The sequence below is a fragment of the Paenibacillus sp. JT31N11 genome (assembly GCF_056269285.1).
Window position 1 is genome coordinate 57,672 of sequence record NZ_JBWDNQ010000010.1, and the last position, 57,671, is coordinate 115,342.

Genomic DNA, 57,671 nt, shown 5'->3' on the forward strand with positions numbered 1-57,671 from the left:
AGCCGGTTCTTCTTGGCCTTTTTCACGAAGGAGACAATGGTTTATGAAAATATTTGAGCGCTTTCGCTCCGATGACTATTATCCCTGGCTGGTGCTGACGGTAACCAGTCTTGGCGTATTTCTTGTCATTATCAACATCGGCACGCTTAACGTCGCGTTACCGGAAGTAAGCAGGCATTTTCATGCGGACGCCTTCACCTCCAGCTGGATTCTGCTGTCCTATATGCTGGTCAATACGATTTTGATCTTGATCTTCGGGCAAATATCGGATATTTTCGGGCGAACGAAGCTGTATCTGATCGGTATGACCATATTTACCATATCCAGCTTTGCGATAGGGTTCTCTCCCAACGCAGGCATATTAATTATGTTCAGAGTGATTCAAGCTGTAGGCGGAGCCATCGTGATTACCAACACGACAGCGCTGATTACGGATGTATTTCCCAAAGCCAAGCTTGGAACGGGTCTAAGTATCAATATTTTGATAGCCTCTTCGGCGCAGTTGTTAGGACCGGTGCTGGGTGGAGTGGTTGCCGCAACGTGGGGGTGGCAGTGGGTATTCTGGTTCAATGTGCCGATCGGGCTGGTGGCGCTGGTTTGGGGAGCTTTTGTTTTACGCCGCACCCCGGTGGCGCGGTCGCAGGAAAAGATTGATTTGTGGGGCGGAGCCCTGGTTTTTGTGGCGCTGGGCGGTTTGGTCATCGCTTTGTCGGAAAGCTCCGAATTAGGCTGGGGAAGCGGAATCGTGCTCGTGGGCATCATTCTGTTTGTTATATTCACGCCCTTGTTCGTCTGGCATGAGAGGCGCACTGCCTGGCCTGTCCTTGATCTGGGATTGTTTAAGAATCGCGGTTTCGCAATGGCGAATGTGGCGACATTCCTCAATTCCTTTTCCCGTTCGGCTGTTGTACTGTTATTTGCGCTGTTCTTTCAATTCGCCTATAGACTCAATGCTTTCGAAGCGGGCTTGAGAGTGCTGCCGGTAACGGTGGGGATGTTTCTCATTTCCCCGGTTGCCGGAATGCTGACCCGCAGAGTCAGCGTCCGTGTGCTGGCTTCGTCGGGCATCATTTTATCGCTGATCGGGTTGATACTGCTGTTTGGCGTTCTGGAGGCTGAGCAGTCTTACCCGGTGCTGGCATGCGGTATGCTGCTTATTGGAATGGGGACCGGTTTGTTCATGACGCCCAATACGACGGTGATCATGTCCTCTGTTCCCGACAACAGGCGAGGCGTCGCCAACGGGCTCCGCTCGATGCTCAATAATATGGGGCAGGTGCTGAGCACTGCCGTATCCTTGATGATTGTTGGTCTGGCATTGCCGCCAAGACTGAAGGATGTGCTGTATGCCGGCTCCGATGCCGTTCTGAACCGGACGGATCTGCAGCTCATTATCCGCGGCTATCAATGGGCGCTCATAGCTTTGGCGGCCGCTACAATACTTGCGCTGGCCGCTTCGCTGTTAAGGGAAGGCAGAGCGCAGCCGATTAAAGCGAATTGAAGAAATTAGACTCCCGAAAAGAACCTCCGCCCCCACTAAGCAGTGGAGTCGGAGGTTCTTTTTTATGAAATTTTTGGGACTGACTCATCCATACGAACATTATTGGGACAGCCCTATTAAATTTTCATCCTCATCATTTTATACGTATGCGATGGGAAGCAATCCGCCGCTGCATTGTCAGTCCCGCCGGCTCATGGCCTGAAACGGATGGCGGGTGACGCATTGCTCCAGCCACTTCGCATCCAGGCCGTTTGCTGCCGCAAAGGGGATAAATTCCGTGAACAAGCGGTGATAAGGATTTAACGTCCCGCCGCCCTCCTCTCCCACCGTGTACCAGCCCGTATCCTGAGACAACAAAATACGATCTCCGGCGCCATGTTCGATCAGCTGCTGCAGAAGCCCGGCATGCTTCTCATATGTGCCCGGCAGGATCGAGTCGATGGAGATCCACATGCCTGCTTCCGCAAGTTTCCGATGGATGGTCAGATCGGTGCAGGTTTGGGCATGCACCCAGATGAACCGTTCCCGCTCAAAATCGGCCTGCTTCATGATTTCGTCCGCATGGAGGGCGGTGTCTCCGCCAATGGTATGGCATTGAATGGGCAGGCCGGTCTCCTGCGAAGTGCGAATGGCTGCGCGCAGGATCTTCTCCTGCGTGTCATTGATGGCTGTTCCGTCATTGAGCGCAATCTTGATAAAGCCGGGATATACGCCGCTGTCTCCGATGCCGTCCTTGGCCTCCCGTATCCAGAGAGCGGCCAATTCCTCTTCGTCCGCTTCATAAGCGTAAGCCGGCAAATAGGGGCTTTTGTATAAACCGGTGTTCGTTATGATGTGCATTCCCGATTGTTCTGCGAGTGCCTTCAGTATGTAAGGATCCCGCCCCAGATATTGAGGCGCGCAGTCCACAAAAGTGGAGCAGCCGCTTTCTTTGAGCTTCAGGAGGAGGGGGAGGATGCTTGCAATGACCTCCTCATTATCATAATCGGATGGCTTGAGCTTCCCGTCCCCGACAAATCCGACCATCACATGCTCATGCACGAGAATGCGACCTGCAGCTTGTTCATCGATGGAACCGGTTACCGTTTGAAGCATCGACAACACTCCTCCGCATCATTTGATACCTATGATTATACCCGATTATATTAACCGGAATATAGTATAATTGTAGCATGCTTGATAATGATTTGAGCGGAAGTTATGCGAAGGAGGATTAGGAATTGAACAGATTTCCTGGGAAAAGAATGCGGATGAGAGGGATCATGATTTTATGTCTCATGATGCTGCTGTTATCCGCATGTGCTGTCAATACGCCCGGGAGCAGGCAGCAGGCGGCGAAGCCGGATCCCGGGATGCAGATAGAGCAGAAGGCGGAAGTGCCGCCGCCCGATCAGAAGAATCCTGCAAAATCTGCCCTTCCGGTTCACGAGGCAGAACCGGAGAAGAGTCCCGCAAGCGAAGCAGCCATCCAACCTGTTGCCCAAGAGAAGCAAGCGGCGGACAAGAAGGATGCGGACAAGCAGCAGCCACCGGCGATTGCGAAGAAACGGAATTTGCCCAAAGGTTTTGTCTATCTGGATGAGGCGATCCCCTCCGCACAATTCGATATCCGCTATTATGGAGATTATAATTTTATCGGGAAACGAATCGACGGCTATAATGCACCGTTTGCGATCATGTCGGCCGAGGCGGCCAATGCGCTGAAGGCGGTCGGCAAGGATTTGGCTGCCCAGGGCTATTTGCTCAAAATCTTCGATGCCTACAGGCCGCAGAAGGCCGTGAATTATTTTGCGAGCTGGTCCAAAGACACCAAGGACGTCAAGATGAAGAAGATTTTCTACCCGGATGTGGAGAAAAAGGATCTGTTCAATGGCTATCTGGCAAAAAAATCGGGCCATTCCCGGGGCAGCACCGTTGATTTGACAATCGTCAACGCGAAGAGGGGAAAGGAAATCGACATGGGAAGCGGGTTTGATTTCCTGGGACCTGTCTCCACGCATGGGACGAAGAAGATCACGGCTGCACAGACCCACAACCGCAATGTGCTGAAGAATGCGATGATCAAGGGGGGCTTCGAGCCCTACAGCAAGGAGTGGTGGCATTACACGCTGAAGAAAGAGCCCTATCCGAAGAAGTATTTTGATTTTGATGTGGAATAATGCCATCATACCTTAACCGAAAGAAGGGAATGCCAATGCAGCTGAAGTGGCTGGAATGGGCCAAGCAGATCCAGGCCATAAGCCAGGCTGGACTTGCTTATTCCAAGGATATTTATGATCTGGACCGGTTTGAGCAGTTGCGGACATTAAGCATCGAAATTCTCAATTCGTATACCGGCGTGGAGACAGGGAAGATAAGGGAGCTGTTCGCAAGCGAGACGGGATACGCCACTCCGAAGGTGGATATACGCGGCGTGATTTTTCGGGATGACAAGCTGTTATTCGTAAAAGAGCGCATAGACGGGGCATGGTCATTGCCTGGCGGATGGGCGGATATCGGCTTGTCGCCGAAGGAAGTGGCTGTCAAAGAAGCGAAGGAAGAATCCGGCTATGACGTGCTGCCCGTGCGGCTGCTGGGAATCGTGGACAAGAAATTTCACGATCATCCGCCATCACCTTCGCATGTATATAAGATTTTTATACAGTGCGAGATTATTGGCGGCGAAGCGCAGGCAAGCATGGAGACTCTGGATGTTGGATTTTTTGGGGAGCATGAGCTGCCGGAGTTATCCACGGACCGCAATACGGAGAAGCAAATCTGCAGGCTGTTCGAATTGTGCCGTACGGACAGCGGGGAAATCATGTTCGATTAGGGAGCCTGTTCCAGTTAATAAAGCTTTAAGAAAAGCCTGTCTGCCCTGGCAGGCTTTTTTTGCGTCATCTCAGATGGTCATTAGCGTCATATTCATGTGATATATATGAAAGCGTTGTACCTCAATAGACCAATGAGATTTTAGATTTAAATATGAGTTGAATAATCTGTTCTCTAACTAAAACAGGGATAAACTCAAACAATTTTATGTCATATATGTTGACACCATTAAAATATTCTTTTATATTATTAATATCACTGGAGAATATAAAAGTTTGATAGAGCCAATTTTCTCGATTACATCATAAAATTTTCTTGTTATACCCAAATTTCAGTAATTTTTCTTTCTATTTAATCCAATGGAGAAAATAAAGAGGGGATCCAGCCTTGAAGAAACATGATCAGGACTTCATGAAGCGGCAGAATCGGCTGACGGTTTTTGAAATTATCAAAAACCAGGCCCCTATCTCACGGGCTGCCATTGCCAAACAAACCGGAATGAGCGCAACAACGGTAAGCCGCATTGTCGGAGAACTGGCGGATCAGGGCTATATACTGGAATCCGATCAGGTGTCGGTTGGCCTGGGCCGCAAATCAACGCTTCTCGGCATCGCAGACACCTCCGTCCTGTCGGTCGGCGTTGAGCTGGACAGCCATCAGATGAATATCGGCATTGTCGATATTCAAGGAAATATCGTATGCAGAAGCAAATACGTCCGCACCAGCGACGAGAAGCCGGATGTTACGCTCATGCGGATCAGTGAGGCCATTCATGATCTTATGGAACAACACGGGATTGATAAAACCCGCGCAGTCGGAATCGGAATGGGACTTCCCGGCATTGTCAACAACCAGACAGGCATCGTTGTTTTCTCGGTTCAGCTCGGCTGGAAGAACGTGCAGCTGGCAGAGCGCTTGAAGGAGCTCACCGGCTACGAAGTTGCGGTGGATAACGAACTGAAGGTCAAGGCGCTGGCCGAGCATCTGAAAGGAGCCGCCATCGGCTCCAGGCGCACGGCGCTGCTTGGTTTTGGCAATGGCGTTGGCTCTGCGCTTATTCTTGAGGGCGAGATATACCGCGGGGAAACAAACAGCGCGGGTGAAATCGGCCATACGACCATTGACCCGAGCGGCATGATGTGCGAGTGCGGCAAAGCGGGCTGCCTGCAAACCTACATTAATATCAGCTCGCTTCTATCCGAGGCCAACAAAATCAGATCGATTGCGACGATTGAGGAGCTGTTCGCAGCAAGGCAGGCGGGCGAGGGATGGGCGAAATATTTGATTGAGCGTGCTTTGCAGTATATTGCCATTACAGTTAACAACGTCGTCTGCATGTATAACCCGGACAGCGTCATCCTAAGCGGCGAGCTGGTGGACAAGTTTCCCGCCATCTACGAAGAGGTGGAGGAGCTGTGCACGAAGGAAATCGTATGGGAACCGCTTCGGGGATCATTTCGCATCTTCCGCTCCGAGCTGAATGAACGGGGTGTCATGATTGGCTCCGGATTGCTCTCGCAGATGAGGTTCTTCAAGCTTGATTAGCAGAAATCCGTCATTTTTCCTGCTTTAATTAAGAATATTCTTCAGACCTGCCATTCCTTGGCGCTGCACGGTGTGAAGCGATTCTATAGATCAAATATTTCTTTGGGGAGTTGGATAAACATGAGGTTTAAAGGTAAAAGTTGGTCTTTGATCATGCTGCTTATGATCGTTGCAGTTGTCGTGTCGGCTTGTGGAAGCAATAACAGCAATAACGGCGGTACAGAGAATACAGGGAATGCCGCGAATACGGGAAACACGGCTACGGATACAGCAGAACAGCCGGCAGCCACGAAAGACGGCAATGATATTGTCATAGCGGTTAACGCCAACTTTATTACACTCGATCCCCATAATACGAGCGATACGCTGTCTATCAGCGGCTCGAGATCGATTTATGAAGGCTTGATGGGCTTTGACGAGAATATGGCCTTGGTCCCGGCCTTGGCCGACAGCTACAAAATAAGCGATGACGGCCTTACTTACACCTTCACGCTGCATGAGAATGTGAAGTTCCAGGATGGAACGGACTTCAACGCGGATGCGGTCAAGATTAATATTGAACGCATCCTGGATGAGAAGAACAATCTGAGAATGCGCAAAAGCTTCACGAAGGTTGCCAAAATTGAAACGCCTGATGCAAAAACAGTGGTCATTACATTGAGCGAGCCGTACAATGCCTTCTTGAACAAAATGGCGATGGCGCTGATGATCAGCCCTGCCGCGCTGGAGAAGTTCGGCGATAAAATCGGTCAAAATCCGGTCGGCACAGGTCCCTTCAAGATGAAAGAATGGGTGCAGGGCGACCGCCTGGTTGTAGAAAAGAATGCCGACTACTGGCAAGAAGGACTTCCTAAGGTAGACAGCATTACATTCAAGCCCGTACCGGAGAATGGTTCGCGTATCGCGATGCTCAAAACGGGTGAGGCCGATTTCATCTACCCGATGCCGACGGAGCAGGTCGCCGAGGTTGAAGGCAAAGATGGCATCGTAGTGGATAAAGCCGATTCCACGATTGTCCGCTATATTACATTAAACACGTTGAAAGCTCCCTATGATGACGTGAAGATACGTCAAGCCATTAACTATGCGATCGATAAGGATGCTTATATTAAAGTCGTCAAATCGGGTCTTGCCACAAAGCTGGATTCCACCATGTCATCCAAAACGCAATATTATGCTCAGCAAACGGGCTATGACTACGATATCGAAAAAGCGAAGTCACTGCTTGCGGATGCGGGTTATCCGGACGGCTTCGAAGCGGAAATCTGGGGCGAGAATGATTCCGAATCCGTAAAAGGCATGCAGTTCATTCAACAGCAGCTGGCGCTGGCAGGAATCAAGCTGGAAGTGAAGTCGATGGAAGGCGCGACACTGTCCGACCAAATCAACTCGGCTGCAACACCTGAGGACGCCAAAATTCAAATGTGGTACGTAAGCTGGTCGCCATCCTCCGGCGATGCGGACGGTGCGACAAGAGGTTTGTTCAGCAGTGATATGTTCCCTCCTGCAGGCTCGAACACGGCTTACTACAAAAACGACAACGTAGATAAATGGATTGAGGAAGCCAATAAGGCGACAGATCCGGAGAAGGCGAAAGCCATCTACGGCGACATCCAAAAAACGATCTGGGAAGATGCGCCTTGGGCGTTCCTGGGCGTCGATCAAACGATTACCGGCAAGAAATCCTATGTGGACGGCGTTAAGGTATATCCGGACGGCTCCATCAACGTGAAAAATGCCGAAATCAAAAAGTAATCTAATATGTCTTTAAATGATCGAAGAATGGCTTGGGGCTGCTTCTGAATCCATATTCAGATAGCGCCCCTTCCTATTTTGAAGGAGGCTCGCGATTTGGGAAGATATACATTGCAGAGAATTATCGGAGTCATTCCGCTGCTGTTTGTCGTATCCGTGCTGGTGTTTATGTTTATTCATCTCATCCCCGGCGACCCGGCACGGCTCGTGGCGGGAAAAGACGCTACGCTTGAAGAGATCAATGCCATCCGCGCCACGCTTGGTCTGGATCTTCCCTTATGGCAGCAGTATATCCACTATATGGGCGATTTATTGCAAGGGAATCTCGGAACCTCGCTCAAGACAGGTCTGCCGGTGACGGAAACGCTGCAAAGCCGCTTCATGCCGACGATTTGGCTGACGCTTGTCAGTATGGGCTGGGCGCTGATCGCCGGCGTGCTGATCGGAATTATTTCTGCCATTAACCGCAACAAATGGCCGGATTATAGCGGGATGCTCGCAGCGATCTCCGGTATCTCGGTTCCGGGCTTCTGGCTCGGTCTCGTTCTGATTCAATTATTTTCGGTCGAGCTGGGCTGGTTCCCTACAGGCGGTATTGATTCCTGGAAAAGCTATGTCCTGCCATCCATTACACTCGGAGCGGGCATTATGTCCATGCTCGCGCGTTTTTCCCGTTCTTCCATGCTGGAGACGATGCGGGAGGATTATATCCGGACAGGCCGGGCTAAAGGCTTGCACGAATTCATTGTCGTCGGGCGGCACGCGCTGCGCAACTCGCTGATTCAGGTCGTTACCGTTGCGGGCCTCCAGTTCGGCTTCCTGCTTGGCGGATCGGTTATGGTAGAGACGGTATTCAGCATTCCCGGTCTTGGGAGGCTGCTCGTCGACTCCATTTCATTCCGCGATTATACGGTTATTCAGGCGGAGCTGCTGCTGTTCGCCACCGAATTTATTTTGATCAATCTGATTGTTGATTTGCTGTACGGCGTATTGAATCCGAAAATCCGTTATTCGTCGAACTAAGCTGCGCATGCGGAAACGTCTTCCGATCGCTGTTGTACCCCTGAATTTTTTTATTTTGGATACCTTTGGTGCAAAGCAATTCACAATAAACACCGTGGATAGCTTTGTCACCCTGGTTCAAAACCAATCACGGTATAAATGTGATTGGTTTTGAACCCTATCTGTTAAATTCGGAGTACAAAGGTCGTAAGCAGATCCTTCCGAGGCAGCTTTCTTACGAAAGCTTTCAGCTTACGCTTCTCCAGACTATTTCAGCCTGCTCCGCCGGTTAATCTCCGGATTAATACTAAGTAAAACTAAGAAGTTATTTGTTTTGAAGTGATTCGTTGAAGCAAATGCTCGACAAAACTAAGCTTGTAGGTTTTGTTTTGAAGTGACTCAGGGCAGCATCGCTAAAACAAAACTTTTAGGAGGTACAATTATGAACCATACTCCGACGGTTAATGGAGCCGGGTCTTCCGCGCCGGTACAAGTGCTTGCGCCGGAACCCTCCGCAAGCCGCATCGCGGCGTTTTTCCGCAAATTCAGCAAACAGCGTTTGTCGCTGGCGGCCGGGATTTTTATTATCCTGCTTGTGATGGTTGGCATCTTTGGCCCTTATTTGACGCCTTATAATCCCGATCTGCCGAACTACGATGAACTGCTGTCGGGGCCTTCAGCGAAGCATTGGGCAGGGACGGATGAATATGGCCGGGATATTATGAGCCGCCTTATCGATGGAACAAGGCTGTCGCTCGCGGTCAGCCTCAGCGCGGTGCTGATTGCGGCTGTTGCCGGGACGTTCCTCGGTCTGCTTAGCGGTTATTACGGCGGGTGGACGGATAAGCTCATCATGCGCGGCAGCGACGTTATGTTCTCATTCCCTGATTTATTGCTCGCCATCGGGATCGTTGCAATCCTCGGTCCGGGCTTGTCCAATGTCGTGATTGCGGTAGCCGTGTTCGGCATTCCATCCTTTGCCCGTATTATCCGCAGCGTTACGCTGTCGGCCAAGGAAACGCTGTTTGTGGAAGCGGCCCGCTCGATGGGGGCGAAGAACGGCCGTATCATTTGGCGGCATATTTTTCCCGAAACGCTGCCAAGCGTTATTGTGAATTTGACAATGAAGATCGGAACGGCCATTCTTGCGGCGTCTTCCCTGAGCTTTCTCGGTATGGGAGCGAAGGCGACCGAGCCGGATTGGGGCGCCATGCTCAGCATGGGGCGCGATTATTTGAGCATTGCTCCGCATGTCGTTTATTTTCCCGGCATTGCGATCTTTTTGACTGTGCTGGCTTTTAACCTGGTAGGGGACGGCCTGCGCGACGCTCTTGATCCCAAGACGAAAAACTAAGGGGGGATAAGCTGTGACGCAAAAATTGCTGGAAGTGCAAGGCTTGAAAACGGAATTTAAACGCGGCAGCGGAAGTGTAATGGCGGTGGCCGGCGTTGATTTTCATATCAATAAAGGGGAAGTGCTCGGGCTCGTAGGCGAATCCGGCTGCGGCAAGAGCGTGACCTCGCTGTCGATCATGAGACTGCTCAAGGATACGTCCGGACGTATCGCCGGCGGGTCTGTCCGTTTCGAGGGGAATGACCTGACCCAAATCAAGGAGGCGGAGATGCGCCGCATTCGCGGTCAGGATCTGGCTATGATTTTTCAGGAGCCGATGACGTCATTGAATCCGGTCCTCAAAATCGGGAAGCAGCTGATGGAGCCGATTATGCTGCATATGGGCTATGGCCGGAAACAGGCCCGCGAGCATGCGGTTCATACTCTGAAGCTTGTAGGCATTCCCCGTGCGGAGGAAGTGATGAACGATTATCAGCATCAGCTCTCCGGCGGGATGCGGCAGCGGGTCATGATTGCGATGGCGATGTCCTGCAATCCGAAACTGCTCATTGCAGACGAACCGACGACCGCGCTGGATGTGACCATTCAGGCGCAAATTCTTGATCTGATGAAGCGGCTGAAGGAAGAACAAAACATGGGCATGCTGCTCATCACGCATGATCTGGGCGTTGTTGCCGAGATGTGCGACAGGGTTGTAGTTATGTATGCCGGGCGTGTAGTTGAAGAGGCATCTGTGAAAGATTTGTTCGATAATCCGCAGCATCCCTATACGAAGGGGCTTATTCATTCAGTGCCGAAGCTTCGCCAGAAGGTGCGCCGGCTCGACTCGATCCCGGGCAATGTTCCGGATCTGTCGCATATGCCGGCAGGCTGCAAATTTGCGCCGCGCTGCCCGTATGTGATGGAGCGCTGCCTGACGCAGGAGCCGGATCTGCTGCCGGACGAGGGACTACAAGGTCGTAAAAGCCGCTGCTGGCTGTCGCAGCAGACGGATCAGGAAGGAGGCGAGAGCGCATGAAGGAGACTCCGCTTATCGAAGTCAAAGGACTCCGGAAGTCGTTTGCGGTCCAGAAGGGGTGGCTGGGCGCCAAAAAATATTTGAATGCGGTCGACGGCATTTCCTTTGCGATCCGCAAAGGGGAGACGTTCAGCCTTGTCGGTGAGAGCGGCTGCGGCAAGTCGACGACGGGCCGGCTCGTGACGCGGCTGCTTAAGCCGGGAGGCGGCGAAGTATACTTCAACGGCCAGGATATTACAGGTCTGAACGATAATCAGATGCGGCCGATCCGCAAGGAAATGCAGATGGTGTTCCAGGATCCGTATGCCTCGCTCAACCCGCGGATGAAAGTGAAGGATATTGTAGCCGAGCCGCTGCTCATTCATACGAAGCTCAGCCCGAAGGAACGGGACAAGCTGGCTCGCGAGCTGCTGGAAACGGTGGGTCTGAACGGCCTGCATGCCGAGCGCTTCGCCCATGAATTCAGCGGCGGGCAGCGGCAGCGTATCGGGATTGCGCGCGCGCTGTCCGTCCGTCCAAGCCTGATTGTGGCGGATGAGCCGGTCTCCGCGCTGGATGTATCGATCCAATCCCAGGTGCTTAATCTGCTGCAGGACCTCCAGGAGCAGTACGGGCTCACGTATTTATTTATTTCCCATGACCTGAGCGTAGTGGAGCATATCAGCGACCGGATCGGGGTCATGTATCTGGGTTCTCTGGTAGAAACGGCGGATAAGGACAGTCTGTATGATCGTCCTCTGCACCCGTATACGCAGGCGCTCCTGTCATCTGTGCCTGTTCCCGATCCAAGCGCGAAGAGGGAGAGGATCATTCTGAAGGGAGATATCCCCAGCCCCGTAGATCCTCCGTCAGGCTGCCGTTTCCACACACGCTGTCCTGCCTGTATGGAGGTATGCAAGCAGATAGCGCCTGTTTTCCAGGAAATCGAGCCGGGACATCAGGTAGCCTGCCATTTGTATGACGAAGAAGTAATGAAGCCGGCGCATTGAGCAGGGCGGCAATAGCTATTATGGACGGTTTTTGACTATTATAGTAGATAAGAGACCCCGAATATGAATGGAATAGAGGGAGCAGCCATGAAATTGACGATCGAACCCGCCCTGACGGCGGATGTCCGTATTCAGCCGGCATATGTGGAGGAGCCTTATCCCCTCAAGCTGCGCGAAGACCGCAAGCAGGCGGGGGTTGTAACCTGGCTGTACGGCAGGTCCGAAGACGAAACAGATATGCTCTCCATAGGCATGGGTGCACGCAAGAAGGTAACGCTGGAGCATATACGCCGCGCCGGTGGAACCAGCGCCCGCGCTGTGCTGCGCGAGGGCCGCGGTTCGGCGGCGCTTGTCCGGGGCCTTGCGGCTGCGGTCAGCAGCGAAGCTGGCCCGGCAGCAGACGAATGGCTGCAGGCCTGGCTGGAAGGCTGGCTGCTGGGCTTGTACCGGTTCGATAAATATCGGGGCTCGACCCGTAAAGAAGGGACGGCTGCTTTAAACATAGACCCGAGCGATTGGACGGAGCTGTCGGCATCCGATCTGGATGCGGTAGTGGCGAAGGCGCGCATCCGGGCAGAAGGTGCGATGGCGGCGCGGGATCTTGTCAATGAAACGCCGGAAACGTTGAACCCGGGCGGTTTTGTTGAAGCGGTACTGGCGCGTTTTGCCGGTGCGCCCGTTCACATTCATGTTTATCGCGGGCAGGAGCTCATCGACCGTCAAATGAACGGACTGCTTGCGGTTGGAGCAGGCAGCAAGCATCCTCCCGCTTTGATTGAGCTGAAGTACGAAGGCAATGCCGGGCTTCCTATGCTTGCGCTGATCGGCAAAGGCATAACGTTTGATATGGGCGGCATGAATGTGAAGACGGGCCGCGATATCAGCGACGCCCGGATGGATATGGGCGGAGCTGCCGCCGTCATCGGAGCCTTGGATATACTGGTCCGGCAGCAAGCGGATGTCAATGTCACCGCCCTTATTGCGGTGGCGGACAACCTGCCGGACGCGAGGGCTATGCTGCCTTCGTCTGTCATCCGTTATCCGAACGGGCTGACCGTTCAGGTTGCCAATACGGACGGGGAAGGCCGGCTTGTGCTGGCGGATGCGCTGCTGCACGCGGCGAAGCTTGGGGCCGCGGAAGCGATCGACATTGCGACGCTGACAGGCAATGTAGGGGCTGCTCTTGGTCTTGAACTCGCAGGCATATGGGGCGACTCCGCAATGACAAGCCGCCTTGTCGGGATCGGCGAGCGCAATGGGGAGCGGCTGTGGCCGATGCCCTTGGTGGATGAGTATGAGGCCGAGCTTCGCAGCGATTACGCGGATTTGCGCAATGTCGGTACTTCAACGCTCGCCGGGGCCATTACGGCGGCGCTGTTTATTAGGCGTTTTGTTGACGAGTCTATGAGCTGGGTGCATATCGATATGGCTGGTACGGTTCAGTACAAGCAGGATGCCGGCTATTCCGAAGCGGGGGCGACCGGTTACGGCGCCAGGCTGCTCGCGGATTATGCCGTGATGCGTTCAAGTGAAAGAGAATAGAGAAAACAAGGAGGCATTGTTATGATTCTGGAGGTTATCGCTACATGTGTGCAGGACGCCATATTGGCCGAGCAAAGCGGGGCGGACCGGATTGAATTGATTACAGCCATTACCGAGGGCGGCTTAACGCCGGGGATCGGCATGATTGAGCAGGTGGCGGATACTGTGAGCATTCCGGTCAATGTCATGGTCCGGCCGCACAGCCGTTCCTTTAACTACGATACTTACGACATGGATGCCATCGTCGCAGAGATTAAAGCCATTGCCTCGACACGCGCTGCAGGCATTGTATTCGGAAGCCTTACCGGGGAAGGAAAGATTGACGAGCACGGACTGGAACGCGTTCTGGCCGCGGCAGGCAGACTGGACGTGACGTACCACCGCGCCTTCGACGAGCTGTCTGATCAATCAGCCGGATTGCGGACGCTGATGCGTTATCCGCAAATCTCGCGGGTATTAACTTCCGGCGGTTTTCCCACCGGAATGGATGCGGCGCACGTCATCCGCAGGCTGGTTGAGGAAGCAAGCGGCGGCAGCCTACGGATTCTTGCCGGCGGCGGAATGGCGGCGGAAGGAATTGCGGATTTTGTCCGCCAAACCGAAGTGACGGAGGTGCATTTTGGCACGGCAGTCCGTCTTGGGCGGTCAACCCTTGCGCCGATCGATCCTGCCGCGCTCCGGGCGCTGGCGGATACTCTGCATGAGGGAGCAGCCAACTAATTTACTAAAAGATGCTGAAAATAGGTGAATTTGATTTGCATAATATAGATAAATATGTAGTTGGAGTGGATCTGGGAGGGACGAAAATAGCAGCTGCGCTTTTCGACTCGAGCGGTAAAATGCTGAAGCGTGAACGTACGGAAACGGCGGGTGCAGCAACGGCGAGAGAGGTTGTCAAGCGCATTACCGGCATGGTTCAATCCGTCGCTGAAGGGCGCACGCTCTCCGGTGTGGGGCTGGCATCGCCCGGTGCGGTCAACAGCCGGGACGGCATCGTGCTCCATGGCACGAATCTTCCGGAATGGACGAATATCCCCTTGAAGAAATGGATGGAGGCGGAGCTTGGAGCCCCTGTGCAGGTCGTCAACGATGCGAACGCCGCCGCTTGGGGCGAATATGCAAGAGGAGCCGGCCGGGGGGCTGAAAATATGGTGTATGTGACCTTCAGCACCGGAATTGGCGCAGGCATTGTGCTGGACGGCGAGCTGCTTCTGGGCACGAACTCCTTCGCCGGAGAACTGGGACATAACATTATCGATCCAGGCGGTCCTGTCTGCAGCTGCGGCCGCAATGGCTGCTGGGAGACATTCGCTTCGGGGACGGCCATCCGGAATGCGGCTCTGGTCCTGATGCAGGAGAGAGCGTCGCTGATTGCGGAGCTTGCGGCTGCAAGGGGGGAAGAGGTTTCGTCCAGAACGGTATTCGAAGCCCGTGAGCAGGGGGATGCTGTCGCTATTGAAGTAATCGAGCGGGCTATTCATTATATGGCGTTCGGACTCGCCAATGCGGTTCATACCTTCAATCCGGACCGCATTGTTATTGGCGGAGGCGTGAGCAAAGCGGCCGGGCAGCTGTTCCCGATGCTTCGCGAGGAGACGGAGAAGCTCGTAATGAAGCCTTACCAAGGTTCATACGAAATCGTTCCTGCCGGCCTGCACGACGATGTCGGACTTATCGGGGCTGCCGCCATGTTCCGGTTCCAGCCTGCTTCAACCGCTGCTAAATCCCATTGACCCGCTATGCCTCGGAGAATTATGATGAGGTTAACAATTCGCTTTGAAGGAGATGGGTCCATGGCAGCTTTCGCAAGACCTCCCTGCTAAGCCTTAGACACCAGTCCTCCACGGGCGCCTCCTGATTCCGATTGAGCTTTTTAATAGCCCAATCCGATATCATGAAGGGAGCTCCTGATGGACTATACAACCAATCTGCGGATGCTGTACGCATTTCGCTTCTTTTCCAGCCTCATCCCGGCCTATGTCATCGAACGGCTGTACTGGGAGGAGCGGGGCATGACCATTCAAATGGTCGTGTATACGGAAATTATTTATGCCTTGACGATTGTTCTCCTGGAGATTCCTACAGGCGTGATGGCCGACAAATGGGGACGCAAAAGGATGCTGGTACTAAGTGCCGTGCTCGGCTGCAGCGAGTTTGTGATTCTGCTGCTTGCGGATGAATTCTGGCATTTTGCCCTGGTCGTCTTCCTGGCGGGCATCAGCCGCTCGGCCGGCAGCGGCACAGAGAATGCCCTGCTCTACGATTCGCTGGTGCTGCAGGGAAAGGCGGCTTCGTTCGAAAAACAACTGGGCTTCCTCAATGCCTGCGACTTCATTGGCGCCATCCTGGCCGCATTATGCGGCAGCTTCCTCGCCAGCCGGTTTGGCCTGGAGCTGAACTACTGGATTTCGCTCGGGAGCGCGCTGATTGCTCTGGTCATCTCGTTTCTCCTGGTGGAACCGGCAGTGGCAGCGGACGATACTCCGGCAGAAGAAACGATACCTTTCAAACAGTATGTCGCAGTGTCTCTTCGCTTCTTCCGGTCAAACCCCGGCGTCAGCCTTGTCGTGGTTTCGGGAATGGTGACAGGAACAGCGGTAGGCTTCATCGATGAATTCTGGCAGCTGTATGCAGAACGACTGGAGATGCCGGTTGTGTACTTCGGCATGCTGTCAGCTGCGCTTATGGTTTTGCGGCTGCCCGGCAATCTTCTGGCCCATCTGCTGATTGGCCGCTTCAGCTACAGGACGCTGCTTTTCGCCGTGACGGCTATATTCGCTGTTGGCTTTGCCTTTGCGGCTGCGAGCAAGGACTACGGCGGTCTTGCGGCACTGCTGGTTGTCTGCCTGTTCTCCGGCGTGATGGAGCCTCTTGTCAGCGGCTGTCTGCATCATCGGATCGATTCCTCCACGAGGGCGACGATCGATTCATTCCAGTCACTGGGACTGAATTTGATTCACATTCTGGCGGGTCTTGGCTTTGGCTATTTCTCGTCCCGGTACGACGTGTTCGGCGGTTATGGCTTCATCGGGCTTCTATGCTTTGCTTTCCTCGTGTGGTTCATCGCCGCATCGAGATTGATCAAACAAGAGGAGAAAAGCAGTGCCCGTGCGAAGGCTTAATCATCTCTGTACCTTTGTGCTTGTAAAGCTGATGGATAAAAAAAGGGGCTGCCCGAGGGTTTGAAAACCCGAGGAGCAGTCCCTTTTCTAAATATAAAAGTATGGATCCATGCGTTGTGAAGAAACATGCTGCGCTTCTAAGGACGGCAAGAGCCGAGCTATCTCTTCTGGCATACAAGAAGTCATGAAGGATGCTGCGTCAATCCGGCCGAGACCGGCTCAGCTCGTAATGAGGGCAAGCACAATCACATCGAGAAAAATCTTCGTGACCTCGTGCTTGAGATATTTTTTCAGCAATCCTTCGACCTTGAACCCGCATTTTTTCAATAAACGGATGGAGGCTTCATTCTCTGGCCGCACATCGGCCTGAATCCGGTGCGCGCCGATATGATGGGCGCCGTAAGTCGTTACTTCCTCCAGCGCCTCGGTCATCAGCCCCTGATTCCAGTAAGGCCGTGCCAGCTCGAAACCGATCGTAATCGGGAACAGCGGTTCCGTCTCGAACGTTCCTCTAAGGGGCATGTACATAATCGTGCCGATCAGAGCATCATCCGTCTTTCTGGCAATCCCCCACGGCAGGAGCGACTTCATCTCATAATGCTTGTTCCAGGATTGAATCAGCTCCCGTGCTTCCTCTACCGAGCCGGGACCGTACCAATCCAGAAACCTCGTAACCTGCGCATCGGCGTATACGCTGTACAAATCATGATCGTCCGAGATTCTCAACTGTCTTAAATACAAACGCTTGGTCTGCAGCAGCGGGAATGGCTGCGAGCCATTAATCATCAGACATACCGGCTTTCGCTAGGGAGTGGATAGAGTCATTATAGGCCAGGAAGATGAAGAGTAGATGAAGGCGAAGGAATAATGTGGAAATTGAACGGAAAGCAGGCGGATTGCTTCTATGCCAACATCGAATCCGGAAACAAAAGTTGCCGGCCGGAAGGAATCATGCTATTCTTTTTCTTGGTACTACCAGAATACCAATAAAAACTGAAAGCAAAGGAGCAGCCGCCAAAATGTCCGAACAAACCAGACCCCATCAGCATCTTCCCGTTTATAATACCGAGGATTGGATGTACGAGGAATTCGAGCCCGGAAAGCAGGTAAGATCGATACGCAGAACGATTTCCGAAGGCGAGAGCATGCTGTTCAATTCGCTCGTTCTTGATATGCATCCTTATGTGGGGGACGAGATATTTGCCAGAGAAGAAGGGCTTTTCCAGAAAAGGCTGGTTGCGGGCGCGATGGTCTTCAGCTATGGCTTGGGGTTAATGGCACACAATAATATCCATACTTTCAGCTACGGCTACGACAAGCTTAGATTTATCAAGCCCGTCTTCATAGGAGATACCATCTATACAATCAGAACTCATATGGACAAAAGACCGAAGTATAAGGAAATGGGACTTATCCGCGTGAGCTATGAAATCTATAAAAACGAGGGCGAGCTTGTGCTGTATTGCGAGCATCTGCAAACGGTCAAGTATCGCCAACCGGAGCAGTGGCAGGATCAGGTCGAGAAGAAGTAAGGCATATCTGAAAAAGTATGCACAGACTTGGGGTTCTCCCAACAGCGGTCCTATGAATCAGTCATCCGAATTTTACATAAAAGAACCTCCGATCCACTGCTTAAGTGGGGTCGGAGGTTCTTTTGACTACCAAAATAACGCCAGGCAATTATGATCGTCCTCACATCATGACACCGGATAAAGTATCTGCGGCTTATTCGTTGAGGAACAGATCCGCTTTGCTCTGAATGAGCTTTGCAACGTCCGCCGCCGATTTCTGGCCCTTAAAGAATGCCTCGCTTTCTTCCGTAATGATATCGGTTATCTTCGAATTTCTGCCGACGGAATGAACCGCTCCCGTCACGCTGCCTTCCAGCCCGTCAAGCAGAGCGGGGTCGAACTTGAACGCGTCGGTTTCCGCGGGGCCGTTCTTGTAGGCAGGCACCTCTCCTTTGGCGCGCAGCTCCTTGATCTGTTTGTCGAAAGCGATTCGGTTGATCGCAAAGCCGGTGTTGCCAAGTGAAAGATCCGGCTCGGCCTCGCCTTGCTCCGACAGGATAAATTTGACGAAATCCCAGGCCTGCTGCTTGACGGGCGAGGCGGCATTTATTCCGATCGTTCCATTGGGGGTAAAATAGCCGCCCGCTCCCAGTTCCTGCGCATGCGGTTTCGTATACAGCTCCCCCTCGCCGTCATAACCGCTCAGTGTCATCAGATACTCCATAGGCGACTGGAATTGCGTTTCCTGGAAATAAGTATGTACTTTTGTCCGTTTGCCGCCGGCGAGAGCGTCGAAAACAACTCCGTCGTCGAACATCTTTTTGACTTGCTCCATCAGGCTGGCGAAGGATGCCGAATCGAAGTTTGCCTTGCGGCTGGCCTCGTCGATGAACAGGGCATAATTATCGCTGACCATCTCGGTCAGCAAATAGGCAGGGCTGCTGCCCAGCGCGTTCGGGTACTCGCCCTTCTCTGCCAGCTGCTTCGCCGTTTCGACGAAATCATTCCACGTCCAATTCGAATCGTCTACTTGTACGCCGGCCTTTGCTATGGCGTCTTTGTCGCCGACCATGCCGTCGAGGAAAAATGACAGCGGTAAACCGTAGAGTCCCCCGCCAATTTGCGTATTGTCCAAAATATTGGCGAAATAATCCTCCTTCCTGAAGGCCGCATCCTGCTTCATCAAATCGTTAAAATCGGCGAGCAGATGCCGGCTTGCATATTGGCCGGCCGGCAGCATATCCAATTCCATCAGGTCGGGTCCCTTGCCGGCCAGCATTGCCGTATTCGTGGTCGTGACAAATTTATCGATATTGGCCAACTGCGTATCCAGATCCGTAAATTCGGCTTGCGCGGTCTGCAGCTCGATCTCAACATTGGGATGGGCCGCCTCATACTTCTTCTTGGCCGACTGCAGCTGCTCGCTTGGGGTGAACGTCGCAAACACAAGCTTGACAGGGCCGTCCGGCGCTTCGTTCCCGCCCTGCGCCTGACCGTTCGTTCCCGCCGCATTATTCCCGCCTGCATCGGCCTTTCCCGGGTTTTGAACGGACGCGGTATCGTCGCTCCCCGCATTATCACCGCCGCTGCCGCTGTTTCCGGTACAGGCGGAAAGACAGAGCAGTATCAGACAAACTACGATCGTAAATCCGGTTTTCTTCATGATAAGCCACCTTTTCTCATTTGTTTTCATACATTGAATTGCCATCGCATAAGCGTGACCCATTAAATGTAAAGCAAAGATATGTCCATTTTTTCATCAATTTGTTAACAAATTGTCTCTGAATCTGCCCATCGCCGCACATGGCATAAGAAAAAAGACCGTCTGGGAAAATACGTCCCAACGGTCTTTAACGGAGTTTTTATCAATGGATTATTTCTGGAACTCTTTTGGCGTGCAGCCGGTGACCTGCTTGAAAATACGGCTGAAATAAAACTGATCGGGATAGCCGACCCGTTCTCCGACTTCCTTGATCGTCAGATTCCGATGATGGGTCAGCAGATATTTAGCCTCGTTAATGCGCAGAGACGTCAAATATTTGGAAGGCGGCTCCTCCGCGTATTTGATGAATATTTTGCTTAAATAAGAGGCGTTGAAGTTGAAGCTCCGCGCGATCTGCTCCATGCTGAGGTCCTGCTGGAAATTTGCCCGCATGAAGCTCTGCACCAGCTGAACAATTTCCTCCGGATTGCCGCCCGGATTGGGAGAGCCCTTCATATTTTCCTTGAACGCGGAACGTTCATGGTCGATCAGTGTTTTTATTCGTGTCAATACGCGCTTTAATTCCTCGGATGCAATCGGTTTCAGCAAATATTCGTCAACGTCGTAATGCATGGCCGAGCGGGCATATTCGAAGTCCGCATAACCGCTCGTAATGATTTTTCGTACGCGGGGATAGTACAGATGCATGGACTTGATCAGGCTCATGCCATCCATCACAGGCATGCGGATATCCGTGACGAGCAGATCAGGCTGCTTCACGCGGGCCAGCTCCAGCGCTTCGCGGCCATCCTGGGCAGCGCCGACAACCTTCAGCGTATCGTCCATGTTCTCGATTTTGCGGACAAGACTGTTCCTGATCAGATCCTCATCCTCAGCGACAATAATCCGGATTTGCACACGTTCTTCGATGCTGCTCGCCTCCTATGCTGCAACTTCCAAAAGTTTGATTTTAAGCACCGGAAACAACCTCTATAATGTTCCGCCTATGATGATGGTTGCCCCTGCCCGCGGCCGGTTATCTATCCGGAAAAGCATATCCCCGCCATAAGTCAGCTTCATGCGGATATAAATATTCAGCAGACCCATTCCATCGAGCTGGAGCACGGGAATGACATGGGTCTCGTTGATCTCCCGGATTCTGCCGTTCAGGCTGCTCAGGCTGTCCTCCGTGAAGCCCGGGCCGTTGTCCGACACCTCGATTTGCCACCGGTTATCCTGTATAATCCCTTTGACCTGAATCATCCATGGCGGCTCGTTCGTCGTACAGAACTTCAGGGAATTCTCCACGAGAGGCTGAATGATCAGCTTGGGAATCCTCAGCTTGAGGATGCTCTCCTCAATATCGATGCTGTACTGGAGCTTCTTCCCGTAGCGGATCTGGTTGATCTCCAGATATTTCTCGGTGTGCAGCACCTCTTCCCCAAGATCCACCAGAGATTCGTCCGACGAAAAATAACGCAGGAAATGCGACATGTTCTCCGTCATCGAGATGATCTGCTCGTTCATATTTTCCTCAGCCATTGCATGGATCGTAGCCAGCGTGTTGTAGAGAAAATGCGGATTCATCTGCGATTGCAGCGCAACAAGCTTGGCCTGCATCTCCTGCGACTGCGACAGAAGCAGCTCGTCCATGGACTGTTTGAGCCGCGAGCTCATCTGCTGGAAGGAAAAGTGCAAATGATCCAGCTCGGTCAGGCCGCTGTTCAGCTCCAACGCCGCTACCCTGCCGGTTCCCAGATCCTCCAGGCGCATGCTGCGGATCGTGCGGTGGATTTTCAGAATGGGGAAGGTGATCCGCTTGGCCGCAGCGAAGGACAGCAGAATGGCAAACAGCATGATGATGAAGGCAACCAGCACCGTCCGCTTGGTGAACACGAACAGGGGTGCAAGCAGCTTTTTCTCCGAAACGATGATCACGGTATTCCATCCCGTAAAGCTGGAATGATGGTACGACAGCAGCTCTTTACCGCCGGTATCGGGATTCACGAATGGCAGATAATCGTTCTCCGCCTGCGCCGCCTTGCCGGTCGGCAGCTTCATGTAGGCAGAGTATACGGACGTATCGGCTTGCAAGGGATAGACGATCTGCCCCGCATCGTTGTAAACCAGAACCTTGGCCTGGTATGGATTTTGCTTGGAAAATTCAATCATGCTCGCGAAGATCCGGTTGAAATACTGCTTGACCTCCACGATGCCCATCGGTTCGTTGTAGCTGTCGTAGAAAAGCCGGAACAAGGAGATGGAGTACTGCTTCTCGCTGGACGAAATAAAACGGGTCATCTCCTCGTCGGGGACGGGAAGCGTGATAGTTTTGCCCTCGGTGTTGTTGATGACCTGCTCGTACCATGGCTTCTTGGAGGAATCATAGGTGCGCTCTCCATTGTCGAAGCCGTTGCCGTACACCTTGTTTTTGAAATCATAGAGATACAGCTGCTCCACCGGCCTTGAGGGGCCGATTGCAGCGGTCAGAATCTCGGCCAGCTGCTTGGCATTCTCGATGGAGCTCATCACGGGATTGGTCAGGCCGGTCGGATCGGTCTCATCCTCTTCCCCGGAGATGAACTTCTGAAAATGGGTTTTGACCAGATTGGAATACAGGACATTCAAGGAAACATCATTCATTTTCTGAATTTCCGAATCGTTATGCTCCTGCATGGATTGGCCCATGCTCTGAAGCGTGTCGGCCGCGTTCTGCCTCAGCAGATCGGATGCCCACATATAGAACCATATCACCAGAACAGTGAATACAATCACGATAATTAGAGAATAGGTAAAGAAAAGAACGCTCTGGATGTTTCTGAATTTATTCCACATAGCTGCCTCCAGGAGCCTCAGATTACCGATCATGCTTTATTTTCCGCTCTGCTGCGTCATTTGTCAAAAGGTATTTGAAAGCGCATTCGGTAAAAAAAGTACATAAAACGAGTCTATTTTCTCCATGGTGGAACCGCTGCCAAACATTTTATAATGGGAGCACATCGATTGTGAAAGCGGATTCAATTGCATGTTACAAAAACGAGTTATCAACCAAGGGGAGCGTGTCACATGAAAAGATCGTTAGGGATGGCAGCAGTCGTTGTTCTCATCATGGCCTTGATTGCCGGCTGCGGCGGCAACAACAATCAGGCATCGAATGAAGGCGGGACGAATGCGGCGGCAGGCAATAATACGGATGCCGGCAATACGGGCAATACATCCGGCAAGAAGGATATCACACTTACTTATATTGCCAGCCAAGGCTGGATCAAGGATGCGGAAATGACGCTTGCCAAGAAATTTGAAGAAGAGACCGGCATCCGCATTGATTATCAGATCGTGCCGGCCGACCAATATTTCAATGTGCTGAAAACCAAATTGAACGCCAAGGAAGCGACCGACCTGTTCGGCGGCCAAAGCGGCCAGAGCGAAATCAGCCTGAACTACAATGTGGAGAAGAATGCGGTCGACCTTAGCGGCGAAGAGTGGGTGCAGCGTGAAGATCCGCTCAGTATCGAGCAGCTGACGCTTAACGGCAAAGTGTATGCGCAAACGATCTGGGATACGGGAAGCAGCTTTGTTATCGTCTACAACAAACAAATCTTCGAGAAGCTGGGCCTGAGCATCCCCAAGACCTATGAGGAATTCAAGGCGGTCTGCAAAGCAATCAGCGATTCCGGCGTGACGCCGCTCTACGAGCCGATTGCCGACGGTTGGCACCATACCCTGTGGTTTGCCGAGCCGGGACCCCGCTATGATGAAGTCACACCTAATCTGTACAACGATTTGAACGCGAACAAGAAGAAATTCGCCGATGATCCAACCATGCTTCTGGCGCTGAACCAACTGAAAGAAATCTATGATTTGGGTTATTTCGGCGACAATGCCTTCTCGGATACGGGTGCAGATTCGGCAGCAAAAATGGCAAGCGGACAATTCGCCATGACGCTTGCCGCACAAAGTCTCGTCAACGATATTGAGAAAGCGGATCCGAATGTGAAAGCGGACGGCTTCGGCTACTTCGTCATCCCGCTCGCAGACAACCAGATTTATTACATCAATCCGGGCGGACCAAGCAAATTCATCTATTCCGGCTCCGAGCATATTGAAGAAGCGAAGCAGTATCTGGCTTACCTGGCGAAGCCGGAGAACCTGCAGTACATGCTGGATAACGATCCGACGGTTTCCAACCTGAACTACTCGGGACTGAAGGACAAATACAATGCTGAACAAAAGAAAATGATGGCGACCTACACCAAGAAGGGCACCGATATCCAGGACTACGTCAACTATGTCAACCCGCAGTGGATGGACATGGGCAAGGATATCGTGGCAATGCTGAGCAATGCCATGAAGCCTGAAGAAGTGCTGACAAGCATTGATAAACGCAGAGCCGACATGGCTGCTGTAGCCAAAGATCCTGCCTGGACGAAGTAAGCAGCGCAGCGCTGAATATACGCAATTCCAGATAAAAAGACGGACGGATCATAACCCTGCCCGAGGGCTTCCTTAGCGGGGTTATGTCCTTTTTCGATAACGTCAAACCAGCGAGTGGGGATGAGATACTGTGAGAAATAAAATCTATCCGCTATATTTTACATTCGGCACATTAGCCCTTTATCTGATATTCTTTGTTGTTCCCGGCTTGATGGGATTTTATTACTCCTTGACCGACTGGAACAGCTATTCGGATACGATACATTTCATTGGACTGGATAACTTCAAGGTTCTGTTTGCAGCTGATGAAAAATATGTGAGCTACATTATCAATACACTGGATTTCACCGTTTCCACCGTTATTTTGAAGACTGCTCTTGGCCTGATTTTCGCATTGATCGTGAATGAAGGCATCAAGATGAAGGGATTTCATCGCGTCTTGATCTTTATGCCTTCCATCGTGCCCATGCTCGTTGTCGGTCTGATATTCAAATCCATTCTGAATCCGGCCACAGGCCTGCTCAACACCGCACTCCGCTTCGTGGGACTCGACGTTCTGACGCAGAAATGGCTGGTAGACGCCAACTGGGCGTTCAAATCCATCATTGGCGTGGACACCTGGAAAGGCGTCGGCTACATCATGATCATCCTGCTGGCAGGTCTGCAGGCTATCTCGCGTTCCTATTACGAGGCCGCCGAAATCGACGGCGCCAACGCCTGGCATAAATTCCGTTTCGTGACCCTGCCGCTTCTCATGCCGGCGCTTGTTGTCACAACCGTGCTCAATCTGCTGCATGGGCTGAAGGTGTTCGAGGTCGTTTATGTGCTCACCAATGGCGGACCCGGATATGCGACCGATGTGCTCTATACCGCGATCTTCAAGGAATTTTCCATGGGCCGCTACGGTGTAGGTACCGCGCTGTCCTCCATCCTGTTCCTGTTTATGACGATTGTCGGCTATTTTGTCGTACGGCTTATGGCCAGAGAGGAGGCGCGTGACTAATGAAAATGACACCGCTGAAATCCTTTCTACGCAACGGCTTCGCCTGGCTGCTGAGCGCCATTACGTTTTTGCCGCTGCTCTTGATCATCTTCAACTCGCTCAAAAGCCAGGCAGAGGCCAATACCATGAGTCTGTCGCTGCCGACCAAGCTCCACTGGAGCAATTATTCCGTTGTCATCGAGCAGGGCAAGCTGATCCAGTCTTTTTTCAACAGCCTGCTCTATTCTTCCGCCTCGACCGTACTGGGCATTATCCTGTCGTCCATTGCTGCATATGTTTTTGCGAGGAATGCAACCAGGCTCAACCGTTTTCTCTATTTCTTCGTTATCCTTGGCATCGCGATGCCAATCAATTTCGTCACCCTGACCAAGGTCATGCAGGCGACGCATCTGATCAACACGCAGCTGGGCATCATTATTTTGCTGGCAGTCATGTCCATCCCCTTCAGTGTATTTCTGATTTACGGCTTCGTCAGCTCCGTTCCCAGAGAACTGGATGAGGCCGGCATTGTGGATGGATGTCCGCCGCTGCGGCTGTTCTTCTCCATTGTGCTGCCCCTCCTGACCCCGGTTATCGTGACCGTGGCGATTCTGAATTTCATGGGGGCCTGGAATGACTTCGTCCTGCCGCTGTATTACCTGAACAGCTCGGAGAATTGGCCGATGACGCTGGCGGTCTACAACTTCTTCGGACGGTTCTCGGTCAACTGGAATCTGGTTTCGGCCGATATCGTATTGACCACCCTGCCGGTTATCGTGATCTATTTGCTGGGCCAGCGGTATATCATCTCAGGTATGACCTCCGGCTCGGTGAAAGGCTGATTACCGGCGGGGGCGTGAGTGAGAGAACGGAAGGTTTATTGAATGGAGCACGGGTGATGTGCATGCGCAGCCGGGACTTGTTCACCAGTTCATAGAGGAGGTCAACGCGATGTTTTTCCATGATTTGAGGCTGGAGCAAGAGCTCAAGATCGAGATGAGAATCGATGGCGAAGTGGAGCATGAGCTGCACATGCATGATTTGCTGGAAATCAACGTCCTGCTGGAGAACAAGGCGCAGTTTCAATTATTGAACAAATCCTATACGGGCGAAGGGGGGGACGTGTTTATTTTCCGCCCTTACGCGCCGCATTATAATCTGGCCGATGAGGCAGACAAACCGATCAAGTGGATTATGGTCTTGTTTTCCCCTTCCATCGTCCGGCTGATTCCTTACGGCTACCGGCTGCTATATCCTTTTTATACCGAGTCGGCTTCGCCGCATATCCCGGCTTCCTCGGCCTTTGCGCACAGCATCCAGACTGCAGCGGTCAAAGCGTATGAGGAGCAGGAGAAACAGCTCCCGGGCTGGGAAGCGAATCAATTCATGTATTTCATTGATATCCTGGTCAATGTCTTCCGCTATGCGATGGATGCTTCGGCACGAACCGGGGATGCGGAGGTTGAAATCGACTCCGGCGTCGTGTCCGCTGTGGAATATATTTTGCGTCATATCACCGAGGATATCGACGTTCATGATTTGATCGAGCTGTACGGCAAGGGGAAAACCTATTTTTATACGAATTTCAAGCAGGCCGTCGGCGTAACGCCGAATCAGTTCATCCATCGTTTGCGGATGCAGATTGCCATGTATCTGCTCAAGACGACGAATAAGTCGGTCACGGATATCGCTTTCGAGTGCGGCTATAATTCCATTCATTATTTCAACAAGCATTTTAAGCAGTACCGCGACATATCGCCCAGAGAATTCCGCAATCAGACCAAGAAGGCGATGTGAATTCAGCGTTTTACAGGAGGATTTCGCGCAATGACCGGTCGCGATCTGCTTCGGCCGATGCTGGATGCTTTCCGCGCGCGGGATATACGGGCAGGTTTATATTATTCCTTGCTTGACTGGCATCATCCGGATTATACCGTGGATGTGAAGCATCCAGAGCGCAATGACAAACGATTTGTCGAAGATAGCAAAAGCCGTGATTTCAGCAAATATGTCGATTATCTGCATGGGCAGACACGGGAGCTGCTGAGCGATTACGGCGATATCGATCTCCTGTTCTATGATTTCTCGATTGCGGCCGAGGCCGGCTTCGCGGGGAAAGGCAAGGAAGAGTGGCAGAGCGAGAAGCTGGTGAAGCTGATCCGCGGGCTGCGCCCGGATATTCTGCTGAATGACCGGCTGCAGCTGCCGGGAGATATCATAACGCCGGAGCAGTATCAGCCCCGCGAATGGATCAAGGTCAATGGGCAGCGCGTGGTCTGGGAGGCCTGTCATACCTTCAGCGGTTCATGGGGTTACTATCGCGACGAAGAATCATGGAAAAGCGTCGATATGCTCGTTCAGATGCTGATCGATACGGTCAGCAAGGGCGGCAATCTGCTGCTTAATGTCGGCCCAACCGGACGGGGCGAATTCGACGAGCGGGCGATTGGCCGGCTGAAGGGCATCGGCGGCTGGATGAAGCGCCACAAGCGATCCATTTACGGCTGCAGCGCCGCTCCGGAATCGTTCCAGTGCCCGGTTGATTGCCGGTTTACGTATAATGAGGAAGCTGGGCGGCTTTATTTGCATATTTTCAACTGGCCGTTCAAGCATATTCATCTTCAGGGCTGCTTCGGCCAGGTGGAATATGCGCAGCTGTTGCATGATGCCTCCGAGATCCGGATGATTCAGGGCGAGCAGGAAATGACAATGGAGGCCGGAGCATTCAATGAAGGCCGCCAGGCCGGCACCTTGACGCTGGAGCTCCCGGTCAAGAAGCCGAATGTTACGGTTCCCGTTATCGAGCTTTTCTTGAAGGGCAAGTGAAGGGCAGGCTAGATCTGTAAATCACTTAACAGCATACAATCCATTAGGAAGAGTCAGTCCAGGCGTGATATCGCCTGGTTTTTTTCTTTGCGGTCGATTTTCCAACCCTGGAATACAAACGATATAATAGAACCAATAATGCCGGAGGAAAAGCAGAGGAGAAAAAGGTAGTGGCCCTGAAGCTGATTCAAAGCGGACAGGACAACGCATTTGTCGCTGAGATTACCGGATTATCCGTAGATGTGATTGAAGGATTGAGAAAAAAATAAAGCATGATTTAATGGATTTTAAGCCTCAAGGGAACCATACCTTCGCGGCTTTTTTTCTACGACAGAATAATTAACTAACTATTACAAACGAGATCCCATTCTTTCTCCAGCTTATCCAGATATGCCAGAGGATCCCGGTTAAAACGCCGACTTTAAACGTGTTCGCTCTATCTCATTTTCCATTGGCTCTTTCGTTCCTTGAAAGATGAGTAACCAACTGTGCACAAACGGCCCTTTATGTGCCCATGGTTGAATACGTCATGTACCAAAAACGATGATCATTTCGCCATTACGCTGAATGTAGGTATTCCAATTCCGTAGTCCCGTAATGCGACGATGGCTGGCTTTCGTTTGCCGCCTCTCGGCGTGAACTTCCCCCATACTTCGATATAGCGAGGCTCCATCAGCCGTATGAGATCGTTCAATGATGTTGACGCAGTCTCCGGGGAAATCCCTGTGATTCCGGAACCTGAACAGGTACATTTTGAGCGATTTGATCTCGACCATCCTGCGGTCCGGGATATAGGAAATATAGATGGTGGAGAAATCCGGCTGCCCGGTGACGGGGCAAAGGCTCGTAAACTCGGGGTAGTTGAATTTGACGAAATAATCCCGGTACGGATGCTTATTCTCGAATGCCTCCAGCCCTTCGGCAATCTCCAGCCTCCGCTCGAAGGTGAATCTCCCCACCTGATGGAATTCAAAAAAAAAAATTTCGAAGACTGTGATAGAAAATGAAGTTCCATTGTGTCTATAGATCGAATCCATATCGAAGGCGCCCCCAGCGGGTTCCTGTGATAGGAGAAACCTAAAGAACAAAAGGAGAATGAACAATGAGAAAAGTCGTATTATTCCTGCATGCATCGCTGGACGGCATCGTCGAAGGACCGAACGGAACGATGGACATCAATTGGATTTCCTATGACGACGACTTGGCGAAACACGCCGATAACCTTCTGAGCACGGTAGACACGATTTTGTGGGGACGCGGGACGTATCTTATCATGAAGGACTATTGGCCGACCGTGCCTTCGAATCCGTCGGCCACGCCGCACGAAGTCGAACATTCAAAGTGGTTGGATCGCACGGCCAAAATCGTATTCTCCTCCACTTTGGACAACATAGACTGGGTCAACACCCGATTGGTGAAAGACAATGCGGCGGAAGAAATCATGAAACTGAAACAACAGCCAGGCAAGGACATCATGATCCTCGGCAGCCCCGGGTTAGGGCACAGTCTAATGCAGCTCGGCTTGATCGACGAATTTCAAATTACGGTGTCGCCTATCGTGGTCGGCTGCGGTTTGCCGTTATTCAAGGGGATCGACGACAAGCTTCGCCTTAAACTGCTTGATAGCAAAACACTGCCATCCGGCGTTGTCTGCCTCCATTATCAGGTGCAGAAATAATCCGGCAGGAAAGTCCCGCTATTCGTCGAATAACTTGGTTATCCTGCTAGGGTGTGCATACAGCAGGTTTCACCATCACAAGGAGGCATCGTGGATCATTCGTTGGATTTGAAGGACTTGTTAACGCGTATCCGACAAGGCGACCATGCGGCATATGAGACGATTTTCAACCGGTATCGCGCGGCGGCGATGTCGTGGGCGCAAAGTATCGTCCGCGATCCCTACTTGGCCGACGATATCGTGCAGGAAGCGTTCATCCGCATGAAAGACAAGCTGCACCAGTTGAAGGACGATCATAAATTCGCCGCCTGGTTCCGTCTGATGATCCGCCGCATGGCGATCAATGCGATCCGCGGAGGGGACAACCGGCGCACGATCGCCATCGAGGAGATGCCCGAGGCGGGACCTGCGAATCGCGGCCGGTCCGACGAGATCCGTGAGTGGCAAGAGCAAGAGGCCAGCGCCGAGCTGGTTCGCCGCTCGCTCGCCAAGCTGTCCAAGCAGGCGCGGGACGTTCTGGACGCCGCCGCCAATGAAGAAGCTACGCCGGAACAACTGGCGGACCGCTATAATATGAAGAAAAGCAATGTCTACAACATCCTCTCCAGAGCCCGGCTCAAAGTGAACGACGAGCGGTTCCGGGAAGAGATTGCCGCCTATTTGCTGGAACGGGAAACGCACGGTCACCCGAGCTCCTGTTTGCTGCCGGCGCCGACCTATCCGAGGCCTTATGCGTTCATCTCGGCCATGATCGGCGAAGCGCTGGGCACGGCCGATATTACGAATTTCACGTATACGGATCTGATGGGAATTTCGACGGAGGCTTTCCGCGTCAATATGCCGGAAAATTGCGATTGGCATGGCATACTGACGTTCGACTGGAGCTATGCGGCATACCGGACCGTCGAACGGCTCGGCTTCAGCGGAGTTTGTGTCGGTAGACCGCAGCAGACGACGATGACGCCCGACATGCAGGTCCGAATGCTGTCAGTCGTCCACGGATCGGTCGATCGGGGGATTCCGTCCGTTATTTGGAATATGGAGCGGAACGAAATGGGCTTTGCCCACGGGTACGACGATCGTTCGCAGGAGATCCGATACAAGGGATACAGCGGGGAAACGCGGGTTTATCGTTATGACCAGTTAGGACGGCAAACCGACGAACGGCCGGTCTTCGTCTTCGGATTGCGAAGAAGGGTGTCGCCACCTTCATCGGAGGACACGGTGCTTCGGGCGATTGTCGATCATGCCCGGGGCAAGGAGCCGCCGCTCAAGGGCTACGTCTTCGGTCTGGATGGTTATCGCGTCTGGCTGGAAGGGGCTCGGCGCAACACGCTCGATCTGAGCGGACATGCTTACCAGGTCGCCATTCTGGCCGAGGCGCGCCAGCAAGCCGCAGCTTTCCTGGAACTGCTGGCGGATAGATCCCGCGGTGCAGATCGCAGAACTCAACTTCTGGCGGCGGCCGATTGCTACAAGCAAGTGAGCAAGTGGTTCGTGCGGCTCTACCCGCGGTTCCCGTTCGGCTACGGCGGCAGCCCCGCGAATCGGTGGCGGGATATCCAGGAGGGGCTGCAGGCGGCATGGGATGCGGAAGAAGAAGGCATCGCGCGAATTGAAGCTGTCATCGCCGGATCATGATTACAAAAATCCCAATATCCCAATTGAAGGAGGAAGTTCAACATGTCCCACCCGATCTCGCCTCGCGTGCCGTCCGTGTTCGTGCCGGTTCGCGATCTGAAGCTGGCAACTGAATGGTACGCCAATTTGCTCGAACGGCATATTGTCCCGAGAGAACATGAAGACGGCATATACATCTTCGACTTCGATGGTACGGAGGTCATCCTCGACAGCAATGCCTGGGGGTCTCCGTCCACCATGATGTTTGATTCGAAGGATATCGCCTCCGCTTACGATTTCTGTGCCGGTCAGCGGTACGACACATTGACCGACGTGTTCAGCGACGAGTATATCTCCGTCTTTACCGTCAATTCGAAACTGATTTGCCAGGCGCACCGGATGCCGGAAACGGCCAAATCGAAGCCGGCGCATGCGCTTCTGTCGAAGATCGGTCATGTGCTGATCCATACCGATACGTTGAATGAAACCGTGGAATGGTACGAAACATTGGTCGCGCGAACCGCCGAGCCGGACTCCAGATTCCCTGAGCTCCGCTGCATCCGGCTGGAGAAGGGCGCGCACCTGCTCTTCGACGACAAGCGGCTTTGCGAATCCGGCAAGCCTGTCGGCATTATCGAGACCCCTGACCTGGATGCGGCTCTGGCTCATGTGCAAGCCAAGGGAGCGACCGTCGCCCGCGGCATGGAAACCCGGATGGGCGTCCGCTGCTTCGTGTTCGGCGATCCCGACGGCAACGAGTTTATCGTGTGCGAGGCCAATGCGTGACGGAATTTCCTCCTGATCGGCCAGCCTGGAAACGAATAGCGACAATTTGGAGTGGTATTTACCACATTCGGGCTTGTCCCGGTCAAATAGCCACAATTCACTGTCGCAATACCCGGGATTCCAGCAGAACTTCGACACAGAGGCTCGAATAACGCACGAAATTGTGGTTATTTCCGATGGGAGGATATCGTGAGATAGCCGATCCTTTTGTGGGTATTCCCGGGAGAGATCGACGGATTGTCCCTCTATGTTTCCGATTTGAGGGGGTTGTTCGTTAATTATGCTGGCATAGGAAAAAAACTACGGTTGACCAATTGACTAACTGGATATTCCAAGACCTCTGTCGAAGTAGTGAGAAGCTAATCGACGGAGGTCTTCCTTATATGCCCTTACCGAAAAATCGAATCGTACCTGAGAAGAAAATTTACTTTCGGGCGGAAATCGAAACCTGCCCCGACTGCGGTAACAAGTTGAGACGCCACCATACCGCTTGGAAAAAGAATATCTCTACGCTCCGTCGGAGAGCTACGCTTCAAACATCACGTCGAGAAGGAGACGTCTACCGAAGCAGAGATCGCAAAGGATTATTTAGCCGCCATGCGTTCCATTTTGCTCGAGGACGGGAACCCGCCTCTTGAATCTACCTGGTGTTCGTGTCTTTGAAAATGCTCAAGCCGTTCGGCAATCGCTGGACCGAAGCTTGACTAAAAAAGGGGCTCGCGCTCCTGAAAAGAATTAGCAGAATATTTAGTAAACTGAGTGAATTTCAGCAAACTTACGAGGCCGTTCGTCGCTGGCAAAGCGTCATTTTGCAAATAGCGAAACTCTTGGAACCCTCGCCCGATCAGACGAGCGAGTCCGTGCGCTTCCACATGGAGCATCCCCTCAATTGGATGCAACAGAACTACAACAAGCCCGGCGACGAAGTGTTGGTGAATAACGTGTTAGCGTACACCAAGGGATTTTGGAATGGCCTGTTTACTCGCTACGACGCTCCTCATGTGCCTCGAACGAATAATGACCACGAACGCTTCTTCCGTCAGACAAAAACGAAATACCGCCGGATGACTGGCCGCCGCAGGGCTGTGTTCTCTAATCCTTGCCGCGAATCATTAATTCTGCCGGACTGCGAAGGTCAGCGAATTTGACGGACTTCAAAATCGAGCGTAAAACCGGCAGAATCGCGTTTGTACATCCGCACCTCCGAGCTGCCGAAGCGCTGCATCCAGCAGTCGCGCGCTCCCATCAGGTGAGAAGCCTGCTCCATCACGGCATCCGCGAGGAAGTCCGTCGTCGGCAGCCATGCTCCGCCTCCGGAGAATTGCCGCGCTTCCTGCCACTGTGGAGGAAGCAGCCACTTCGCCGCAATGACGGTAGCGCCGCCGGATTCCGCTCTTCTGCGAACCGCAAGGAGCGTCTCGTCAGAGACAGACGAGCCTGCTACGACAATCAGCCCGGGATTCCCAAGCTGCGCATCTGTGACGAATTCATCATAGACCAGCACATTGCCCGACGGGTAGAACAGTGGATGCATATTGGCTGGAGCGTCGAGTGTTTTCCCCTCCCAGAGGGGGAACTCAGCAGCAGGAACCAGTCGCTTCAGCTCATGGCGCGGGAAATCGAATCCGGCAATATGCATATTATTGCCGTGGGCAGGAATTGAACCGCCGCTAAGCAGATGCCACACGTCGAACACCGAACGGGAAGAAGCTGGCACCGCCAGTTCACGAGATCCGAACAGCCGCTCGTTCTGGCCGTAATTGCTGTCGTCGGAATGAATAACGGCAATATCGGGATCCGCATCCCGGTGCGTCCAGCTCAAGGGATTAGCCGGAACGAATTCACGGACAAATGCCTCCCATACCTCGCCGAAAGCCGTCTTGCGGAACACATCCTCCTTGAATTGCAGAAGCACATCCACATTCTCCGTAAACAGGCGGCTTGGACCCATGTAATAACCCATCCGCAGCGCCGACCCGAATTCTTCGGGCGAATGACCGGGAAATCCCGGCGTACGGATCGGCCACGGCCCCACGTCGGGCCCCCATAGATCCGCGCAAATCCACATGTCGCGCCCGTATTGCCTGGCCGCTCCCAGAGCGTTCGCCAGCTGCAGCGGCTGGAACGATTCCTTCATGATTTTCGGGCAAAGCGCCATTCCTCCGCGGGCTTGTGCGTGAAACAGCACCGGAAATACCTGCTCGCTGAGGAGAGGGACCTTCGAAGCGTCGAAGCCCGCCCGGGCCAGAATCTCCCGCACATGGCGGACACGCCGCGCAACCGAATCCGTCATCAGGCGGCGCGCCTCATTCAGATCCTCCACTTCGCAGGAGCCCCAATGCGGGAACCAGCCATCCTTGCGGTATTGACCCGCATTAATCTGCAGATGCTCGGGCTCGTCGTACAGCAGTCCGATAAGCTTCCCGCTGGCCGCCGCTTCCCGCAGAGCGTCGTCCGGCATATCATAGCGGTTGGTGCCTTCCACCCAGGGGCCGTTAATGTTCCCATATTCATTGCCCAGACATAATTCAATGCCATAAGACTTGGCATCCTCGAGCAGCTCCTTCTGCCCTTCAAGTCCCGGAAACAGATGATGAACATAGAATTCTGCGCTGAGCTCCTGCAGCGCCCGCATGAAGGCATGCCTGCCCGGGGCTGCGTCCTGAGAAGGATAGATGCTGCCCGTTCCCGTTCGCATTACCCGGTCCGATGCTTCGCCGGCCCACGGGTCCTGCCAGCCGATTACGGTTCCTTGAATACCGAATTTCATAAATAAGCTCCCTTCAAGAGGTTGTTCATAAATTTGATTACAACTAAAGAAAAGCAAGCCGATGCACACGTTAGAAACGGGACATCGGCTTTGTCTTCAACTTTGAAGTTATGGTTCTCATCCTTTAGGATATAAATGGTAATAATTTAAAATTTATGGTTATTGGCTCACTTGATTGTATGAACGACTTTCAGCTTCGCCCGTTCCTCGTCGGTATATTGCGCTTGCAGCTGCTCCCAATAGCGGGGCGGTGTTGTCGTTTCGCCATGGAATTTGAAGCCGCGCTCGTTAAGCTTGATATCCCCGCTCAGATCGGTCGCGTCAAAGCCCATATCCACTCTTTTCTTCAGCATCGTCTGGATGGCCTCGCGGCGTTCTTCGCTCCAGCCCGGCAGATCCTTGGCCCAGGCTTCAGGCGCATAGCTGTCCTGATACACATCTTCATTCACATAATGCACATAGAAAATCCGTCTTTGTTTGTCGGAATAATTGAAGGACGAGCCATGCGGCGTGGACAGGCAGTGGAACAGCACATCGCCGGGCTCCATCTCCAGCGGTACGGCTCCGCAGTTATTGTACAGGTCTTCCTCGGACACCTGCTTCAAATCCACATGGCCCACCAGATGGCGCCCGTGAATAGCGAATACGCCGCCGTTGTCCGCACCGGAATGGTTCAAATAAATATCGGTGGTGAAGTTGGGAATGCCGAAGGTTTCAGTGCGTTTGGCGGCGCCATACGGCGGGTCCTGGTGCCAATGAACGGGCGCGCCGGAATTGGCCAGCTTGACGACAAGCGAGTCATTCCACGGGTAGAAGGAATGTCCGATGATTTGTCCAATATTTTCCAATAGTTCCTGATTGACGGTAGCCGCCTGGAAAATATCGTCCCGCTGCCACATTTTCTCCGAACGCCAGTAGGTTTCACTGCCATCTTTATTTTTATAATAGCGGTGCTCCTCGCCTTCCCGCGCTACGCCTTCCGCTTGCGTCGAATCGGCTGCTTTTTGCAGCAGCTCCAGCTCTTTGCCTTTAAATAAACCTCTCATGATCAAATAGCCGTTCGCATGAAAGTAGTCGATTTGTTGTTGAGTCAACATGGGTTCATGTCTCCTTTATGTTCGTCGTTTTGCTTGCAGGAACATCGTAACATAGCGGGCAACCGCTTACTTTTCTTAACACGCCTCCAAATTTGCAATTTTGTTCAAAATGCTTTTCGTCTGCCAAATGCCGCATAAGTGGTGGAAAATAACAGTCCAGGCGATAGCGGGAAAAGAAGCCTGAGGCTGGATGAAATCGGGATACAGCGGTATCCAGCATCGGATTCCTACAATAATACCCGTGCGGCAAACGTCCCGGCAAGGGAACCATCCGGATATTGAACAAAATCGCAAATGTAAGGCCATGTCCTGACAAGTTTGCCGGAGCGCATTCCGCTATACTTTTGGTAAGCACACGATAAGGACTGAAGAAGGAGAGATTAATGACTATGAATTATAGAACATTGGGAAAATCGGGCTTGCGTATATCGGAGGTTGGATTCGGCGCATGGGGAATCGGCAAGACCAGCTGGGTAGGCGCAGAGGATGACGAGTCGCTGCGGGCGCTGAATCTCGCCATTGACCGGGGCATTAATTTTATCGATACGGCAATGGGCTACGGCAATGGACACAGCGAGCGGCTGGTCGGCGAATTGATCAAATCGCGCAGCGAAACGATCCATGTCGCGACCAAGGTATCGCCGATCAATCTCAAATGGCCGGCGGTTGCCGGAACCCCTGTTGAAGAAGGCTTTACGGCTGAGCATATCATGAAATGCGCGGAGAACAGCCTGCGGAATCTTGGACTGGAGACGATTGATGTTCTCCAGACGCATGTGTGGCTGGATTCCTGGAGCGGCGAGGGCGACTGGCTGGATGCGGTGGTCAAGCTGAAGGAGCAGGGTAAAATCCGCGCCTTCGGGATCTCCATTAACGATCATGAGGCGGACAATGCGATAAAAACGCTGGAGAGCGGCGTAATCGATACGGTGCAGTTCATTTATAATATTTTCGATCAGACGCCGGAGGAAAAGCTGCTGCCGGCATGCATCAAGCACAATGTCGGCACGATCATCCGTGTACCGCTTGATGAAGGCGGTCTTACCGGCAACGTAGGCCCGGATACGACATTCCCGGAGGGCGACTTCCGCAACGGGTATTTCCGCGATGACCGCAAGCAGGAAGTATACGACCGTGTGAAAGCGATTGCCGGCGATCTGGACGCTTCCATGGAGCAGCTTCCCGAGATCGCGCTGCGTTTTATACTCTCGCATCCCGGCGTATCGACCGTTATTCCGGGCATGCTGAGGAGCCGCGAAGTGGAGATGAACTGCGCGCTTGGCGACGGCCGCGGGCTGCCGGAGGAGCAGGTGCAGAAGCTGAAGAAGCATGCATGGTTCCGCAATTTCTATAAATAGGGGGCGAGTGAATTGACGAAGGTGCTGTGGTCGGAGCTGTTCCCGGATGAATTCCGGCAGCTGCTGGAGGAATGTCCCTTGGTTTATTTGCCGCTTGGCATCTGCGAGCCGCATGGACAGATCAGCGCGTACGGCCTGGACACGATCAAGGCGGAGTATCTGTGCGCCGAAGCGGCGCGGCGCGGCGGCGGAATTGTTGCCCCGTCACTGGGCTACCACATTCATGAGGCAGGGTATCACGCGCCTTGGCTGAGGGAAGAGGTAGGGGAGATCAATCCGCATATGACGGCAATGCCGCCGCATGTGATGCTGTATTTCTTCCTGTATCAGTTAAGAGCGTTCGTGAATGCGGGCTTCAAAGGAATTATCGTCGTATCCGGCCACAGCGGCGGGAATCAGGAGGATTTGCGGAGGGCTGCGGAGCTGTTTCAGAGCCGGATTCCAGTGGCAATGTGGGTCGGCAGCGACCCCGAGCTGGTAAGAGGGCTCCATGACGGCGACCATGCAGGCAAATATGAGATTTCGCAGCTGATGTATCTGCGTCCGGATTTGATCGATGAATCGCGGCGTGAGCTGGAGAGCCTGCCCGGAAGCGGCGGACGGCTTGCGCTGGGGGCAGATGCCGGTGAGGCGTCAAGCCAGCTTGGCGAGCGGATCATGGAGGATTCGCTGCTCCAGTTAGGAGAGATCACAGGCAGGCTCCTGGCCGAGATCAGGGAGCAGCCGGAAGTCTCTGCGGTTATTGATTATGCGGCGATAGAATCGATATATGCCGAATTGCTCACAAGTAAAGGCCAGTGGCGAACCGCCTCGCCATATCCTGCCCAGGAGCCGGTTCCGGAGGATTCCCGATGGAAGCCTTATGAATGTATTAGATAGTCTGCCTTAAAGGCTGATAATGGCCTTCATTGCCGGAAGGTAATCTTCATTTTGGCAAAAGCCGGAGCAGCATATAATTGCCGGGAAGCAGCCTTGTTTCCGGTCAGATATGACGGAAATCCCGCCTTGATAGCGCTCTAGAGCAAACTATATGAAGGCAAACGTGCCTTCATACCGGTCCAGAGCAAACTGTGTTTTCGGCAAGCCTGCCTTCATTTGGCAGGTATCAACCCCTGCTTTCAAATTTATCGCTGAGGAGTTTTATGGATGGAGATCATCAGCTATGAGCAATCAGACGGCGGCCTGGTTCTGATAACCACTAAAGGCCGAATCAAGGTGGAGCCTGTTTCCCCTTCGATTATCCATGTCGTTTATACCTTGGAGGGATCCTTCAGTACCAAGCCAAGCCTGGCTGTCCTCAAGGAGGCAAGCACTGGTACAAAGTGGGAGATCCAAGAATCCGATTTGACCGTGACTCTGCGCACAACCGAGCTGGTTCTCGAGATAAATAAGGCCACAGCCGCCTTCACCTGGCGCGACAAGCAGGGCGGGCTGCTTACACGAGAGCCGCAGACCGGCGGCAAAACACTTGTTCCGACGGAAGCAGTAACCTTCATTTATGACGATAGCTCTGAGGTTCAATCGAGCATGTCCGTCGATGGCGTGCGCGTCCAGGCTGAGGCCAGGGAAGCCCGGGCACGCCGTGCGTATCATACGAAGCTTGCTTTTGAATGGGAGACCGGGGAAGCATTGTACGGCCTGGGCTCGCATGAGGAAGGGATTATGAACCTACGGGGCACCAGCCAATATCTGTATCAGCAAAATATGAAAGCCGTCGTTCCTATGCTGGTCTCCACGAAAGGATATGGCGTGCTTGTCGACAGCTACAGCCTGATGACCTTTCATGATGATGTCCATGGCTCTTATCTGTGGTCGGAAGTGGAAGACGAGCTGGATTATTATTTCATCTACGGTCCCGAGCTCGATGAGGTTGTGGCGGGATACCGCCAGCTTACCGGCGCAGCGCCGATGCTGCCGAAATGGGCCTTCGGCTACGCGCAGTCCAAAGAGCGCTATGAATCCCAGGCTGAGCTGCTTGCCGTCGTGGAAGAGTATCGGGAGCGCAAAATCCCGCTGGATCTGATTATTCTCGATTGGCGGTCATGGACCGGCGATCTGTGGGGCCAGAAATCGTTTGATCCCAAGCGGTTCCCGGATCCCGATCAGATGATGCGCAAGCTTCATGAGAAGCATGCGAAGCTGATGGTCTCGATTTGGCCGATTATGAATAATGACGGGCCCAATCATCTGGAGATGAAGGAGCATAACACGCTGCTTGGAAACCGCGCCACCTACGATGCGTTCAGCGAGAAAGCGCGCAGCTTGTACTGGAAGCAGGCGAACGAGGGATTATTCGCTCACGGCATCGACGCCTGGTGGTGCGACTGCACCGAGCCGTTCGAGGCGGATTGGAACGGAGAAGTCCGGCTCGAGCCTGAGCAGCGCCTGCTGGTCAATACCGGTCAATCCAAGAAATATCTCGATCCGGAATATATTAACGCCTACTCCCTGCAGCATTCCAAAGGCATCTACGAAGGTCAGCGCGCGACCACCGAAGAGAAGCGGGTCGTCAACCTGACACGCTCGGCATTTTCGGGGCAGCAGCGCTACGGAGCGATTACATGGTCCGGCGATACGGCGGCCAAATGGGATACGCTGCGCAAGCAGATTCCTGCCGGGCTGAACTTTGTTGCCACCGGCGTGCCGTACTGGACCTCGGATATCGGGGCATTCTTCACAGCGAAGAAAGAGCAGTGGTTCTGGGACGGGGATTATAATGACGGCTGCGAAGATCCGGCTTACCGGGAGCTTTATTTGCGCTGGTTCCAATATGGCGCCTTTCTGCCGATCTTCCGCTCACACGGGACGGACACGCCGCGGGAGGTATGGAGATTCGGCGAGCCGGGCACCGTCATTTATGACACGCTGGTGAAGTTTATCCGGCTGCGTTACCGGCTGCTTCCTTACTTGTATTCGCTTGCGGGGGCTGTTACCCATCAAGCCTATACGATGATGCGGCCGCTGGCCTTTGATTTCCGCCATGATGCGGCCGGTTATAATATTGGCGATCAATATATGTTCGGACCTGCACTGCTGGTGAATCCGGTGCTGGAGCAGGCAGCCGGAGACGGTAATGATCACAGCCGCAGCGTCTATCTGCCGGCAGGGACATCCTGGCATGACTTCTGGACCGGCGATTATTATGGGGGCGGGCAGACAATAGACGCAGACGCCGGACTTGCTACGATGCCATTATTCGTACGCGCCGGCTCCATCGTGCCGATTGGACCCGATGTGCAGCATTCCGGCGAACAGCCGGATGCCCCATGGACCCTTCTGATTTACGGCGGAGCTGACGGCAGCTTTGTCCTCTACGAGGACGAGGGGGATGGTTACGGCTATGAGCAGGGAGAGCATGCAGCTGTGACTCTTCTTTACCATGATCAATCCCGAACGCTTACCTTCGGAAGCCGTCAGGGATCGTACGGCGGGATGAACGCCAAGAGGAGCTTCCAGGTGAAAGTAATGACGGAAGGCATGGGCTATCTGGATGAAGCTGGCATACCGGCCCGGCAGACGGTCGAATATGAAGGCTCGGCGTTGACTATTCAGTTGTAGGTGAAGGAAGCGATGATCATGACACAGAAAAAATACAAGCTTGGCGTCATCGGACTTGGGGAAGGCCGCAGTATTATGTCCGCAGCCCTGAACAGCAAACGGTGGGATCTTCAGCTCGTCTGCGACAAAAATCCCGAAATCTGCGTAAGGCGCGCCGAAGAATTCGGCTTCTCCCGCTGGACAACGGAATACCAGGATTTGCTGGACCATCCCGATATCGGGTCATTGCCATCTATACCCCGGATCAGCTGCATCTCATGCATGTTTGCCAGGCTCTTGAAGCCGGCAAGCATGTCATCTGCACGAAGCCGCTGCTGCCTTCGCTGGAAGGGGCGGGCGAGCTGCTGGAGGTGATCGGGCGGACGGGGAAACAAGTATTTGTCGGCCAAAGCTCCCGGTTCTTCGAGCCGATGATCCGTCAGCGCGAGGATTATGATAAAGGGCGCCACGGCGACATTCAGATTGTGGAGTCCCACTACATTACGGATGGAAGATGGTTTCTGGAAAAGGACTGGAGCCGTCAGAAGGGCTTCAGCTGGATGTACGGCTTTATGATTCATGCGGTTGATCTGGTCCGCTGGTATTTGCCCGGCATTACCGAGGTAACCGGATTTGGCCGTACGAGCGATTCCAGCAGCAAGCTGGGCCCTGCCAGCTGGGATACCATGCGTTTCCTCCTTCGGGACGGAGAAGGACGCATGGCCCAGATTGCCGGGAGCTACACCCAGCCGTCGCTCGGGCAGGAGGTCGAGCCTTCAATCGGATGTGTTATCCGGGGAACGGAAGGAACCAGCCGGGCGGAATACTCCAATATGAGGTACCATACTCATTTTGCCGGTGAAGGAGCGGTTTCGCATTCCTTCGATTATAAACATTTCTATTATTTCCGTTTTGAAGGAAACACTCATCATGCCGGGGAATATCAGAATTACATCGAATATTTTGCCGATTGTCTGGACGCGGGAATCACACCGCTGCCTGACGCGCAGGAGGCTGTTCATACCCTTGCGCTGATGGTCGCCATGGAACGAAGTATCAATGCGGGTGGCCAGCTTGTCAAGGTCAGCGATATCAAGAAAGAATTCGGGCTGGAGCAACGGTCTTGAAGGAGGCTGCAAATGATGAAATTGACCTATGACATCCCGGCCCGGCTGTGGACCGAGGCGCTGCCTGTAGGGAATGGCCGGCTTGGGGCCATGGTGTTCGGAGGCGTGGATACGGAGCGGATCGGACTCAACGAGGACACGCTCTGGTCGGGCGGCCCACGGGACTGGAATAACCCGCTTGCCCGGGAGGCGCTGGACGAGATTCGCCAGCTGGTAGCAGACGGACGCTATGAGGAAGCCGAAGCCCTCAGCAAATCCTCCATGATGGGGCCTTATACGCAATCTTACATGCCCTTTGGAAATTTGCATCTCCACTTCTATCACGGCCAGCTGACGGAGGAATACGAGAGGGAGCTGGATCTGGCGGAAGGCATGGCAAAGGTCACCTACCGAATCGGGCAGACTGTTTATACGAGAGAAATAATCGCATCCCATCCCGATCAGGTTATAGCCGTTCGTTTAACGGCCAGCCGGCCCGGCATGCTGACTTTCAAAGCATCTCTAAGCAGTCCCCTGAAGTCGAGGCAGCTGCCTGATCGGGATGCGCTCGTTCTGCAGGGCTATTGTCCGGAGGACGTGCTGCCCAACTACTACGAGACGGATGTGCCTCTGCGTTACGGGCAGGAAGATACGACAACCGCCATGCGTTTTGAAGGAAGGCTTGTTGTGCGTCTGGAGGACGGGGGTACATCGAAGACAGACCAGGATGGACTGCATGTCGAAGGAGCGACCAGCGCCGTCCTGTATTTTGCAGCGGCCACAAGCTATAACGGCTATGACCGAAGTCCGGGAACAGAGGGGCGCGATCCGCGGGAAGCCTCAAGAAATATGCTGGACGCGGCGGTTGGCAAACCGGCGGATGAGTTTTTTGAAGCCCATAAGAGGGATCACGGAGCCTTGTTCGGACGGATGGAGTTCAAGCTGGGGCCGTCCCCGGCTCCGGAAGAGCTGCCGACAGACCGCCGTATCGCGGAATACGGAGCGGAGGATCCGCATCTGGTTGAATTGCTGTTTCACTATGGGCGTTATCTGATGATTGCCAGCTCCCGTCCGGGCACGCAGCCGGCCAATCTGCAGGGCATCTGGAATCAGGATGCGCGGCCGGTATGGAGCAGCAACTATACGTTGAATATTAATGCGCAAATGAATTATTGGCCTGCCGAAGTGTGCAATCTGGGCGAATGCCACGAGCCGCTGCTGAGCTTCATCGGCGAGCTTGCCGAGAGCGGGAAGAAGACGGCGGCGGTTCATTATGGCGCAAGAGGGTGGACGGCGCATCATAATTCTGATCTATGGCGGCAATCCGCACCGCCTGGCGATTACGGACACGGCAATCCGCTATGGGCCAATTGGCCGATGGGCGGCGTTTGGCTGTGCCAGCATTTGTGGGAGCATTACCGCTTTGGCGGGAGTCGCGATTATTTGCGGGAGCAGGCTTATCCTGTCATGAAATCGGCCGCCTTGTTCTGCCTGGACTGGATGATCGATGATGGCCGGGGAGGGCTGATTACCTCGCCGTCCACCTCGCCCGAGCACCGCTTCCGGCTGGAGGATGGGCGGACTCCAGCGCTCAGCCAAGCCTCGACGATGGATATGAGCTTGATCCGCGAGCTGTTCAGCCACTGCATGCAGGCGGCAGATGAATTGGAGATCGATGACGATTTGAAGCTGACGCTGCAGGAGGCAAGCTCCCGATTGCTGCCGCCGCAGATTGGAAGTCGTGGCGGAATTCAGGAGTGGTCGCAGGATTACGGGGACGAGGACGTGCATCACCGGCATGTGTCGCATCTGTATGATATCTATCCGGGAAATGGCTGGACGTCTGAGGGTACGCCCGAGCTGTTCGCGGCTGCCCGTAATTCTCTGGAACGCCGAGGAGATGGCGGAACCGGCTGGAGTCTCGGGTGGAAGGTGAATCTATGGGCGAGATTCAGGGACGGCAACCGGGCACTGGGTCTGATCGGAAATCTGCTGAAGCTAGTCGAGGACGACGGACGAATCGATTTTCATCGCGGCGGCGTATATGCCAATCTGTTCGACGCCCATCCTCCTTTTCAGATCGACGGCAATTTCGGCGTGACTGCCGGAATCGCGGAGATGCTCTTGCAATCGCACGCAGGCGAACTGCATTTGCTCCCCGCGCTGCCGGAGGCCTGGAAGGAAGGCAGCGTAAGGGGGCTGTGCGCCCGCGGGGGCTTCGAGATCAGCATGGGCTGGCGTGACGGCGTGCTGGAATCGGCCCGGATCATCTCCCGTCTGGGAGGCCGCTGCCGGGTCCGGATCGGCAGCGGACAGCTGTTTACGGTAAGCGGCAAGGGAAATGCTCCAGCTGATGCGGCATCTGCCGCGGAATTTGACACGGAGCCGGGGGAAGTTTACACATTGATATTCCGGCAATAAGCTTTCAAGACCGCTAACCACAGTTAGAAGCTTCATTCCTGTTAGGGGGCGTCCCGAAAATCAATTCATAATTATCATCCCCCGCCCGGCGCTGTATCTCATTGCCAAAAGAACCTCCGCCTCCACTAATGCAGTGGATCCGGAGGTTCTTTTGTGTGACTTTTGGGACTTACTTCTCCCACACCTGCGCCTGGCCTTCCTCATCCGAATATTGTATCCGCGCTGCGTGAATGTCGAGAATCACATAATCAGGATCGTCGGGGCCATTAAACCACCGCTTCATCTCAGGATTCCATAGCTTGTGCCGAAGAGAATCATCCTTGGTGATAGAGGCGGTCCCCTCAATTTCTACAATTTCCGGCGACGATTTCCCGTCAAATCCAAGCAGCAGCGAGATATTGCTGTTATGCTGCAGCTCTTCCACCTTATGCGTTTTGCGGTCGGTCGCCAGATACACATTCAAGCCATCGTGAAATATGGCCATGTAGCGTGATTTCGGTTTGTTATTCTCAACAGTGGCCAAAGAGCCGAATTTATGTTTGTCCAATGCAGCGGTAATGCGCTGCTCCAACTTCTGCTTCTCAATGACTGCCATGGTCTCATCGCTCCTCATCGGTTCTAAATTTTGGGGGAATGCCCAGAAGATATAATACCCTATTATCCATCCGGCGAACCGCCTAAGGATGTCAGCCCTGGATTTTTTTCAGACCGGAGGGAATGAAAGTTTTGTCCCGCAGCGGGGACTTTGATACACTGTAGAGGGTAAACAAAGTAAACCAAATGTTGCACCCGGATGTGCAAATAATCGGAGCGGAGATGAATCGGTTGAGTTCGGTGCAGAAAAAGCTGAAAATATCACCTCCCCAGTTTCTGGCGATGGGGTTCACCATGATCATTGTCATCGGTACACTGCTGTTATCGCTGCCTGTCGCGTCTATTCCCGGTCAGCGGCTGGGGCTTCTGGATGCGCTGTTTATGGCGGCTTCGGCTGCCTGCGTTACCGGGCTCTCGGTCGTGGATACAAGCACTCATTTTACCTTGTTCGGCCATATTGTGATTCTTGTTATGGTTCAGCTTGGGGGACTCGGCTTCATGACGATGGCAACCTGGTTCGCACTGGCATGGGGCAAAAGGGTTTCCTTGAAGGAGCGCCTTATTCTCAAGGAAGCGATGAATCAGAACTATATGGAGGGAATTGTCCGGCTCTCCCGGAGAGTCATCATCTATTCGCTTACGGTGGAAGCCGCTGCTGCCGTTCTGCTCGCTCTGCGCTGGGCAAGCGAAATGCCGCTGGGCAAGGCCCTTTATTATGGTGTTTTTCATTCCATATCCATCTTTAACAATGCCGGTTTCGTATTGATCAATGGCAGCTTCATCGCCTATACCAATGATATTTATATCAATGTGATCACGATGATTCTGATCGTTCTTGGAGGGATTGGCTTTATTGTCCTGTCCGATTTGATTGAATACCGCAGGACACGCCGGCTTTCTTTACATAGCAAGGTGGTGCTGTCGGCTTCGGGAATCCTGATCGTCTTCGGAGGACTCGTTATTTTCATGATGGAATTCAGCAATTCGCTGACGCTTGGGCCTCTGAACGCCGGAGGGAAGGTGCTGGCCTCCATCTATCAGTCCGTCAGCCTGCGCTCCGCCGGGACAAGCACCATCGATATTACCGGACTTCGCGAGAGCACGCAGTTCTTTATGATCATTCTGATGTTCATTGGAGCTGCGCCGGGTTCGACGGGAGGCGGCATTAAAGTAACCACCTTCGTTATTCTGATCGGCTCCGTCATAACGATGATGCGCGGGCGCGAGGATGTGGTCCTGTTCCGCAACCGGCTGTCCAAGGAGCATACCTACAAAGCCATCATGATTACGTTCATCGCTATCGCCCTGGTCGTATCCGGCGCGATGATCATGTCGACCACACAGTCGCATTCTTTCCTGAAGCTGCTGTTCGAAACCACCTCTGCTTTTGGTACGGTGGGGTTAAGTTTGGGGCTGACTCCGGAGCTTACCGCCAGCGGTAAAATAGTGATCATCATCATGATGTTTATCGGAAGGATGGGGGCTTTGACGCTCGCCTATGCCCTTCAACCGCGGATTCGCAAGGAGCTTTACCGCCATCCCGAGGGAAAAATTATTATCGGATAACAGAAATAGGTTAGAAATTCAGGGAAAATAGGAGTAGAATAAAACTATGATGTTTACCTTTTAAACATAATAGGTCGTAAAAAGATGGTGCAGCCGTCGTCTGGGAGGCATGACAGAAGAGATGGAGAAACAAAGCGTTCGAAGCGGAGAAGCGTTCATTCAGGAAGTCAATGAAACACAGGTGCCATACGGCTGCCTGGCGGTCTGGTTCCTTGGTCAGGAAAGCGTCATCATCAAAGGAGATGGCATAACGGTCTATGTCGATCCTTATGTATCGGACTATCTGGCGGTACATTCAGGACTTGACCGCACGTATCCCGCCCCGGTTGAACCGGCCCACATTACGAATGCGGATGTATGTCTCATCACCCACGAACACGGGGATCATCTGGACAAGGGGACCATTCCGCATCTGGCAGCGAATAATCCCAATGCCGTCATCGTCGCGCCTGAGGCTTGCAGGACGCAGCTTCTGGAGCTTGGGGCAGCTGCGGAACAGCTGCATGCCGCTCATCCGGCGAACTGGCAAACCATTCATTCCAAGCTGCGGATTCTGCCTGTTCCAGCCGCCCACGAGCAGCTTGAAGAGGATGCGCAGGGCAACCACCGCTATGTCGGCTATTTGATTGAGCTCAATGGCGTAACCCTCTACCATGCCGGCGATACGATTGTTTATCCGGGGCTGGTGGAGAAAATACGCGGCCATCAGGTTGACCTGGCCATGCTGCCTATTAACGGGCGGGATTACTTTCGGACCAGCAGGGGGATTATAGGCAATATGGATTACCGGGAGGCAGCCGAATTTGCAGCCCTCACCGGAGCCGATACGGTAATACCGCTGCATTACGATATTTTCACAGGCAACGCGGAGAATCCGGGTTACTTCATCGACTACCTCTACAAGCATTTTCCAACTCAGAAAGCTCATGTTCTGGCAAGGGCGGAGCGATTCGTTTACGTCGCAAGCCGCGCGTTCAGACAAACATAAAGCGAATGTTTTATAAGAAGGAAGCCAATCAGTGTCTCTTGTCATTTTAGGAGATGCCGGGTTGGCTTTTTGTTGCAATCTATCGTCGGACAGATTCCTGGGGCAGCACTTTATTCGTAATCTTTTTTCCCTGAAAGGACGTGTCGATCAATGAAATTCTCATGGGAACGCAATCTGATGGTACTGTGGATCGGGGTTTTCTTTTGCAGCACGGCTTACTCCATTTCCATTCCGTTTCTCCCAATATTCCTGAATACCGATCTTGGTGTGACGGAGCATCTGGAAATCTGGTCGGGGTTCGCCTTTGGCATTACCTTCCTGGCGAGCGCCCTGATCTCTCCCTTCTGGGGCTCGCTGGCTGACAAATACGGACGCAAGCCGATGCTGATCCGCTCAGGCTTCAGTCTGGCGGCGCTGTATCTGATTAATTATTTTATTCATGATCCCTACTGGTTTCTGGTTGTCCGGATATTTCAGGGCTTGCTGGCGGGCTTCGTGCCCGCAGCGATCGCGCTTGTGGCAACGAATACGCCGGAGGAAAAAACAGGCTATGCGCTGGGCATCATGGCGACAGCCGGAGCTACCGGGAGTATTGTCGGTCCGCTTATCGGCGGCGTGGTCAGCCATTATTACGGCAACCGCAGTGCGTTTCTGTTCTCCTGCGTGGTGGTGCTTCTATCTGCCATTATCGCATTGGTATTTGCAAAGGAACAAAATTTCAACCGCTCCGCCGCGCGTTCGCATGTTCTCGACGATCTGAAGATGGCATGGGCGAACCGCGCCTTCATGACGCTTCTGGGAATGGTAGCCATCAGCACCTTTTCCGTCATGATTCTGGAGCCGCTTATTACGGTGTATGTGCTCGAGATGGGGGTGTCGAAGACCAGCGCCTCGCTAAGCTCGGGCATCATCTTCTCGTCCGTCGGCATCGCGACTGTGCTGATGTCGCCAAGATGGGGCAAATGGGGCAGCCGCATGGGGTATGGAAAAATGCTGTTCATCGGCCTGCTGGGGGGCGGAATCGGCAATCTGCTGCAGTTTTTCGTGACCAATTATATCGGCTTCGGCATACTGCGGTTCGGCTACGGTCTGTTCTTCGCGGCAGTCTATCCGTCTATTAACGCAATGATCGTTCAGAATACGGACGCAGCCTTCCGCGGCAGAGCCTTCAGCCTGAACCAGTCGGCGTCGCAAATTGCAACCATGGCCGGACCTATTATCGGCGGCTTGCTGGGGACCTGGATGCCGATCCGCTGGGTGTTTATCATCAACGGCAGCGCTCTGATACTCTGCGCCATGATCTATAAATTGAAAGGGCAGCAGCGCGCGGTTGCGATCCGTGAGAGCGGAGCCGCGCGCTGATTGAGCGGTATGGCGCTGTGCTGCTTGACAGCTGACCCGACATATTCAAGACGGCGGACCCAATTGTCAGCCGCCGGGGGCTTTGTGATCTGCATCAAGCGGCTCAAGCAGCTGCAGCTCCTCTGCAATGACCAGGGCTTGGGTTCGTGAAGAGACGCCGAGCTTGCCGTAGATCCGGGAGAGATAGACTTTGATCGTGCCCTCGGTCAAAGACAGCTCTCTTGCGATGGATTTATTCGCTGACCCGTTCTTTATCAGCTGGATAATGACCAGCTCCTGCTGTGTCAGCGGCTCGATCAGCGATCCCTTGGCAAGTCCCGGCTCCCGGTTCTCAGGGAACAAGCCCAGCAGCTTGGCTAAGTAAGCCTCCGATATGCCCTGGCTAACGTCAGCGCAGCGGCTGCGTTCAATCTGGCAGGCCCGCAGCAAAGCCGCCATGGCTTTGCCCTCGTCCACAAAGCTGCGGATATAGCCGTTTGCTTCTCCAATCATCAGCGCCTCGCGCAAATATTGCAGAGCAGCGGAGCGCTGTCCTCTTTGCGCCTCCAAAAGCGCCTGTCGGATGGAGATTTCCGTCAGGCTCATCAGGCATTTCTCCCGCTCGGCCTGCGGCTTCATGATACCGAGAAGCCGGAGCGCCTCGGCTTCCTTGCGCCTGGCTCCCAGATAGCGGGCGAGCGCCAGAAACTCGAACAGCCGGTCAGGCGTCGACCGGTCCAAAGCGGAGAGATGAAGCCCGCTCAGCTCCTGCTTGGCCTTGTTCAATTGTCCGTTCCGGACATACAAGCAGGCAAGAAAAACGCGCAGTGGACGAATCCACTGAAACTCCGACCGCGATACCACATGTTCCACAGCATGATGGATCGTGTCGACCGCCTGCTCCATGCTGCCCCTTACCGCTTGGAGGCCTGCCAGTGTAATCTGCCCAGGGACATACAATCCGGCGATTTCCTCAAAACGCGGCGACTGTTCCCCTTTACGCAGGCAGGCCAGCGACTCGTCCAACCGGTTCCATTCATACAAGCCCTCGGCAAGCGACTGGTTCACATACAGGTTAATCAGCGAATCCTTCCAGCCATGGGATTCAATCAAGCCCATGAACTGACAGGCGATCGCTTCCGTATCCGGAGACAATACCCCCTTCAGTCCCATTGCCGTGCGCCTGACGAGCGGTTCGGACATATTGTAATTAAAATTATAAAAGATCGGATTCTCGGGCAGAACTTCACCGGTAATCTCCTCGGAAAACCGGTACCAGCCGGCAAAATCATAATTGTAGAAGACCAGATTCGATTTGACAAAAAGCAGTCCGCTCCGGATTTGACGGCGCTCGCCGGCATCAGCTTTCGGCAGATGGCGCTCTTCAATGCGCGCCAGAGCTGCAGCCGCACGGACTAACTGCCCTGTTACAACAAGCATGAAGGAATGCAGAAGGGACAGGCCGGAGGGCAGCTCCGTGCGCTGTTCTATCGCTTCAAACCAGCGCAGCAGGGTGGAGAATTCCCCGCGTTGGAACAGAACCGGAGCCTGCTCGCCCAGCAGATGTATGGCATATTCATAATCCTCGCCCAGAATCGCGTGATTGATCGCTTCATCCGTCATCCCCTGCGCCATGAAGGATCTGCTGGCCGAGCGGTTTCCCTGGCTCCACAGCAGAGGGTGGTTCCGTCTGATCAGACTGCGCAGAAATTCGGAGAACAAATGATGGTAGCGAAACCACGTATCGGCTGGATCCAGCGGGATAAGAAATAAATTCATGGTCCTGAGCTTGGTCAGCATGTCCTGCCCGTCCGTCTTGCCCGTCACATCGTTGCATAGAGCTGCATTTATACGCTCCAGTACAGATGTTTGCAGCAGAAAGTTGTGGATGGCAGAAGGCAAATTAGCCATGACCTCATTGAATAAATAATCGGAGATATTGCGGTGAAGGCCGCTGAAGCTGTCGATATAGCGGTCATAGTCCATGGTGGAGCGCAGCGAGATGGATACCAGCTGGAGTCCGGCCACCCAGCCCTCGGTCCGTTCAAACAATCGCTTAATCTGTCCTGGCGAAAGCGGCAAGTGGGATACCTCGCGGTAGAAGGCTTGCGTTTCCTCCAGAGTAAACTGAAGCTGCCCGATTGCCAGTTCGTCGAACTGTTCCCGGACCCTCCACTTGGAGGTGGCAAAGGGAAGCTCTGCGCGGCTCGAAATAATCACATGAATGTGGTCGGGCAGATAATCTATGAAATAGGACAGGCCTTCATGAATCCGTTCATCGGCTATACGATGGTAATCATCCAGCACGATGACAAGAGACCCGGGAATATCGATCAGTTCGTTAATGAAAGCATCCAGGAAGGTATAAATCGTCATTCCCGGCAGCAGCTGCCCCAAGGGGGAGAGTCGTTCGGACAGCAGGGGAGAACCGGCAGCGATCACGGCCTGCATGACATAACGCCAGAACCGTATGGAGTCGTTATCCCGGTCATCCAATGATACCCATGCTGCGGAAAGCTGATGATGGTGAATCGTTTGCGTGAGCAGCGTTGTTTTGCCGAAGCCGGCCGGAGCGATGACCGTCGTCAGTTTGCCGGCAAGATTATGTGTTATGGCATCCATGAGCCGGGTCCGCAGCAATTGCTTGTCCCGGGATGCGGGAAGGCTTGTCTTGGTTTTCAGTAAAATAGTTTCGGAAATCATCGTTCCTCCATGAGGCAAGTCAGTCATTGTGATGACTATATTATACTGTAATTTATTAGACTCAACAGGTGATAGTGTTAAATATGAAAATAATCCTTATTATCAGAAATTTACTATTGAATTATATTATATTATGCATATATTGGGAGGGTTTTTGTGTGCTATACATTATTCATGAAGAATAAAGTGAATCTTCTCATTGAAATGGACCACAAAGAAAAAGTGGCTGAGCAGGCGATCGCCTTGTTCAACCACTTTTTTTTCAATTCTTTTTTTGGAGCTGCCTTCTGCAGCGAGCTGGCGATAACGCCAGCTTTTAATGCGTTGCGCTGGAGCCTTGGCCTTCGCTTGCGGGATCCATTTTGTCCCGGCCCATGGCAAAGGCTGCGAAGAAGGCGAGGGCGGCCGGAATGATTGCCCAGGCGAAAGTATGCGTGATCGAGGACGAGAGCGCAATCGATATTTTGTCCAGCACCTGCTCCGGGATATTTGCCCGCAGCTCCGGCGACAAGAGGGCATGAGGGTCGCTCAAGTCTATGCCTTCCGGTATCTGAGCCTCGCCGCTGCCGCTTCCCCCGGCAAAGGATTCACTCATCCTGTTCATAAACAAATGACTCTGAATTATGCCGAAGACCGTGATGCCGAGCGTCATGCCAAGCGAACGGAGGAAATTCAGCGTGGCGCTGGCGGAGCCGCGCTGCCGGGCACTCACGGAATGAATCGCCGCATTGCTCAGCACGGAGAAGGAAGCGCCGATGCCAAGACCTACAAGCACCATATATACACGGATTATGAGCTTGGAGGAATCGGGGCCGATCGTCGTGAGCAGCGCCACACCCGCTGCAAGCAATGCCAGAGTAGGCAGCATAATGGAACGGTAGCTGGTTTTGGTCAGCAGCGTACCGCCAAGGGTTGCCGTTACGACAGAACCTACCATCATAGGGAGAAGGACCAGACCGGAGTTGGTTGCTTTGCCTCCCAGAACGCCCTGGATGAAGATCGGAATATAGACGGAGGCTGTAATGAACGCCGCTCCGCTGAGCAGGGCCATCACATTGCTGGAAGCATACAGCTTGTCTTTGAACATGGCAAAGGAGATAATCGGCTCCTTGGCGCGCGTCTCGGCGAACAGAAACAGCAGGGCCAGCACGACGAAGGCAGCGAACAAACCAAGTATCATTGCGGAATCCCAGGCGTACTGCTTGCCTCCGAGCTCAAGCGCGAACATCAGGCAGACGATGCCGCCGACAAGCGTAAATGCGCCAAGCCAGTCGATTTTTTGCTGCGAATGCTCATGCGATTCCTTGTAGAATATAGCAACCATCAGGAAAGCGATAATCCCAATCGGCAGATTAATATAAAAAACCCATTCCCAGGCGATATAGTCCGTTATGTAAGCGCCCAGTAGCGGCCCGAAGATGCTGGAGAGGCCAAATACCGCCCCGAACAATCCGCCCAGCTTGCCCCGTTTCTCAAGAGGCACGGCATCGAACATGATGGTGAAAGCGATCGGGATAAGCGCGCCGCCGCCGATGCCCTGTATCGCGCGGTAGATACTGAGCTCTACAATCGTTGTGGCTGTACCGCATAGAATAGAGCCCAGCATAAAGACCAGAATACCGAAGATAAAGAATTTCTTGCGCCCGTACATATCCGATAATTTACCGAATATCGGCATGCCCGCCATTTCGGCAACCATATAAGCCGATGTGACCCATACGAATTTGTCCAGGCCGCCCAGCTCCCCGACAATCGTTCCCATAGCCGTAGCGACAATCGTGTTGTCCATGGAAGCCATGAGAATACCGAGCAGCAGACCGGCAAGAACGATCCCCACCTTATTTCCTTGCGCTGTTGTTGTCATTTTCTTTGAACGCCTCACTCATCTTAAGATTTCTTTTTCTTTTTGCTATCTCTCACTTGTCTGCTTCATTATAGACGAAGACCCCTGACAACAGGGTGTCAGGGAACTTCGTCTACGAAAATAATTTCAGCTGTTTCGGGTTATTCTTGCTGCTCGGATTCAGGCGAGGGGTTGTTTTCGCTCAGCATAATGCCGCTTTTTGTGGTGGATTCCTGAAGATCGTCAGGGGGATACAAGCCGGAACGCAGCTGGATCCAGTGGAAGACATGGGTGCAGATCACCTTGAGCACGGCATAGCCGGGAACGGCGACAATAATGCCGAGAATGCCGAACAGATTGCCGGCTGTCAGAATGACGAAGATGATGGTGACCGGATGAATACGCAGCGTCTTCCCCATAATTTGCGGCGAGATGAATTTGCCTTCAACCAGCTGAACTATGGTCCAGACGACGACCATCTTGAGCAGCATGGCCGGCGATGTGACCGTTGCCACAATAAGCGCCGGGGTTATCGCGATGACGGGCCCCAGATAGGGAACGATGCTCGTACAGGCAGCCATAATCGCAAGCACCAGTGAATATTCCAGCCCGATAATCAGGTAGCCGATGTACAAAAGACCGCCGATACAGAAGCTGACAATAATCTGTCCTCGAATATAGGAGGCGATCTGATCATTCATCTCCACCATGACACGCCGGGTTTCCTTGCGCAGTCCTGTAGGAATGAACTGCAGAATGAAACGGGGGAGATCGCGGCCGTTCTTGAGCAGGTAAAACAAGATGAAAGGAAGCGTCACAGCCGCAAGCACAACCTCGGTCACCACACCCAAAACCCCGCCGATCCGGGTCCAGGCGTTGGCGAAGAAATCGGAGGCCCTCGAAGTGATGGTCTTCGTCAAATCGGCAGTATGGAAGCCCAGTGTTGCCTGGACTTCGCTGAAGAAGTCGCTGCCGGTCCACTGTTTGATTTTTTGCTGGGCATCTTCGCTGTAGTCTGGTATATTTTCTATCAAGCTCGTAATTTGGTTGCGGATAAGCGGAATAACAGCCACAACCGCGATGACAATCAAACTGATAATCAGCAGGTAAAGAATCAGAATCCCGTAAATCCGTTTGATTCCTCTGCGCTCCATGTCGTCGACCAACGGATTGACCAGATAGTAGACGACGCCGGAAAGAATCAGGGGCAGCACAACGGTCTTGATCAGCGCAATGAGCGGGTTGAAGATGTAGGACACGTGATTAAAGATCATAATGTTGAGTCCAATTAACAATAGAACAAATAAAAATAGCACAAAGCGGTTATTCAAGAATAAATAGCGAAACCGCTCCGACCAAACACGCGAACGCTCCGGCATGCAATCAATTCCCCTCTTCTTCCGTTAATAACATCATGTTTATTTCATCTCTATGATGTTTCTCCTATTATTGCACATTAGCCTATCGTCCAAACGCAAATTTATACCCGTATGATCAGTTTTGCAAACAATTAACTGCTGGAGGGAGAAGTTTAACGTCCAAAACACCAACAAACGGAGGTATCGATCATGTTAAAAGCAAAGACGATGATGTGCGGTGTCCTGTTGACGATGATGCTTACAGCTTGCGGGAATGAATCGAACCGCGCCGCCAATCCGGCGGAGCCTATCGATGTGGATCGGCAGACGAGCCGGGCCGAAGGGGATGGGGGAGCAGGCTATGAGGTGCTGGCGGAGGGGCTGCAGTCGCCGTGGGCAATTGATTTTAGCGGGGATCTCATCTATGTCAGCGAGCGCGATGGCGCTATCGTACAGATCAAGGACGGGCAGATGACAAGGCAGAAGCTGCAGCTGAGCAATCCCGTGAAGCAGGAGGGCGAGGGAGGACTGCTGGGCTTTGTGCTGGCCGCTGATTTCGCATCCACGAAGCAGGCCTACATTTATTATACCTATGAGCAAAATAGTGAATTATTCAACCGGGTAGCCGTAATCCGGGAGAATGGGGAGGCCGGCTGGCTGGAGGAGCGGATATTGCTTGACGGGATACCCGGCGCGTCAAACCATGACGGGGACCGGCTGGCAGTCGGGCCGGACAACCATCTGTACATCACGACAGGCGATGCGCAGCGTGAAGAGAATGCCCAGGATCTGAACAGTCTGGCAGGTAAAATATTACGGATGAAGACGGACGGCTCCGTGCCGGAGGATAACCCCTTTGAGAATTCCTATGTATACAGCTATGGTCACCGCAATCCGCAGGGGCTTGCCTGGAATGATCAAGGGGAGCTGTACAGCTCTGAGCATGGTCCGTCCGCGGTTCCGGGCGGCCATGATGAGTTGAACCGGATTGAGCCCGGTCTTAATTACGGCTGGCCTGAGGTGATTGGCGATGAGACTAAGGAAGGAATGACACCACCCGTCTATCATACCGGAGACAGTACGCTTGCTCCCTCCGGGATGACGGCGAATGCTCAGGGTGAATGGCTGGTGACGGGACTTCGCGGCGAATCGCTGCTCAAATTCTCGCCTGATGCGTCCACGAACGAAGTGGTTGTGAGAAGCGAGGGCCGTCTGAGAGATGTCAAAATTCATGATGGGGCTGTCTACGTGATTACTAACAACACGGATGGCCGCGGAAATCCGGCCGGGCAGGATGACAGGCTGCTGCGTTTGACAAACGGATGAAGAAAGGTGGCCTGAAAGCGCTTAATATACGGGCTGTTTGCCTGTGATTCTCTTATTTTTCTCTATCAGAATCAGGAATTGTAAAGATTTAGTCTCCAAGAATCCGGTAAATGCTGGTATACTAATAATCCTACGGCTCTATTAAAACGAATACTAAAGGGGACCTCTATGAAAAAAATTGGATATCTGGCAATTTTGATCTGTGTGCTGTTTAGTATTTCATCCATCATCCCGGCTTCGGCGAAAGCTGATGAAAGCTACACGGCCAAGGTCGTCATTAATTTACTTAACGTACGCAGCGAGGCTTCTCTGAAAGGGAACATTGTAGGCGCCTTGAAGAACGGCCAGCTGGTGAGTGTCTCCAAGGAAGACGAGTATGGCTGGCTGCAGATCAATTCCGGCAAGGTTTCGGGCTGGGTGGCAGGCTATTATTTGAAGAAGGTTGACGGCACGGTCCAAACTTCAGAAGCGTCCAAGACACAACTGAAGACAGAACCGAAGAAAACTGCCAAACAAACAGAAGCTACTGTTACTGCCGATTCGTTACGAATCCGCTCAGGTGCAGGAACGAAGTACGAGGTTGTGGGCGGTCTCGCCAAAGGCCAGCAGGTTGCCATTATGGGCAGCCAGAGCGGCTGGGTGAAGATCCAGACTTCGAACGGACAGGCAGGATGGGTATCTGACCGATATATCAGTGGAGGCTCCGGCAATTCCGTCGTATCCACGAGCCATTCCTCCAAGAGTTCAAACGGGCTTCACGGAAAAACGATTGTCGTGGATCCCGGGCATGGCGGAGATGATCCGGGAATGATCGGCACGACGCAGAAAACGATGGAGAAGGATCTGACGCTGAGCACCTCGTTCTATCTGGAGCAAGAGCTCCGCGCCCGCGGGGCAAGCGTCGTCATGACGAGAACGAAGGACAAGGAAAAGCCCAGTCTCGGAGAGAGGGTTCAAATTAGCGGATCCGCCCATGCAGACGCATTCATCAGCATCCATTATAATTCTTCCGAAACCAAGGCATCGGGAACGCTCAGCTTTTATTATTCGGAGTCCAAGGACAGGCCTCTGGCCAGAGCGATCGAATCCCGGCTTGCCGACGGGATGGAGCTGGACAGCAACGGGATTTCGTTTGGCGACTACCATGTACTGCGCGAGAATGGTACTCCCTCCGCTCTGATTGAGCTGGGATTCCTGTCCAACAAGAAGGACGAGTCCCTTGTCCGAAAATCCGGCTATCAGCAGAAAGCGGCAGCCGCGATCGCCGAGGGAATTGAAGATTATTTCGATTGATTGTTGCTATAGCTGACCGATTGCATTTTAAGGGCCGTGACTTCCAAAATACACTTTTGGAAGTCACGGCCCTTTTCATGTCTATCCGCTCGCCTGTCTATTGGTTCACAGGCCTTTCTAGGCTTTGGCTTCCGAGAGAACCGCCGGCGCACTGCAGGACAGCCGCTCAATGAACTTTGTATCCACCGCCGT

At 53.2% G+C, this 57,671-nt stretch carries 46 protein-coding genes and 1 pseudogene (1 of these 47 only partly in view); 34 read left to right on the top strand and 13 right to left on the bottom strand.

What is annotated here, in order from left to right; genetic code table 11:
- Positions 1–43: 43 nt before the first annotated feature.
- Positions 44–1,501, top strand: coding sequence for a DHA2 family efflux MFS transporter permease subunit (locus AC0YNV_RS27720; protein WP_475770938.1), 1,458 nt, complete (start codon positions 44–46; stop codon positions 1,499–1,501).
- Between the two features lie 177 nt (positions 1,502–1,678).
- Here AC0YNV_RS27720 and AC0YNV_RS27725 read toward each other — a convergent pair whose 3' ends face one another.
- The gene (locus AC0YNV_RS27725) at positions 1,679–2,596 is read right to left on the bottom strand and encodes a phosphotriesterase family protein (RefSeq protein ID WP_475770939.1); all 918 of its coding nucleotides are present in this window, start codon (positions 2,594–2,596) and stop codon (positions 1,679–1,681) included.
- Between the two features lie 125 nt (positions 2,597–2,721).
- On the opposite strand from AC0YNV_RS27725, the gene AC0YNV_RS27730 reads away from it, so the two are divergent.
- The 12 genes from AC0YNV_RS27730 to AC0YNV_RS27785 all read left to right on the top strand — a co-directional run bounded on the left by AC0YNV_RS27730 (position 2,722) and on the right by AC0YNV_RS27785 (position 16,639).
- On the top strand, positions 2,722–3,660 hold the full coding sequence (locus AC0YNV_RS27730; protein ID WP_475770940.1) for a M15 family metallopeptidase: 939 nt from the start codon (positions 2,722–2,724) through the stop codon (positions 3,658–3,660).
- A 35-nt stretch (positions 3,661–3,695) separates the two neighbouring features.
- Positions 3,696–4,313, top strand: a complete 618-nt coding sequence (locus tag AC0YNV_RS27735) for an NUDIX hydrolase (RefSeq protein WP_475770941.1) — start codon at positions 3,696–3,698, stop codon at positions 4,311–4,313.
- Positions 4,314–4,699: 386 nt separating this feature from the next.
- Complete coding sequence (locus AC0YNV_RS27740) at positions 4,700–5,857, top strand: ROK family transcriptional regulator (RefSeq protein WP_475770942.1); 1,158 nt, start codon at positions 4,700–4,702, stop codon at positions 5,855–5,857.
- 120 nt (positions 5,858–5,977) lie between these two features.
- Positions 5,978–7,612, top strand: coding sequence for a glutathione ABC transporter substrate-binding protein (locus tag AC0YNV_RS27745; protein WP_475770943.1), 1,635 nt, complete (start codon positions 5,978–5,980; stop codon positions 7,610–7,612).
- Between the two features lie 96 nt (positions 7,613–7,708).
- Positions 7,709–8,635, top strand: coding sequence for an ABC transporter permease subunit (locus tag AC0YNV_RS27750; protein ID WP_475770944.1), 927 nt, complete (start codon positions 7,709–7,711; stop codon positions 8,633–8,635).
- Positions 8,636–9,056: 421 nt separating this feature from the next.
- Complete coding sequence (locus AC0YNV_RS27755) at positions 9,057–9,968, top strand: ABC transporter permease (protein ID WP_475770945.1); 912 nt, start codon at positions 9,057–9,059, stop codon at positions 9,966–9,968.
- Between the two features lie 13 nt (positions 9,969–9,981).
- The gene (locus tag AC0YNV_RS27760; protein WP_475770946.1) at positions 9,982–10,986 is read left to right on the top strand and encodes an ABC transporter ATP-binding protein; all 1,005 of its coding nucleotides are present in this window, start codon (positions 9,982–9,984) and stop codon (positions 10,984–10,986) included.
- Entirely contained in the window at positions 10,983–11,975 is a 993-nt protein-coding gene (locus AC0YNV_RS27765) for an ABC transporter ATP-binding protein (RefSeq protein WP_475770947.1), read from the top strand. The genes AC0YNV_RS27760 and AC0YNV_RS27765 overlap by 4 nt, the downstream gene beginning before the upstream one ends.
- An 87-nt stretch (positions 11,976–12,062) precedes the next feature.
- Complete coding sequence (locus AC0YNV_RS27770) at positions 12,063–13,517, top strand: M17 family metallopeptidase (protein ID WP_475771098.1); 1,455 nt, start codon at positions 12,063–12,065, stop codon at positions 13,515–13,517.
- 21 nt (positions 13,518–13,538) lie between these two features.
- A complete protein-coding gene (locus tag AC0YNV_RS27775; protein WP_475770948.1) occupies positions 13,539–14,237 on the top strand; it encodes a copper homeostasis protein CutC in 699 nt (232 codons plus the stop codon).
- Positions 14,238–14,272: 35 nt separating this feature from the next.
- Positions 14,273–15,250, top strand: a complete 978-nt coding sequence (locus AC0YNV_RS27780; RefSeq protein WP_475770949.1) for an ROK family protein — start codon at positions 14,273–14,275, stop codon at positions 15,248–15,250.
- Between the two features lie 177 nt (positions 15,251–15,427).
- On the top strand, positions 15,428–16,639 hold the full coding sequence (locus AC0YNV_RS27785; RefSeq protein WP_475770950.1) for an MFS transporter: 1,212 nt from the start codon (positions 15,428–15,430) through the stop codon (positions 16,637–16,639).
- A gap of 219 nt (positions 16,640–16,858) precedes the next feature.
- Here AC0YNV_RS27785 and AC0YNV_RS27790 read toward each other — a convergent pair whose 3' ends face one another.
- The gene (locus AC0YNV_RS27790; RefSeq protein WP_475770951.1) at positions 16,859–17,425 is read right to left on the bottom strand and encodes a GNAT family N-acetyltransferase; all 567 of its coding nucleotides are present in this window, start codon (positions 17,423–17,425) and stop codon (positions 16,859–16,861) included.
- Positions 17,426–17,658: 233 nt separating this feature from the next.
- On the opposite strand from AC0YNV_RS27790, the gene AC0YNV_RS27795 reads away from it, so the two are divergent.
- On the top strand, positions 17,659–18,171 hold the full coding sequence (locus AC0YNV_RS27795; protein WP_475770952.1) for a MaoC family dehydratase: 513 nt from the start codon (positions 17,659–17,661) through the stop codon (positions 18,169–18,171).
- A 193-nt stretch (positions 18,172–18,364) separates the two neighbouring features.
- Here the strand turns inward: AC0YNV_RS27795 and AC0YNV_RS27800 are convergent, their stop codons facing one another.
- From AC0YNV_RS27800 to AC0YNV_RS27810, 3 genes are all read right to left on the bottom strand, one after another.
- On the bottom strand, positions 18,365–19,813 hold the full coding sequence (locus tag AC0YNV_RS27800) for an ABC transporter substrate-binding protein (RefSeq protein WP_475770953.1): 1,449 nt from the start codon (positions 19,811–19,813) through the stop codon (positions 18,365–18,367).
- A gap of 210 nt (positions 19,814–20,023) precedes the next feature.
- Positions 20,024–20,770, bottom strand: a complete 747-nt coding sequence (locus AC0YNV_RS27805; RefSeq protein ID WP_475770954.1) for a response regulator transcription factor — start codon at positions 20,768–20,770, stop codon at positions 20,024–20,026.
- Between the two features lie 72 nt (positions 20,771–20,842).
- Positions 20,843–22,687 (bottom strand): cache domain-containing sensor histidine kinase, encoded by a 1,845-nt coding sequence (locus tag AC0YNV_RS27810; RefSeq protein WP_475770955.1) that lies wholly within the window; start codon positions 22,685–22,687, stop codon positions 20,843–20,845.
- A 231-nt stretch (positions 22,688–22,918) separates the two neighbouring features.
- Here AC0YNV_RS27810 and AC0YNV_RS27815 point away from each other — a divergent pair, with 231 nt between their 5' ends.
- From AC0YNV_RS27815 to AC0YNV_RS27835, 5 genes are all read left to right on the top strand, one after another.
- Positions 22,919–24,286, top strand: a complete 1,368-nt coding sequence (locus AC0YNV_RS27815) for an ABC transporter substrate-binding protein (protein ID WP_475770956.1) — start codon at positions 22,919–22,921, stop codon at positions 24,284–24,286.
- Between the two features lie 130 nt (positions 24,287–24,416).
- Positions 24,417–25,289 carry a carbohydrate ABC transporter permease gene (locus AC0YNV_RS27820; protein ID WP_475770957.1) on the top strand — a complete coding sequence of 291 codons (873 nt, stop codon included), beginning with the start codon at positions 24,417–24,419 and terminating at the stop codon, positions 25,287–25,289.
- On the top strand, positions 25,289–26,110 hold the full coding sequence (locus AC0YNV_RS27825; RefSeq protein WP_475770958.1) for a carbohydrate ABC transporter permease: 822 nt from the start codon (positions 25,289–25,291) through the stop codon (positions 26,108–26,110). The genes AC0YNV_RS27820 and AC0YNV_RS27825 overlap by 1 nt, the downstream gene beginning before the upstream one ends.
- 109 nt (positions 26,111–26,219) lie before the next feature.
- Complete coding sequence (locus AC0YNV_RS27830; RefSeq protein WP_475770959.1) at positions 26,220–27,065, top strand: helix-turn-helix transcriptional regulator; 846 nt, start codon at positions 26,220–26,222, stop codon at positions 27,063–27,065.
- 30 nt (positions 27,066–27,095) lie between these two features.
- On the top strand, positions 27,096–28,094 hold the full coding sequence (locus AC0YNV_RS27835; RefSeq protein ID WP_475770960.1) for an alpha-L-fucosidase: 999 nt from the start codon (positions 27,096–27,098) through the stop codon (positions 28,092–28,094).
- 622 nt (positions 28,095–28,716) lie between these two features.
- Here AC0YNV_RS27835 and queF read toward each other — a convergent pair.
- Positions 28,717–29,053: pseudogene (gene queF, locus AC0YNV_RS27840) on the bottom strand (preQ(1) synthase); the annotation flags it as partial.
- A gap of 143 nt (positions 29,054–29,196) precedes the next feature.
- Here queF and AC0YNV_RS27845 point away from each other — a divergent pair.
- The 4 genes from AC0YNV_RS27845 to AC0YNV_RS27860 all read left to right on the top strand — a co-directional run bounded on the left by AC0YNV_RS27845 (position 29,197) and on the right by AC0YNV_RS27860 (position 33,326).
- Positions 29,197–29,772, top strand: a complete 576-nt coding sequence (locus AC0YNV_RS27845) for a dihydrofolate reductase family protein (RefSeq protein ID WP_475770961.1) — start codon at positions 29,197–29,199, stop codon at positions 29,770–29,772.
- Between the two features lie 90 nt (positions 29,773–29,862).
- Positions 29,863–31,413 carry an RNA polymerase sigma factor gene (locus AC0YNV_RS27850; RefSeq protein ID WP_475770962.1) on the top strand — a complete coding sequence of 517 codons (1,551 nt, stop codon included), beginning with the start codon at positions 29,863–29,865 and terminating at the stop codon, positions 31,411–31,413.
- A gap of 42 nt (positions 31,414–31,455) precedes the next feature.
- Positions 31,456–32,178, top strand: a complete 723-nt coding sequence (locus AC0YNV_RS27855; RefSeq protein ID WP_475770963.1) for a VOC family protein — start codon at positions 31,456–31,458, stop codon at positions 32,176–32,178.
- Positions 32,179–33,071: 893 nt separating this feature from the next.
- Entirely contained in the window at positions 33,072–33,326 is a 255-nt protein-coding gene (locus AC0YNV_RS27860; RefSeq protein ID WP_475770964.1) for a hypothetical protein, read from the top strand.
- On the opposite strand, the gene AC0YNV_RS27865 is transcribed toward AC0YNV_RS27860, so the two are convergent.
- Entirely contained in the window at positions 33,314–34,948 is a 1,635-nt protein-coding gene (locus AC0YNV_RS27865; RefSeq protein WP_475770965.1) for a hypothetical protein, read from the bottom strand. The two genes, AC0YNV_RS27860 and AC0YNV_RS27865, sit on opposite strands and share 13 nt — an antisense overlap.
- Before the next feature lie 167 nt (positions 34,949–35,115).
- Positions 35,116–36,045, bottom strand: a complete 930-nt coding sequence (locus AC0YNV_RS27870; RefSeq protein WP_475770966.1) for a phytanoyl-CoA dioxygenase family protein — start codon at positions 36,043–36,045, stop codon at positions 35,116–35,118.
- Between the two features lie 389 nt (positions 36,046–36,434).
- Between AC0YNV_RS27870 and AC0YNV_RS27875 the strand changes: the two genes are divergently transcribed.
- From AC0YNV_RS27875 to AC0YNV_RS27900, 6 genes are all read left to right on the top strand, one after another.
- The gene (locus tag AC0YNV_RS27875; RefSeq protein WP_475770967.1) at positions 36,435–37,403 is read left to right on the top strand and encodes an aldo/keto reductase; all 969 of its coding nucleotides are present in this window, start codon (positions 36,435–36,437) and stop codon (positions 37,401–37,403) included.
- A gap of 21 nt (positions 37,404–37,424) precedes the next feature.
- Complete coding sequence (locus tag AC0YNV_RS27880) at positions 37,425–38,282, top strand: creatininase family protein (protein WP_475771099.1); 858 nt, start codon at positions 37,425–37,427, stop codon at positions 38,280–38,282.
- A gap of 267 nt (positions 38,283–38,549) precedes the next feature.
- The gene (locus AC0YNV_RS27885; RefSeq protein ID WP_475770968.1) at positions 38,550–40,961 is read left to right on the top strand and encodes a glycoside hydrolase family 31 protein; all 2,412 of its coding nucleotides are present in this window, start codon (positions 38,550–38,552) and stop codon (positions 40,959–40,961) included.
- A gap of 18 nt (positions 40,962–40,979) precedes the next feature.
- Positions 40,980–41,315, top strand: a complete 336-nt coding sequence (locus AC0YNV_RS27890; protein ID WP_475770969.1) for a hypothetical protein — start codon at positions 40,980–40,982, stop codon at positions 41,313–41,315.
- Positions 41,219–42,067: a Gfo/Idh/MocA family protein gene (locus tag AC0YNV_RS27895; RefSeq protein ID WP_475770970.1), complete on the top strand. Its 849-nt coding sequence runs from the start codon at positions 41,219–41,221 to the stop codon at positions 42,065–42,067. Before AC0YNV_RS27890 ends, AC0YNV_RS27895 begins: the two co-directional genes overlap by 97 nt.
- Before the next feature lie 15 nt (positions 42,068–42,082).
- A complete protein-coding gene (locus tag AC0YNV_RS27900; RefSeq protein WP_475771100.1) occupies positions 42,083–44,467 on the top strand; it encodes a glycoside hydrolase family 95 protein in 2,385 nt (794 codons plus the stop codon).
- 169 nt (positions 44,468–44,636) lie between these two features.
- On the opposite strand, the gene AC0YNV_RS27905 is transcribed toward AC0YNV_RS27900, so the two are convergent.
- Positions 44,637–45,062: a pyridoxamine 5'-phosphate oxidase family protein gene (locus AC0YNV_RS27905; RefSeq protein WP_475770971.1), complete on the bottom strand. Its 426-nt coding sequence runs from the start codon at positions 45,060–45,062 to the stop codon at positions 44,637–44,639.
- A gap of 221 nt (positions 45,063–45,283) precedes the next feature.
- Here AC0YNV_RS27905 and AC0YNV_RS27910 point away from each other — a divergent pair, with 221 nt between their 5' ends.
- The 3 genes from AC0YNV_RS27910 to AC0YNV_RS27920 all read left to right on the top strand — a co-directional run bounded on the left by AC0YNV_RS27910 (position 45,284) and on the right by AC0YNV_RS27920 (position 48,977).
- A complete protein-coding gene (locus AC0YNV_RS27910; protein WP_210045232.1) occupies positions 45,284–46,627 on the top strand; it encodes a TrkH family potassium uptake protein in 1,344 nt (447 codons plus the stop codon).
- Between the two features lie 121 nt (positions 46,628–46,748).
- Positions 46,749–47,615: an MBL fold metallo-hydrolase gene (locus tag AC0YNV_RS27915; protein ID WP_475770972.1), complete on the top strand. Its 867-nt coding sequence runs from the start codon at positions 46,749–46,751 to the stop codon at positions 47,613–47,615.
- Positions 47,616–47,765: 150 nt separating this feature from the next.
- Entirely contained in the window at positions 47,766–48,977 is a 1,212-nt protein-coding gene (locus tag AC0YNV_RS27920) for an MFS transporter (RefSeq protein WP_475770973.1), read from the top strand.
- Positions 48,978–49,043: 66 nt separating this feature from the next.
- Here the strand turns inward: AC0YNV_RS27920 and AC0YNV_RS27925 are convergent, their stop codons facing one another.
- The 3 genes from AC0YNV_RS27925 to AC0YNV_RS27935 form a co-directional block, all read right to left on the bottom strand.
- The gene (locus tag AC0YNV_RS27925) at positions 49,044–51,659 is read right to left on the bottom strand and encodes a winged helix-turn-helix domain-containing protein (RefSeq protein ID WP_475770974.1); all 2,616 of its coding nucleotides are present in this window, start codon (positions 51,657–51,659) and stop codon (positions 49,044–49,046) included.
- A gap of 316 nt (positions 51,660–51,975) precedes the next feature.
- Entirely contained in the window at positions 51,976–53,523 is a 1,548-nt protein-coding gene (locus AC0YNV_RS27930; protein WP_475770975.1) for an MDR family MFS transporter, read from the bottom strand.
- Positions 53,524–53,663: 140 nt separating this feature from the next.
- Positions 53,664–54,881, bottom strand: a complete 1,218-nt coding sequence (locus AC0YNV_RS27935; protein WP_475770976.1) for an AI-2E family transporter — start codon at positions 54,879–54,881, stop codon at positions 53,664–53,666.
- A 189-nt stretch (positions 54,882–55,070) separates the two neighbouring features.
- Between AC0YNV_RS27935 and AC0YNV_RS27940 the strand changes: the two genes are divergently transcribed.
- The gene (locus tag AC0YNV_RS27940) at positions 55,071–56,186 is read left to right on the top strand and encodes a PQQ-dependent sugar dehydrogenase (protein ID WP_475770977.1); all 1,116 of its coding nucleotides are present in this window, start codon (positions 55,071–55,073) and stop codon (positions 56,184–56,186) included.
- Positions 56,187–56,354: 168 nt separating this feature from the next.
- Positions 56,355–57,479 carry an N-acetylmuramoyl-L-alanine amidase gene (locus AC0YNV_RS27945; RefSeq protein ID WP_475770978.1) on the top strand — a complete coding sequence of 375 codons (1,125 nt, stop codon included), beginning with the start codon at positions 56,355–56,357 and terminating at the stop codon, positions 57,477–57,479.
- Positions 57,480–57,596: 117 nt separating this feature from the next.
- Here AC0YNV_RS27945 and AC0YNV_RS27950 read toward each other — a convergent pair whose 3' ends face one another.
- A protein-coding gene (locus AC0YNV_RS27950) for a LacI family DNA-binding transcriptional regulator (protein WP_475770979.1) crosses the window boundary here: on the bottom strand, positions 57,597–57,671 show its 3' end. The gene runs 981 nt beyond the window's last position; only the last 75 of its 1,056 coding nucleotides appear in the window; the start codon falls outside the window, past its right edge; the stop codon is at positions 57,597–57,599.

Coding starts and splice junctions, on each gene's coding strand:
- AC0YNV_RS27745 (WP_475770943.1), top strand. CDS start 5,978: ATGAGGTTTAAAGGTAAAAGTTGGTCTTTGATCATGCTGCTTATGATC.
- AC0YNV_RS27735 (WP_475770941.1), top strand. CDS start 3,696: ATGCAGCTGAAGTGGCTGGAATGGGCCAAGCAGATCCAGGCCATAAGC.
- AC0YNV_RS27900 (WP_475771100.1), top strand. CDS start 42,083: ATGAAATTGACCTATGACATCCCGGCCCGGCTGTGGACCGAGGCGCTG.
- AC0YNV_RS27770 (WP_475771098.1), top strand. CDS start 12,063: ATGAAATTGACGATCGAACCCGCCCTGACGGCGGATGTCCGTATTCAG.
- AC0YNV_RS27830 (WP_475770959.1), top strand. CDS start 26,220: ATGTTTTTCCATGATTTGAGGCTGGAGCAAGAGCTCAAGATCGAGATG.
- AC0YNV_RS27765 (WP_475770947.1), top strand. CDS start 10,983: ATGAAGGAGACTCCGCTTATCGAAGTCAAAGGACTCCGGAAGTCGTTT.
- AC0YNV_RS27815 (WP_475770956.1), top strand. CDS start 22,919: ATGAAAAGATCGTTAGGGATGGCAGCAGTCGTTGTTCTCATCATGGCC.
- AC0YNV_RS27890 (WP_475770969.1), top strand. CDS start 40,980: ATGACACAGAAAAAATACAAGCTTGGCGTCATCGGACTTGGGGAAGGC.
- AC0YNV_RS27775 (WP_475770948.1), top strand. CDS start 13,539: ATGATTCTGGAGGTTATCGCTACATGTGTGCAGGACGCCATATTGGCC.
- AC0YNV_RS27945 (WP_475770978.1), top strand. CDS start 56,355: ATGAAAAAAATTGGATATCTGGCAATTTTGATCTGTGTGCTGTTTAGT.
- AC0YNV_RS27905 (WP_475770971.1), bottom strand. CDS start 45,062: ATGGCAGTCATTGAGAAGCAGAAGTTGGAGCAGCGCATTACCGCTGCA.
- AC0YNV_RS27790 (WP_475770951.1), bottom strand. CDS start 17,425: ATGATTAATGGCTCGCAGCCATTCCCGCTGCTGCAGACCAAGCGTTTG.
- AC0YNV_RS27930 (WP_475770975.1), bottom strand. CDS start 53,523: ATGACAACAACAGCGCAAGGAAATAAGGTGGGGATCGTTCTTGCCGGT.
- AC0YNV_RS27920 (WP_475770973.1), top strand. CDS start 47,766: ATGAAATTCTCATGGGAACGCAATCTGATGGTACTGTGGATCGGGGTT.
- AC0YNV_RS27795 (WP_475770952.1), top strand. CDS start 17,659: ATGTCCGAACAAACCAGACCCCATCAGCATCTTCCCGTTTATAATACC.
- AC0YNV_RS27845 (WP_475770961.1), top strand. CDS start 29,197: ATGAGAAAAGTCGTATTATTCCTGCATGCATCGCTGGACGGCATCGTC.
- AC0YNV_RS27940 (WP_475770977.1), top strand. CDS start 55,071: ATGTTAAAAGCAAAGACGATGATGTGCGGTGTCCTGTTGACGATGATG.
- AC0YNV_RS27825 (WP_475770958.1), top strand. CDS start 25,289: ATGAAAATGACACCGCTGAAATCCTTTCTACGCAACGGCTTCGCCTGG.
- AC0YNV_RS27755 (WP_475770945.1), top strand. CDS start 9,057: ATGAACCATACTCCGACGGTTAATGGAGCCGGGTCTTCCGCGCCGGTA.
- AC0YNV_RS27720 (WP_475770938.1), top strand. CDS start 44: ATGAAAATATTTGAGCGCTTTCGCTCCGATGACTATTATCCCTGGCTG.
- AC0YNV_RS27865 (WP_475770965.1), bottom strand. CDS start 34,948: ATGAAATTCGGTATTCAAGGAACCGTAATCGGCTGGCAGGACCCGTGG.
- AC0YNV_RS27855 (WP_475770963.1), top strand. CDS start 31,456: ATGTCCCACCCGATCTCGCCTCGCGTGCCGTCCGTGTTCGTGCCGGTT.
- AC0YNV_RS27785 (WP_475770950.1), top strand. CDS start 15,428: ATGGACTATACAACCAATCTGCGGATGCTGTACGCATTTCGCTTCTTT.
- AC0YNV_RS27725 (WP_475770939.1), bottom strand. CDS start 2,596: ATGCTTCAAACGGTAACCGGTTCCATCGATGAACAAGCTGCAGGTCGC.
- AC0YNV_RS27875 (WP_475770967.1), top strand. CDS start 36,435: ATGAATTATAGAACATTGGGAAAATCGGGCTTGCGTATATCGGAGGTT.
- AC0YNV_RS27835 (WP_475770960.1), top strand. CDS start 27,096: ATGACCGGTCGCGATCTGCTTCGGCCGATGCTGGATGCTTTCCGCGCG.
- AC0YNV_RS27925 (WP_475770974.1), bottom strand. CDS start 51,659: ATGATTTCCGAAACTATTTTACTGAAAACCAAGACAAGCCTTCCCGCA.
- AC0YNV_RS27870 (WP_475770966.1), bottom strand. CDS start 36,045: ATGTTGACTCAACAACAAATCGACTACTTTCATGCGAACGGCTATTTG.
- AC0YNV_RS27800 (WP_475770953.1), bottom strand. CDS start 19,813: ATGAAGAAAACCGGATTTACGATCGTAGTTTGTCTGATACTGCTCTGT.
- AC0YNV_RS27885 (WP_475770968.1), top strand. CDS start 38,550: ATGGAGATCATCAGCTATGAGCAATCAGACGGCGGCCTGGTTCTGATA.
- AC0YNV_RS27935 (WP_475770976.1), bottom strand. CDS start 54,881: ATGCCGGAGCGTTCGCGTGTTTGGTCGGAGCGGTTTCGCTATTTATTC.
- AC0YNV_RS27895 (WP_475770970.1), top strand. CDS start 41,219: ATGCATGTTTGCCAGGCTCTTGAAGCCGGCAAGCATGTCATCTGCACG.
- AC0YNV_RS27860 (WP_475770964.1), top strand. CDS start 33,072: ATGCAACAGAACTACAACAAGCCCGGCGACGAAGTGTTGGTGAATAAC.
- AC0YNV_RS27810 (WP_475770955.1), bottom strand. CDS start 22,687: ATGTGGAATAAATTCAGAAACATCCAGAGCGTTCTTTTCTTTACCTAT.
- AC0YNV_RS27910 (WP_210045232.1), top strand. CDS start 45,284: ATGAATCGGTTGAGTTCGGTGCAGAAAAAGCTGAAAATATCACCTCCC.
- AC0YNV_RS27915 (WP_475770972.1), top strand. CDS start 46,749: ATGGAGAAACAAAGCGTTCGAAGCGGAGAAGCGTTCATTCAGGAAGTC.